This window comes from Plantactinospora sp. GCM10030261 (genome assembly GCF_042666615.1).
Taxonomy (GTDB): Bacteria; Actinomycetota; Actinomycetes; order Mycobacteriales; family Micromonosporaceae; genus KBS50.
Window position 1 is genome coordinate 57,170 of sequence record NZ_JBHTDD010000027.1, and the last position, 42,783, is coordinate 99,952.

A 42,783-nucleotide genomic window follows, 5' to 3' on the forward strand; every position below is an offset into this window, starting at 1 on the left:
CGGGGACCCGAGCCCATCCAGCGGATGTCATTGGCGATCTTGTACAGCCCCACCGCTACGGTCCGCACCTGGCCCGAGGTCTCCACAAGCGCGTCCCGGGCGCCCTGCGCCTCGAAGTGGTTCCGCGCCTCGGTCACCGGCAGGCCGGTCTGCTCGCGCAGCCGGTCGACGACCCGGGCGGCGAACCCGAGTGGGGTGTTGATCCCGGTGCCGACGGCGGTGCCACCCAGCGGCAACTCGGCCAGCCGGGGCAACGCCGAGGAGAGCCGGTCCACGCCGTACCGGACCTGCGCGGCGTACCCGGAGAACTCCTGCCCGAGGGTGACCGGCGTGGCGTCCATCAGGTGTGTTCGGCCCGCCTTGACCACGGTGGCGAACTCCTCCGCCTTCGCCTCCAGCGCACCGGCCAGGTGCTCCAGCGCCGGGACCAGGTCGTGCACGACGGCGTGCGTCGCGGCGAGGTGAATGGACGAGGGAAACACGTCGTTGCTGGACTGCGAGGCGTTGACGTCGTCGTTCGGATGCACCTCGCGGCCCAGTTCCCGGGCGGCCAGCGTGGCGATCACCTCATTGGCGTTCATGTTGGACGAGGTGCCGGAGCCGGTCTGGAAGACGTCGATCGGGAACTGGTCGTCGTAGCCGCCGTCGGCAACATGCGCCGCGGCCGTGGCGATCGCCGCGCCGACCTCCGCGTCGATCACCCTCAGATCGGCATTGACCTGGGCCGCCGCGCCCTTGATCTGGGCCAGCGCGCGGATGTGCGCCGGTTCCAACCCGCGTCCGGAAATCGGGAAGTTCTGCACCGCGCGCTGCGTCTGTGCCCGCCACAGCGCGTCGGCGGGAACCTCGACCTCGCCCATCGTGTCGCGTTCGATCCGGTATCCGGCAGCCTCTGGAGTCGTCACGCCCCCATCCTGCCGCGCCACCGGCCGGTTCGCAGATGATCGCCGCGCGCCGGGATGTCCGGGTGGACGGCGCTCGCCCGATCCCCGTACCGTGCCCCGAGGGCCCAGAACGGCTCCGCGGAAGGCCCGGATTTCGCACAACAGGACTTTCGCACAACACGTACGAAGGGGACCAGATGCGACGCGGCCTCGTGGCGCTCACGCTGTCCGGCGTCCTGGCCGGGCTCGCGGGCTGCGGCAGTGACGGCGGCTCGACCGACGCGGGGCCCTCCTCGGCCGCGCCCACCAGCGCCTCGCCGAGCCCGGCCGCGGCCGACTACACGGCCGACACCCAGAAGGTCTGCGCCGAGTTGGACACCTCGTTGAACGCCGGTGTGAAGGCGTTCGGCACGGGGCTCGGGGAAATGATCGCCCACCGGGAGGCGGGCAAGACCGCGGAGGCGAACAAGGCGAAGCAGGCCGCCCAGAAGCGCGCGAACGACCTGGCGACCCAGGTCCGGACCAGCACCGGAGCGGCGTTGGACCCCGACTTCCAGGCCGCGGGCGCCAAGGCGGCCGACGCCATCGCGGCGAGCGCCGAAGACGAGGCGTTCTTCGCCGGGTTGAAGACGGAGAAGGACATCACCGCGTTGGAGAGCGAGGTCTCGAACTGGGTGGTCCCGGTGGCGGCCTACTGCGGCTGACGGTCACGTCCACACCGGTCCCCGGCGTGTCCGCACCCTGACCCGCACTGGGTCAACCGGCGGGTTTTCCGGACCCGGGCGGATCGGTGGCCGCTCGGTCCAGCTCAGCCAACCGCCGTTCGACGTCGGCCCAGTCCGGCATCAGGAGCTGCCGGTACAGCCCCCGGGCGCGCAGCCAGTACGTCCGCGCGGCCGACGGATCGGTCCCCCGGAGGCAGTTGCCGAGCCCGTCCAGCGCGCGTGCCCGCTCAGCCTGCAACCCGATCCGGCTCGCCTGCCCGAGAGCCCGTTCGTGAGCCTCCCGCGCCGCCGTCACGTCGCCGATGGCCAGCAGCGCCCGCCCGAGGTCGTTGTGGGTCGCGCAGACCCCGGCCAGGTGCCCGCCGTTCACCATCGCCGACAGTGCCTCGCGGTGCCGGACAATCGCGTCGCGCGGCCGACCCAACGCGAGCTCGACGCTCCCGATCCCGTTCAGGATCTCGCCCACGGCGGCCTGGTCGCCCTGCGCCAGCCTGGCCCGCAGCGCCAGCCGGAACCGGCGTAGCGCCGGCTCGTACTCACCGAGCCGGGCCCGCACCAGACCGATGTCGTGCAACGCGCCCGCGACGATCCCCCGATCCCCCACCTGCTGGGCCAGCAGCATCTTGTTGCGGAACGCCACGAGCGCCTCGTCGTAACGACCCTGATGCATGACGATCGTCCCGTACGAGCTGAGCACGCTGGCGATCACCCCCGGATCACCCTGCCGGCGGGCCAGCTCCAGGGCCTGCCTGCCGTGCCGCTCGGCCAGCTCCGGCCAACCCAGATAGTCGTACGGTGCGGTCAGGTTGCCGTGCGCGCTGATCTGCCCGTTCACGTCACCGATCCGCTGCCGCAACCGGAGTACCGCCACCATCGCGTCGATCGCCCGCTGGAACTGGCCGAACCGGTAGTAGGCCGAGGCGAGGTAGTTCTGCATGGTGGCCGCCGCCACGTCGTCACCGAGTTCCTCCGCCGCGCGCAGTCCGGTCGTGTGGGTCATGACCAGGTCGTCCAGATGACCGGCGAGGAAATACCAACGCCAGCCGGCCCGGGCCAACCGCCAGGCGTGCTCCCGGTAGCCGGAGCGGGCCGCCCAGTCCACAAGCGCCACCAGGTTCGACCGCTCGGCCTCGAACCACGCCCGGCCCCGCGCCGTCCATGACTCGACGAGGTCCGGACGGCGGGCGGGCCACGGTATCTCGTACGCGCTCATCGGCAGTTCGAGGCTGCGCCCGATCTGGGCCGCCACCCGCAGGTAGAGGTCCAGCAGGCCGAGCCGGGCCCGTTCGACCTCGGTCGGGTCCGTCGAGGTGGTGAGCAGGCCACGAGCGTACTCGCGAAGCAGGTCGTGGAACCGGAACCGGTCGGCCGCCAGTTCCTCGATGAGATGGGCGTCCACCAGCTCGTCGAGCAGGTCGCGGGCCGCCGGCAGGGACAGGCCGGCCACCGCCGCCGCCGCGTACCCGCCGAAGTGCCCGCCGGGATGCAGCCCCAGCAGCCGGAACATCCGTTGCGCCGGGCCGCTCAACTGCTCGTACGACAGGGCGAAGGCGTCCGATACGGTGCGCTGCTCGGCGGTGAGCCCGGCCAACAGCGGCCCGTCCCCGCCCAGCCGCTCGGCCAGGTCGGCGAGCCGCCAGCGCGGCCGGTGCGCCAACCGGGCCCCCGCCATCCTGATGGCCAGCGGGAGGTACCCGCACCGACGGACCACCTCCGCGGCGATCTCCGGCTCCGCCGCCACCCGCTGCCGGCCACCCACCCGGGCCAGCAGCTCCGCCGCGTCCTCCGGCGTGAGCAGCGACAACGGATGCGGACGTACGCCGTCCAGCCCGACCAGCCGGCGGCGGCTGGTCACCAGGGTCAGGCAACCCGGCGCGTTGGGCAGCAACGGTTCCACCTGGGCGGCGCTCGCCGCGTTGTCCAGCACGATGACCGCCCGCCGGCCGGCCAGTTCGCTGCGCCACCGGGCGATCCGGTCGTCCAGCTCGGCCGGTATCCGCTCGCTCGGCACGCCGAGCTGCCGCAGCAGGATGTCCAGTGCCGTGACCGGGGTCAGCGGGCGACGCCGGCTGTGTCCATGCAGGTCGACGAAGAGCTGGCCGTCCGGATAGCGGTCGGCCAGCGTGGTGGCCAGATACACGGCGAGGGTCGTCTTGCCACTGCCCGGCATGCCGTCGATGACCTGAACGCACGGTGCCTCCGCACCGGCCTGGTCGATCTCCTTGAGCAGGGCCGTCACGGCTTCGTCCCGGCCGGTGAAGTCGGCGGTCACCGGGGGCAGCGAGCGTGGTGGGATGACCGGCCGGTCGCCTCCGTCCGGGCCGTCGAGGCCGCCGTCCAGGATCCGCCGGTGCAGGTCGCGCAGCGCCGGTCCGGGTTCGATGCCCAGCTCGTCGATGCTGATCCGGTAGCCGGTGCGATAGACGTCGAGCGCGTCGGCCTGCCGACCGACCGCACACAACGCCCGCATCAGTTGGCCCCGCAGCCGTTCCCGCAGCGGATGCTGCTCGACCAGGCCGGTCAGCTCGTCGACGAGGTTGCGGCCCCGACCGAGGGCGAGTTCGACCTCCACGCACTCCTCGATGACGACGGCCCGCTGTTCGTCCAGCGCCCGGGCACCGGCCCGGACGGCGGGACTCTCGATGCCGGTGAGGGCCGGGCCGCGCCACAGGGCCAGCGCGGCGTGGAAGTCACGCCGGGCGTCCGCTGGCCGGCCGGCGCCCACGGCCCGCCGGCCCGCGGTGACGAGGCCGCGGAAGACGTCGGCGTCCAGGTCGCCGGGGGCCACCCGGATCAGGTACCCGGCCGGATCGGTGACCAGCGCACCGACGGGAAGGCCGGCGACGGCGAACAGCCGGCGCAGCCGGGACACGCAGTTCTGCAGTTGTCCCCGCGCGGTGGCCGGCGGATCCACCGCCCAGACAGCGTCGATCAACTGATGCACCGGCACCACCTGGCCGGGGTGTAGCAGGAGCATGGCGAGCACCACACGGTCCCGGTTGGCGGTCACCTTCACTCCACCGTGGACGTACAACGCTCCCAGGATCCCGAACCGCATCGCGCTCCCCACCGAGCCTCCGCGAGCAGAGTAACGCCCCGCTCACCGCCCGAGACGGCCCGGGAGATCGATGCGGTGCGGACGATCGAGAGCGAAACGAGAGCGGTGCCCGCGATGATGGCTGGCGGGCCCACGGGGGCTTGGCAACGGGGGCGGTGCGCCCGCAACGGAGCGGGCGCACCGAGGGGTTACCGTCGGCCGATGGTGAGGACCGGCTTCGTCACCTCGGCGAAGAAGTCGTCACCCTTGTCGTCGACCACGATGAACGCGGGGAAGTCCTCGACCTGGATCCGCCACACGGCCTCCATCCCCAACTCCGGGTACTGCAACACCTCGACGTGCTTGATGCAGTCCTGGGCCAGCCGGGCCGCCGGCCCGCCGATCGAACCGAGATAGAACCCGCCGTGGGTGGCGCACGACCGGGTAACCTGGGCCGACCGGTTTCCCTTGGCGAGCATCACAAGCGACCCGCCGGCCGCCTGGAACTTCTCCACGTACGCGTCCATCCGGCCGGCGGTGGTCGGGCCGAAAGATCCGGACGCGTAGCCTTCCGGGGTCTTCGCCGGGCCCGCGTAGTAGACGGCGTGGTCCCGCAGATACCGCGGCATCTGCTCACCGGCGTCCAACCGCTCAGCGATCTTGGCGTGCGCGATGTCACGGGCGACCACCAGCGGGCCGGTGAGCGACAGCCGGGTCTTCACCGGATATTTCGACAGCTCCGCCCGGATCTCGTCCATCGGTCGGTTGAGGTCGACCCGGACGACCTGCTCGGCGTCCAGGTTCTCGTCGGTGACATCGGGCAGGAAGCGCGCCGGGTCGGTTTCCAGCCGTTCCAGCCAGACCCCCGATGGAGTGATCTTGGCTAGCGCCTGCCGGTCGGCCGAGCAGGACACCGCGATGGCCACCGGGCACGAGGCGCCGTGCCGGGGCAGCCGGACCACCCGAACGTCGTGGCAGAAGTACCGCCCGCCGAACTGGGCACCGATGCCGAACTGCCGGGTCAGCTCCAGCACCTCGGCCTCGAGTTCGAGGTCACGGAAGCCGTGCGCCGCCATCGAGCCGGCGGTGGGCAGCGCGTCCAGATACTTGGCGCTGGCGTACTTCGCGGTCTTCAGCGCGTACTCGGCCGAGGTGCCGCCGATGACGATGGCCAGGTGGTACGGCGGGCAGGCGGCGGTGCCGATCAGCCGCAGCTTCTCCTCCAGGAAGCGCATCATCCGGGTGGGGTTCAGTAGCGCCTTCGTCTCCTGGTAGAGGTACGACTTGTTGGCCGAGCCGCCGCCCTTGGCCATGAACAGGAACTTGTACGCGTCCGGATGCCCGTCCGGATCCTCGGCGTACAGGTCCACCTGGGCCGGCAGGTTGGTGCCGGTGTTCCGCTCCTCCCACATGGTGAGCGGGGCGAGCTGCGAGTACCGCAGGTTCAGTCGGGTGTACGCCTGGTAGACGCCGGAGGAGATCGCCTCGGCGTCGTTACCGTCGGTGAGCACATGCCGACCACGTTTGCCCATCACGATCGCGGTGCCGGTGTCCTGACACATCGGGAGCACACCGCCGGCCGCGATGTTGGCGTTGCGCAGCAGGTCGAGCGCCACGAACCGGTCGTTCGGCGAGGCCGCCGGGTCGTCCAGGATGGCCCGCAACTGGGCCAGGTGCGCCGGCCGCAGGAAGTGGGCGATGTCATGCATGGCCTCGGCGGTGAGCGCCGTCAGCGCGGCCGGCTCAACGGTCAGGAACCGCCGGCCGCCGGGACCGTGCACGACGTCCACGCCCTCGTCGGTAACCAGGCGGTAGTCGGTGTGATCCGGCCCCAGCGGCAGCAGGGGCGCATAGGAGAAGCCGGCACTGCTCATGAGGGGCAAGCCTAGGACAGGCCGCCCCGACGACGACAGCCGCCGGGCACCGGACGGCTACCGGCAGACCTCGTTCTTCGGACCGCCGCAGCTCGGACCGCTGGTGCCGGCCGGCGCGCCGCCGTCGGGGTCCGCGTCCGGCCCCGGACCGGGCGCGGTCGTCCCGACGCTCCCGAATCGCAGATAGCCGACGTCCCGCCCGTCGCCGATCACGATGCCGCCCGGGCCCACCGCCAGCACCTTGGCCGTCGACCTGACGTTGATCAACTCGCGGCCGTCGCGCGGGTCGACCGCGATGATCCGGTCCGGCTTCTCGTCGATCACGATCACGGCGTACGGCGTGAGTGCCACCCCGGCCGACTTGGTGACCTCCCGGCTCCACCGGGTCGTCTCGGCTGCCAGTTCCCGGGCGCGTACCGAGCCGCCGTCAGGGGTCCTGGCCACCGCGTACCGGTCGTCGACGGAAAGCAACTTCTCCCCGGCCGCACCGACCCAGAGGAAACGGCCGTCGTATCCGTCGAGCACCGCCTCCCGAGCGTCCGGGCCGACACCGACGAGCACGTTCCGCCCACCCTGGGGGTCTTCCCGCTGCACGCATCCGGCACCGTCCGCGGTGCGCAGGTTCACCCCGGTGTGCCGCCAGACCTGCTGCCCGGTCGCCGGGTCCGTGGCGGTCGCCGTGAAGTAGCAGGTGCCGTCCTGCGACCGGGCCTGCACCCGCAGCACCCGCCCACCGACCACCACCAGCCGGTCCTCCTGGCCGGGCTTGATGTCCTGGAGCAGTCGGCCGCTCGCGGAATCGACAACCAGCACCCGGTCGTCGACCGGAAGGCCGAGCAGCGGCGGGGCGAACTCCGGCCCGCCGGCGTCCCCGTTCACCTGCCGGGTGTCGATCCGCCGGGTCCCGTTGACCTTGGGGTTGTCCCCGGTGAGCCCGGAATTGATCCCCGGCACGAAGGTGCTCCACAACGGGGTGGTGCCGCGCGGATCCCAAGCGGTAAGGGTGCACTCGGTCGATTTGCCGCAGCGGGCGTCGAGCAACAGGTTCCGATAGGTCCAGACCGCCTCCGCGGCGGTGTCCTTACGGCGCACCGCACCACTGGCCGGGTCGATCAACTCGTACCCCTTGACCAGAAGCTTGCCCACGGCGATGACGGAATCCGACCCCTCGCCGGCCACCGCGGCCCAGTCGGCCTTGCGCTGCCACAGTTGCACCCCGGTGGACAGGCTGCGCGCCTCGATTGTGGTGCGCTGCTCGATCACGACGGCGTTGCCGGCGATCGTGGCGCTGGTCGGCGTGCCATCGACACGCTGCTGCCAGGTCGGGGCCGGGTCGGAGAGGGCCCGGCTCTGATTGGCCCAGTCCATTATCGCCGGGAAGGGGTTCCATACGCCCGTCGCGGCGAGGATGATCACCGCGACCAGCGCGAAGGCCAGCCAGCACTTCACGCAAGGGCCGCTTCCCTTCGCCACCGGCAAACCCTAGCGGGACCCGACCGACGCCGCAGGGAACGACACGGGTTCGCGTTGTGGTAGTGGATCAGGCGGGGGCCAGCCGGAGGACGACGCCCTCGTGTCCGACCAGGACGACATCGGGGGCGTCGGCCCGCCACACCCGGGGATGGGTTCCGGCCAGCAGTTCGGCTGGCCCGTACCGGGTAACGTCCAGGCGCGCCGACCGGTCGTCCAGGTTGAGCACGACCAGGCACCGCCCGCCGGCATGTTCCCGCAGGTACGCCAGGCAACCCGCCGGCATCCCACCGACCGGGCGGTACGTCCCGAGGGCGAGTTCCGGATGTGCCCGGCGGATCCGCAGCAGGTCCCTGGTGAACGCCAGCATCGACCGCGGCTCGGCCGACTGCGCGCTGACCGGCGGCACCGTCTCGTCGATCGGCAGCCAGGGTTCGACGTCAGGCAGGCAGAACCCGGCGTGCCGACCGGCGTCCCAGGGCATCGGGGAACGTTCGGGATCGCGGCCCAACCCGCGTCCCGGCATGCGCCGCTCCCAGGGATCACGCACCCGCTCCGGCGGCACCGGGACATCCGGTAGGCCCAGTTCGTCCCCGTAGTAGATGACCGGCGTACCGCGCAGGGTGAGCAGCAACATCATCGCCAATCGGGCCCGGGCCGGTCCGAGCCGGCTGGCGACCCGGGGTTCGTCGTGGTTGCCGAGGACCCAGTTCGGCCAGCCGCCGGGTGGGACGGTCGCCTCGACCGTGTCGATCACCGCTCGCAGCGCCTCGGCGGTCCACGGCACCCCGAGCAGCCGGAAGTTGAACGGCATGTGCAACTCGTCCAGGTCGGCGCCGTAGTAGCCGGCCCAGGTCCGCGGGTCCGTCACGGCCACCTCCCCGACGGACACCGCGCCGTACCCGTCGAGCAGGGACCGGAACTCCCGGTAGATCTCATGAACCCGGCCGGTGCCCCGGTCATAGACGTGCAGCTGGCTGTCCATGTCGCCGTGCGGCCGACCGAACTCCAGGACTCCGTCGATGTTTGGCGGGTTGTCGCGGAACAACGGATCTTTTCCGATGATGTGCGCACTGTCCACCCGGAAGCCGTCCACCCCGCGATCCAGCCAGAACCGGGCGACGTCGAACATCGCCTTGCGGACATCCGGGTTCTCCCAGTTGAGGTCCGGCATCCGGGACAGGTACGTGTGCAGGAAGTACTGCCCGGTCGCGGAGTGCCAGGTCCACGCCGACCCGCCCCAGTGCGCCAGCCAGTTGTTCGGCGGCCCGCCGTCCGGCCCCGGGTCACGCCAGATGTACCAGTCCCGGCGCTCGGCGTCCCGGGCGGCGCTCGCCTCCCGGAACCACGGATGCTCGTCGGAGGTGTGCGCCGGAATGAAGTCCACAAGCACCCGCAGTCCACGCCGGTGTGCCCGGTCGAGCAGCTCGTCGAAGTCGGCGAGGCTGCCGTACCGGGGATCGACCTCGCGGTGATCCGTCACGTCGTAGCCGTTGTCCACCATCGGTGAGCGGTAGAACGGGTTGATCCAGATCGCGTCCACGCCGAGCACGTCGACCAGGTAGTCCAGCCGGCGGACGATCCCCGCCAGGTCACCGTGGCCGTCCGCGTCGGTGTCCTGGAAGCTCTGCGGATAAACCTGGTAGACGACCCCGCCCTGCCACCAGGGAGTCATCGGACCAGCCGGAAGAAGGCGCGGACCTCGGCCACGAACAGCTCCGGTCGCTCGTACGCGGCGAAGTGCCCGCCCCTGTCCGGTTCACCCCAGTGCCGGATGTCCGGGTAGCGTTTCGCCGCCCAGCGTCGGGACGGCCGGGGCAGGTCCTTCGGGAAGATGGTGCACCCGGTCGGCACGTCGACGGTGTCCGAGGTGGAGTCGGTGAACCAGGACTGCACCTGTTTGAAGCTCTCCCAGTACAGCCGGGCGGACGAGGTGGCGGTGCCGGTGAGCCAGTAGAGCGTCACGTTGTCCAGCAGCTCGTCGCGGGTAAACACGTTCTCCGGATGGCCGGCGCAGTCGCTCCAGGCCCGGAACTTCTCCACGATCCAGGCACACAGGCCCGCCGGCGAGTCCATCAGGGAATAGCCCAGCGTCTGCGGCCGGGTGGACATCTGCGTCGAGTAGCCGTCCTCCTCCCGCTGGGCCCGTTCCAGGTCGGCGAGCACGGTCCGCTCGGCCGGGGTGAGGTCACCGAAGGTGCTCGGGTCGGGTGCGGCGATCGGCGGCATCAGGTGGATACCCGCCAGGTGGTCCGGATCCTGCTGGCCGAGGCTGGTGGTGACGCTGGTGCCCCAGTCGCTGCCCTGGGCGCCGTAACGGGAGTAGCCCAACCGAGCCATCAGCTCGGCCCAGGCTTGGGCGATCCGGTCCACGCCCCAGCCCGCACCCGTAGGTTTGTCGCTGAAGCCGTATCCCGGCAGGGACGGGCACACCACGTGGAACGCGTCCGCCGGGTCACCGCCGTACGCCACCGGATCGGTCAACGGGCCGATCACCTTGAGGAACTCCACCACCGATCCGGGCCAGCCATGGGTGAGGACCAGCGGCAACGCCTCGGGATGAGGTGAGCGGGCATGGAGGACGTGCAGGCCGAGCCCACCGATCTCGACGCGCAGTTGCGGCAGCTCGTTCAACCGCGCCTCGACCACGCGCCAGTCGTAGTCCTCCGCCCAGTACCCGCACAGCTCCCGCAGGTAGTCCGACGGCACCCCCTGTGACCAGTCGTCCACCGTCGCGGCCTCCGGCCAGCGGGTGCGCAGCAGCCGCTCGCGCAGATCACGCAGCTCCGCCTCGGGTACGTCGATACGGAACGGGGTCACGGTGCCTCCTCGGCTCGGAACGGCGCGGCGGGTCGGAACGGCGCGGTGGGTCGGAACGGCGCGGCGGTATGGCGGAACCTGGCCAGCAGATCGGCGGTGAACGGCACCCCGGCGATGGCGCTGAGCGCGCCAGCCCAGCCGGCGACGAAATAGTCCCAGCCGTCCACCGTCCGGGCGCCCCGGCGGGCGGCCTGGCGCAGGAACGTGAGATCGCCCCGGTAGTTGAGGTCCCAGGCGACGGTCTCGGCGGTGAACGGAGCCCGGTCGGTGACGGGACTTCCGGGGCTGTCCTTGCCGAGCCCGGTGGCGTTGACGACCAGCGCCGGCCCGGCGACGTCGGCCAGGATCGCGTCGCAGTCCGTCGCATCCGCGACCGGCACGAAGGACAGCCTGGTCTGGTCGATCCCGGCCCGGGTGGCGACCGTTCGCAGTGCCTCCAGCGCGCGCCGGTCGCGGTCCACGAAGATCATATGTTCGGTGCCGACCGGCCGCGGGCCACCCGGAAACAACGCTGTGCCCTGGTCGCGGCTCCCCTGGGCGAGCAGCAGGGCGGTGCCGGCGCCGCCGGCACCGAGAGAGATCACCCGCGGCGCGGCCGGCAGCACGTGGGTGAGCGAGACCGGATCGCGCGCGTATCCGCGTACCTCACCGGCGCTCGCCGCCAGGGTGTTGGTCTCCTGGCTCAGACCCACCAGCGGGTCGTCGGAGACCAGCTCGTCGGCGCAGGCCGCGTACAGCCTGAGTTTGTGCCCGGTCACCACGGCGCCGGCAATCGCCTGGTTGGCCCTCATCGCTCCGACGAGTCGCCGGTAGGTGCTGGCTGATGTGTCCAGCGGCAGGTCGATCCCGCGCAGGATCCACGAGCGGTCCAGGATCCGGGCCCATCCGTCGAAGATGGCGTGGCTGGCCGAGCCGAACGTGTCGACTCCGACGAAGGCCACAAGTGGTTCTCCCCGCCACTTCTCCAATTCGTCCACGTCGATCATGTTCATACCGCCCTGCCTTCGGTCGTCTCCCGGATCGGTCGTCCCACGCCCATCGCCCGCCATTCCCGCACCGTCACGTCGAGGTGGGGGTCGTCGGGGAAGGCGGAGGCCCCGAGGAACCCGACGTCGAGGTCACCCGCGAGGCTGACAAAGCTGGCCGGATCGTGGATCGGACCACCGTGCAGCAGCAGTCGGACGTCCGGCCGGATGGTTCGGGCCGCTGTGCCGACGGTGGCCCGTGTCCGCCTGGCTCGCCCCACCGGCTGCCCGACCCCGGTGATGCCGAGGTGGATGACGATCGCCTCCGCACCCGCGGCCACCAGTGACCGCGCCTGACCGGCGGTGAAGGCGTAGCCCCAGGCCCGCAGGCCGCTCGCCCGCGCCAACGACATCAACTCGACCTCCCGCCGGAACCCGAGTCCGGCCGACTCCACCGCCCGGCGTACCCGCCCCGAGAGCAGGCCCACTGTCGGGGCGTTGAGTACGCCCGCCGCCCCCCGCGCCGCGGCATCCGCCACCACATCCTCGGGCGGGCGCAGGGCGTCGTTGGCACAGACGGTGGCGAAGACCGGGACGTCGGTGACCCGGGCGGCGATGCGCGGCAGGACGCCCAGCGTCATGTCGTTGGCGTTGGCCCACGGCAGCAAACCGGCGACCGAGGGAAGCCCGCGACGACGGAGGACGCTCGAGTGGTAGGCGACCACGACGTCCACGCCGGCCGCCGCCAGTCGCGCGGCGTGCGCCGGGTCGCCGGCCGCCGCAGCGAGCGGTGCGCGGGGTAGCCGGTGTCCCGTGCCGCGAGCGGCGGATGTGCCGCTCACTGCAGGTTCGCGTGCCGACGGTCCAGGTCCCCGTCGGGGATGGCGTCGGTCACCTGAAGGGCGCCGCACAGGACGTCTCCGACCAGCAGGGAAGCCTGTTCGAACAGCGAGCCGGCGTGCTGCGCGGTACGTACCGCGGACCCGACCGGGATGGTCACCACCAGGTCGGCCGCCTCGCTCAGCTCACCGTGCGGGTTGGCGGTCAGCACGGCGACCCGGGCACCCGCCGCCCGCGCGGTCCGGGCGTGCCGCACCGTGGTCGCGGTGCGCCCGTTCGCCGACAGGCAGAGCAGCAGATCGCCCGCGCCGATCGCGGGCGTGACCGGGTCGCCGGCCACGTGGGCGGTCCGGCCGAGATGCATCCAGCGGACGGCGATCGCCCGTGCCATCAACCCGGACCGGCCCTGGCCGGTGAAGAAGGTCCGGGTGGACCGGTCGAGCGCCGCCCACAGGGCAGCCAGCGACGTCGGATCCACCGACTCGACCACCGCGCGGACCTCACGCAGCACCCGGTCGGAACGGGACCGGACCAGGTTGACGTCAGCCATCGGTCGGGTGCCCTTCGGGTCCACCGGTCGCGTGCCCGCCGATCTGGGCTCGGGCCGCCGCGAGCAGCCGGTTGGCCGGTTGATGGGCGTCGCGGCTCGCGAACCGGGCATGCAACGCGGCGCTCAACACCGGCGTCGGCACGGCCAATCGCACCGCCTCGGCCGCGGTCCACCTGCCCATTCCACTGTCCGCCACGGCGGCGCCGACACCGTCCAGGGTCGGGTTCTCCGCCAACGCCGCCACCATCTGCTCCAGCAGGAAGGACCGCGCCGAGCAGCCGGCCTGCCACACCCGCAGAGCGGTGCTCGCGTCGACGTCGCCGGCGGAGAGCAGCGCGAAACCCTCCGCGTACGCCTGCATCAGCCCGTACTCGACGCCGTTGTGTACGGCCTTGACGAAGTGACCAGCGCCGGTCGGGCCCACTCGGGCGACCGCCCCGGGGGCAGCCAGCGCGATCAGCCCCGGCCACACCAGCTCGACCTGCTCCGGCGGGCCGCCGACGGTGAGCCCGTAGCCGTGGCGCCAACCCCATTGGCCACCGCTTACCCCGACGTCGAGGAACCCGACGCCGACCGCCGCCAGCGCCGCGGCCCTCGGCTCGGCGTCCCGCCAGTCGCTGTTCCCCCCGTCGACCACCAGGTCACCGGTGGCGAGCAGCCCGGCCAGCCGGTCCAGGACGGCGCCGGTGGCCGCACCCGCCGGCAGCATGAGCCAGATGACCCGGGGCGGGAGCAGCGCCGCGACCAGGTCGTCGAGCTCGTCGAATGTCTCGACACCCGATCGGCCAGCCCGGCGCCGGGCGGCCTCGGCCTCGTCGTGGCCGACGATCCCGTGTCCAGCCTCGACCAGTCGCCGGGCCATCGGGCCGCCCATCCGACCCAGCCCCACCATCCCCAACCGCACGTTCGCACCCTTCCGCCGTTGACGGCAGCACCGCTGTCCGAGTCCAATATGAAGCCGGTTCCGACTGGGAAACAGATCCAATTACGGTCCGATTGGTTGGCGTCATATGCAGCTCCAGGACGCACTCGGTGACTGGTCCACGGGTTCGGGCCCGCTGTACGGGCGGTTGGCGGACGCCATCCGATCGGCGATCCACCGCGGTGACCTCCCACCGGGCGGTGCGTTGCCGGCGGAACGGGCGTTGGCCCGGCGCCTCGCCATCGGGCGGGGCACCGTCGTCGCCGCGTACGACGTCCTGCGCGCCGAGCATCTGTTGGACAGCAGGCAGGGCAGCGGCACATGGATACGCGGGGCACCCCGGCGGCCGGCCGCGGAGGAACCGCCGGGGGTACTCCGGATGGCGGCCCTTCGCGACGCGACACTCCTGATTGACCTGGCCACCGCGGCGCTGCCGGCTACCGACCGGCTCCGCGAGGTCCTGGCCGGACTGCCGGACGAGGAGACCGACGGCATCCTCGACACCCCGGGCTACCTGCCCGGCGGACTACCCGCTCTGCGACAGTCCCTGGCCGACCATCTGACCCGGCGTGACCTGCCGACAGCTCCGGACCAGATCCTCGTCACCACCGGAGAACAGCAGGCGCTGGCCCTGCTCTGCGAGGAGGTGCTGCACCGGGGCGACACGGCGGTGGTGGAGGACCCGACAAATCCCGGCGTCCTCGACATCCTGCGAGGGCTACCGGTGGAGATCGTCGGCGTCAGGGCGGTGACCGAGGACCCGATCGACCTGACGCGGGCCCTGGAGCGGCAGCCGGTGCGGCTGGTTCACCTCATGCCCGTCCTGGGACCGCTCGGCAGGGTGCTGGACGTTGCTACGGGAGCCCGCCTCGCCCGGAGGTTGGCCGGCGCCGGCGCGCTCGTCATCGAGGACACCGGCCAGGTCGGGCTGGCGTTCCGGCCCGCACCGCCGCCCCTGGCCGCCGTCGTCGACGCGCCGAACCTGGTGGTCATCGGTTCGCTGTCCAAGCTGCACTGGGGTGGTCTGCGGCTGGGCTGGATCCGCGGGTCCGCCCCGTTGATCGCCCGCCTCACCCGGGCGAAGGCGCGCGCCGACCTCGGCACACCAGTGCTCGACCAGATCGTCGCGACCCGGCTGCTCGCCGTCGAAGGTGACGTCCGGGCGGCGCGCCTCGTCGCCCTGCGGGAGAGCCTGGCCCACGCGACGGACATCCTCCCCCGCGTGCTCCCGGGCTTCTCCTGGCGACCGCCGGACGGCGGCCTGGGCCTGTGGCTGCGCCTACCGGCCGGCACGGCCACCGCTTTCGCCGAGGTGGCCACCCGGTTCGGCGTCGCGGTGGTGCCGGGCGCGGCGTTCTCCGCGCACGGCACCACCGATGACCATCTCCGGTTGGTCTACGCCCGGCCGCCCGAAGTCTTCGACGAGGGAGTCCGCCGGCTCGCCGAGGCGTGGTCGCACTACCGGCGCAGCGCCGAGGAGTGCCGGACGGGGCCCGCGGTGGCGATCTGAGTCCCGCCCGCGCGACCCCACCGCGCCGCGCAGGCCGCGACCTCATGGAACCGCGGTGGACGGTCCGGGCTTCGCCGGCACCGGCCGGGCCACCGCGCTGCGGATCAGCGGCAGCACCCGGTACGGGATCTGCTCGGCCAGTGCGATCACCGTCGAGGCCCGGCCGATCCCCTCGTACGAGACGATCTGGTCGATCACGCGTTGCAGGTCGGCGTTGGACCGGGCGACGATGCGGCAGAGCAGGTCGCTCCCGCCCGTGATGGTGTGCGCCTCGAGCACCTCGGGGATCTGGGCCAGGTGCCGGGTCACCTGTTCGTGCCCGTGCCGCTGGCTGATCTCCAGTGTCACGAAGGACATGACGGAGAAGCCGACGGCGGCCGGCGCGATCTCCGGCCCGAAGCCCCGGATCACTCCCCTGCCCACCAGCTTGTCGAGGCGGGCCTGGACGGTCCCGCGCGCCACGCCGAGCCGGCGGGAGCACTCCAGGACGCCGATCCGCGGTTCCGCCGCCAGCAGATCGATCAAGCGGACGTCCAACCCGTCGAGCTGGTCATTCTGCACAGCCGTCATACCTCATAACCATACGGAATGTGCAACCTGACCAGCGAGAGCACGGAGAGTTGCCCAAGCCGGGCATCCCCGGAATCCTCGCCACTAGGCCGCCCGGACGTGGGCGCCGCGATGGAGGGAGTCGAGCACGATGACCCAGGCGATCGACCGGCCGCAGCCCGGTGACGACGTCGATGTCGACGAACTGATCGGCGCCGTCGACCACGACCTCTCCCGTGACCCGTTCCCGGTCAAGGGGCTCGACTACGTCCATTTCATGGTGGGCAACGCCAAGCAGGCCGCGCACTACTACTCCACCGCGTTCGGCATGACCTGCGTGGCGTACCGGGGCCCAGAGCAGGGCTTTCGGGACTACGCCGAGTACGTGCTGACAAGCGGTTCGGCCCGGTTCGTGCTGACCGGCGCGGTCCGCCCGGACGCCGCCGGGGCCGCGCACGTGGTCAAGCACAGCGATGGCGTGATCGACATCGCGCTGGAGGTGCCGGACGTGGACGCCGCGTACGCGCACGCGCTGACGCAGGGCGCGACGGGCCTGGTGGAGCCGAACGATCTCAGCGACGAGCACGGCACCGTCCGGGTGGCCAGCATCGCCACGTACGGGGACACCCGGCACACCCTGGTCGACCGGTCCCGCTACTCCGGCCCGTTCCTGCCCGGTTTCGCGGCCCGTGGCCCGATCGTGGACCGGACGCCGATGATCGAGGCGGGCGTCCAGCCGAAGCGGTTCTTCCAGGCCGTCGACCACGTGGTGGGCAACGTCGAACTCGGCCGGATGGACGAGTGGGTGGAGTTCTACAAGCGGGTCATGGGATTCACGAACATGGCCGAGTTCGTCGGGGACGACATCGCCACCGACTACTCGGCGCTGATGTCGAAGGTCGTGGCCAACGGCACCCGCAAGGTCAAGTTTCCGTTGAACGAGCCCGCGGTGGCCCGCAAGAAGTCCCAGATCGACGAGTACCTGGAGTTCTACCAGGGCCCGGGCGCCCAGCACATCGCGGTCGCCACCAACGACATCATCGCCAGCGTCGACGCCATGCGGGCCGCCGGAGTGGAGTTCCTCGACACGCCCAACTCGTACTACGAGGACCCGGAACTGCGGGCCCGGATCGGTACCGTCCGGGTGCCGATCGAGGAGCTGAAGGCCCGCAAGATCCTGGTCGACCGGGACGAGGACGGCTACCTGCTGCAGATCTTCACGAAGCCGGTGCAGGACCGGCCCACCGTCTTCTTCGAGTTGATCGAACGGCACGGGTCGTTGGGCTTCGGCAAGGGCAACTTCAAGGCGCTGTTCGAGGCGATCGAGCGGGAGCAGGAGGCGCGCGGCAACCTGTGACACCGCCGCGGCTGGTGGGCTGGTCGATCGTGGATAAGGTTCCAGCGTGAGAATGTCGAGGCGCACGCCGTGACGGTGGAACCGGGCTGGTACCGCGATCCGGCCGAACCGACCACGCAACGGTACTGGGACGGGGAGGGCTGGATCGGCGAACCGCTGCCCGCGGATGCCAACCCGCCCCCCGGTCCACCCGCGGTCACCGAACCGCCCGCCGAGTCCCCGGCGTCCGCACCACCGGTCGCCGCGACCTCCGGCGGCGGCAACGCGGCGCCGGTGTCCGGACCCGGTGGCCGCCCCGGGCCGGGGGCACCGGGTGGCTGGGGTCCACCGGGGCCGGGCGGCCCGGCGGGACCGACCGGCTGGGGCTCGGCCGGCGGACCGATGTCGCCGCCGCCGGCCGGGACCGTGCCGCCCGGCGTGCCGGGCGGCGCCGCGCCACCCGGTTGGCCTCCCGGGTACGCCTACCCGATGCCGGAACCGCGCCCGCACGGACTACCGCTGGCCGGTCTCGGCCGCCGGCTCACCGCACGGCTCATCGACGTCGGCATCCTGGTGGTGCTCAACGCGCTGGTCAACGGCTGGTTCATCTACCGGTACGCGCAGGAGGTCGCCCCGGTGTACCGGGAGATGATGCGCCGGTCGCTGGCCGGCAACTCGTCCACCGAAGGACTGCCGCAGGCCGGCGAGCAGGCGGCCGGACTGCAACTGGTGATCCTGCTGATCGTCGTCGCGCTCGGCTTCGCGTACGAGGTCCCCGCGATCGCGGCGAATGGCCAGACACTCGGCAAGCGGCTGATGGGCATCAAGGTCGTTTCGCTCGGCCCGGACGAACCGCTCGGCTTCGGACGCGCGATCCGCCGGTGGAACACCCTCGGCGGCGTCCCGGTCTTTCTCTGGTTCTGCTGCATCGGCTTCGTGCTACAGCTCGTGGACTGCGTCTACCCGCTTTTCGACCGGCCGCTGCGGCAGGCCCTACACGACAAACTCGCGCAGACCGTCGTCGTCGGCGTGCCCCGGCATGCCACCCACCCCTCGGCCAGTGAGCCGGAGAACACCGACACCCCTGGAGGTCCCGCATGACCACGCCCGGCGACCACCCAGCCGGCGACCGCCCGGCCACACCCCGGCTCACCCGGGCTGACCTGGAGGCCCTGCCCAGCTATGTGCCCGGCCGCAGCCCGGCCGACCTGGCCCGGGAGCTCGGCCTTCCGGAGGCCGTCAAACTGGCCAGCAACGAGGTGCCGTACGGGCCGCTGCCCGGCGTGGTCGAGGCGATCGCCGAGGCGGCGGCCACCGCCCACCGGTACCCGGACATGGGCGTGGTCGCCCTGCGCGACACGCTGGCCGCGACGCTGGACGTGGACGCCGGCCGGATCGCCACCGGCTGCGGGTCGGTGGCGCTGGCCGAGCATCTGGTACGGGCTGCCTGCCTGCCCGGTGACGAGATCGTCTACTCGTGGCGTTCCTTCGAGGCGTACCCGATCATCGCGGCGACCACCGGCGCGACAAGCGTGCGGGTGCCCAACACGGCCGGGCACGGGCACGACCTCGCGGCGATGGCCGCTGCCGTGACCGACCGGACCCGGCTGGTCCTGGTCTGTAACCCGAACAACCCGACCGGCACCAGTGTGCGGCGGGCCGAGCTGGACGCGTTCCTGGCTGACCTGCCGCCGACCACGCTTGTGGTGCTCGACGAGGCGTACCGCGAATTCGTCACGGACGCGGAGGTGCCGGACGGGCTCGCCGAGTACGGTGACCGGCCCAACGTGGTGGTGCTGCGCACCCTGTCCAAGGCATGGGGCCTGGCCGGCCTGCGGATCGGTTACCTGGTGGCCCAGCCCGACATCGCCGCCGCCGTGCGGAAGGTCGTGACGCCGTTCTCCACCAGCGCCGTGGCGCAGGCCGCCGCGTTGGCCGCGCTGCGGCAGGCCGACGAGGTACGCCGGCGGTGCGACCTGGTGATCGCCGAGCGGGACCGGGTGACGGAGGCGATCCGCAAGGTGGTGCCGGATGTGCCGGGCAGCCAGGCGAACTTCGTCTGGTTGCCGCTGGGTGACCGGTCGGTGGAATTCGGCAAGGCGTGCGAGGCCCGAGGCGTGATCGTCCGGCCGTTCCCCGGCGAGGGGGTCCGGGTCACCATCGGCACCCCGGCCGAGAACGACCTTTTCCTCTCGGTAGCCGAACCCGCCCTCACCTAACTCCCCCCGCCCCCCGCCCCTCTCCCTCCTCCCCCCGCCCCTTCTCCCGCCGAGGGGCGGGCGGGGCGGGCGGGGGCGGGTCAGGTGACCGCGAGGATCACCGGCCGCGCGGCGGAGTAGTACCGGGTGTCCGGGGCAGCCGGGTCGACCGGTGGGGTCAGCCGCTCCACCATGACGAGCCCGGCCGCCGCGTACGCCTCGCCGGGCGTCCAGTCGATGCCGTCGTCGGCGTACCGGAGGTCGAACTTCGATCGTTCGTCGCCGCTTGTCGAGTCGAGGGTGAGCAGTTCGTTGCCGGGATCCACAAGGTGCACCCGACCGGGCTGGACGGCGAGAAGTCGGCTGTCGGCCGGGATCCGGTGCCGCCACCGTGGCTCCCCGCCGCGGACCGGTCGGGCCAGCACCTGACCGCCCGCCACCGAGACGACCAGTCCGTCGACGACGGTCGACTCCGGGGTGTCGAGGTCGGGTGCTCGCACCGGTTCCGGTCGATCTACCAACCAGCCGGTGATCGCATCGGGGTCGGCGGTGGTTTCGTCGCCGCCAACGGTCAGCCGGATCGCCGGGCAGTCCGAGCCCGCCCCGCAGCCGAGGCCGACGAGCCGGAACTGCTCCCCGGTGGCGGCTTGCGCGGGGGCCTCCGGGCGCCAGCGACGCTGAACGGCACCGGTGGCCGGGTCGCGGAACTCCAGCACGCGCGGCGTGGCACAGGCGTCCACCGCGATGAGCTGGCCGGCCGTGCTGGTCAGCTCGTCCACCCGGCAGGCGGCCGGCACCTCGGCCCGCCAGAGCTGCCGCCCGCTGGCCGGGTCGAGGCCCCGCAGCTCGGTCCGGCCGGCGACGGTGAGCACCGGGACGCCCTGTGCGGTCCGGGCCAGCCGTAAGCCGGGCGGGTGGTACACGGTTTCGGCACCGGTACGCCGGCCGGCATACCGGGAGTCGGTGGCCGGTCCGCTGGCACGCCAGGCCACCTGGCCGGTGCGCGCGTCCAGCGCGACCACTTCGCCGTCCGACCAGCGGGTCACCACGCGCGATTCGCCGGAATCGGCGTCGTCGGCCGGAGCGACGGCCAGGACGCCGGTGAGCTCTGCCGGCCACCGCCGGTACGACCAGTAGGGCGAGTTGCGGTACTTGGCGTCAATCGGACCGTCCGCGCTCACCTGGCGGTCGGCAGCGGTGACGCGGATCCGACCAGCCACGATCAGCGGGGCCGCGGGAAGCGTGCCGCGAACACCGACCGGGCTCGTGGGCGCCGACGGATAGGCAGCCACCCGGGCCGGAGCCAGCACCTCGGCCGGGGCGAAGACCCGGTACGCGACAGCGCCGGTGGCCGCCAGCGCCAGGACGGCCGTGGCCGCGGCGGCCAGGATCCGGAGTCCGCGGCTCCGCGACGTCGTTCCCATGACCGGACCCTACCCAGTGCTGCGCGAACGGGCCGGACAGAGGGTCGCGCGGATGATCCGACGCGCGCTCAGGCGGCGGTGGCCGGATCGCCGCGGCGCCCGCGTTCCACCGCCGTCGCGAGGTCGGCGAGGTCGCGGCGGAGCGCCCCTTCGACGGTGCGCGCGGCGAGGCCGCCGAACATGAGGGCCAGCAGGCGCCCGTACGTGGCGGTGGGGCCGCCCTCCTGGACCGCCGTAACCGACGTGCAGCCGGCGTGCCGTCCGACTTTGATCTCGCTGAACCGGAAGGTCAGCCGGTAGTTGGCGCCGACGCCCGGGGAGCTGACGGCGCACAGCCGTGGCGCCTCGACCTGGTCGACGACGTACTCCTCGCCCACCTGAAGGCCGCCCGATAAGGTGCGGATCTCCCGCCAACGGGTGCCGGGGCCGAACGGCTGCGCGGTCAGCACCTCGACGCTCTCCACGGTGGACAACAGGCTGGCCCGGCCGGACAGGTCGCTGAAGACCCGCCACACATCGTGGATCGGAGCCACGACCAGTCTCGTCACCGCCACCGTCGACATGGGCACCTCCCATGACCACGGTACGACGCTCCGGCAATCTGTCACAGTGAGATATCCGCAGAGTAACCAGATTGATCGAAACTCTCGGACGCGTCGCCCCGGTGCCGATCGGGGACACCGGATCACCGGCGCGTAAGCGTTGCGTCGCTCACCGCTGATCCGGCAGACTCCCAAGGGTCTCCATCGATGTCACGGGCACCGGGGTTACGGGGGTGATCGCTGCTATGGCTTCGATGCGACAACAGGAAGGCGACGGAGGGACCGGTCCACCCGACGACGGCCAGGAGGCCGGCGCGGAGCCGGACGACACACCGCGGATCGGCGCGGTAGCCGAACTCGCCACCGACTCGTGGTGGGACAACCCGGGCCGGCCGACCCCCTATCTGCTCTGGGGACTCATCTGGTGCCGGTGTGGCACGTTCATGGTGCCGCTGGACCGGACCCTCCGATGCGGTCGCACCGAGCGGTTCTACCGTTGCGACGCCGGCTGCGGCCGGTCCCCCGTACCGGCGAACGGCCTGGAGGGTGAGGTGTTCGGCGCGGTGGTGGCCGCGGCGCTGGCCCGATTTCCCCGCTACAGCCTTCAGGGCATGCGGGCACGTCGGACGGCCCGTCGCCGGGCGGACCCGGACCGGCGACGGGATCTGATCCGCCGCTGGGTGCGTCGGGTGGTGGCCGGCGACGATCAGCCGCCGCAGCTGCACTGGGCCGACTACGCCACCGCGGCGTCCTGACCCTCCGCGTCGGGCGTTGCCGCCGGTCCGCGGCGGTGGGCTCCCTCGGCGTCCGCGACCGGTCGGGCGGGGTGGATCGTCCCGGTCACCTCACCGAGTGCCACCGTGGTGCCGTCCGGCCCCGGAGCCGTGGCCGAGATCGTCACGGTGTCCCCGTCCTCCAGGAACGTCCGGGTCGAACCGTCCGCGAGCGTCACCGGCTCGGCACCGCCCCAACTCAGCTCCAGGAAGGAGCCCACCTGGTCCCGTTCGGTCCCGGAGACCGTCCCCGAGGCGTACAGGTCACCCGTACGCAGCGCCGCACCGTTCACCGTGAGATGGGCGAGCTGCTGGGCGGGCGTCCAGTACATCGACGCGAACGGCGGCGAGCTGACCCGGTGGCCGTTCCAGTCCACCGCCATCCGCAGGTCCAGCCCCAACCGCGGCACGTCACGCAGGTAGTCCAGCACCGGCGGATCCTGCTCGGGCGCCGCCACCCAGGCGTCGGCGAGCGCCTCCAGCGGCACCAGCCACGGCGAGATGGAGGTGGCGAACGACTTGGCGAGGAACGGGCCGAGGGGCTGGTACTCCCACGCCTGGATGTCCCGGGCCGACCAGTCGTTCACCAGTACCACGCCGAATACGTACTGTGCGAAGTCGTCCACCGACACCCGCTCACCGAGCGCCGACGGTGTCCCGACCACGAAGCCGACCTCGGCTTCGATGTCCAGCCGAACGGACGGACCGAACACCGGCCCGTCCGGCGTCGACCGCTGCCCGCTCGGTCGCACCACAGGCGTACCGGAGACGACGACCGTGCCGCCCCGTCCGTGGTACCCGATCGGCAGATGCCGCCAGTTGGGCAGGAGCGGCGGTTGTCCGGGCCGGAAGATCTGACCCACGTTGGCCGCGTGGTGTTCCGAGGAGTAGAAGTCGACGTAGTCGCCGACCTCGATCGGCAGCACCAACTCCACCTCGGCGAGCGGCACCAGCAGCGGCTCGACGACCGCGCGATGCACGTCCTCGGTGAGCAGCTCCACGATCCGTTCCCGCACCGCCGTCCACTGCGGCCGGCCCAGGGCGAGGAACGCGTTGAGCGTCGGCTCCCGCAGCGCCCCACCGGCCAGCACCAGCCCGGCCGCCTCCGCCGCCGCCAGGTCCAGCACCAGATCCGCCACGCGGACGCCGATCCGCGGTGCCGCCCCGGCCCGCCGGAAGACCCCGTACGGCAGGTTGTGCAGCCCGTACGGCGATCCCACCGCGTCCCGTACCCAGGTCATCCGCGCCCTCGCTCCCGCTCGTCGATGCTGCTGGCAGTACCCTCGTGCATCAGGCCCAACCGGACCAGGTCTTCCACCGGTTCCGCGACGCTGCACGAGCCGAAGCCGATCCACAGCGGGCGGTTCCGGTCGCGGCGGACCCGGGTCGGGTCGACCACCCGCAACGGATCGGTGGCGGCCAGCAGTTCGGCCACCGCCGCCACCTCCGCGCCGTCGTCGGCGGCGGCCGTCGCGGCCAGTACGTTGACGAAGCCGTGATGAGTGAAGCCAGTCTCCGGGTCGGTGTGCCGCAACGCGTGGTGCAGGCCGGCGGTGAGTTTGAACGGCAGTTGCCGGTCCCGGCAGGCGCAGATCACGGCGGCCAGTTCGACCGGGGTGGGGAACAGTTCGGCGGCCAGGCCGCCGGTGCGGAACTTCGCCGCGAGCCGGACGCCGGCGGCCCGCTCCCGGGCGATCTCGTCGAGCGCGGTGAGCAGTCCCCAGGTGAGCGGGACCTCGGCGTAGACGTCCAGATCGGGCCAGCGTCGGGCCAGCCCGACAAGCTCGGCCAGGCCGGGTCCGGGGTCCTCGCCCCGTTTGGCCACCGCCGCCTCCACCTGCCGGATCTCGAGCCGCGGGTCCGTCTGGTCGCGGACCGACGCCAGCTTTTCCAGTGGCACGTCGCCGATCATGCCGACGGCCAGCCGTTCCCCGGTCGCCAGCAGCGCCGGAATGTGGCCGAGCGCTGAGGCCGGTAGCAGCAGCGGGCCGACCAGGTCGGCGTACGCGGCGGCGCGGTGCCGGCGGTGACCGGCGACCGCCTCGGTCAGCGGGGCGTTGCCCGGTGGGAAGACGGCGGCGTCGTCGATCAACCGGTCGAAGAGCCGGGGCACCTGCGTTGACACGAACAGAGAACTTACGGGACGCTACGACTAACGGACAACCGCGTCCGATTATCGGACGCGGTTGGCCGGTCACCGGGACAAATCGGGAGGCTGACATGCCGTACTACCGCAGCGTCGGCGAGGTGCCCCGCAAGCGGCACACCCAGTTCCGTCAGCCCGACGGCAGCCTGTACGCCGAGGAGCTGATGGGGCAGGAGGGCTTCTCCTCCGACTCGTCGCTGCTCTACCACCGCCACCTGCCGACCGCGATCGTGGCGGCCGAGGAGTTCACCCCGCCCACTGTCACCAGGGTCCCGAATCTGCCGCTCAAGCCGCGGCACCTGCGCACCCACAAGCTCGACAGCCCCGGCGCCGACCCGCTCCTCGGACGGCAGTACCTGCTCGCGAACGACGACGTGAAGATCGCGTACGTGGTGGCCGACCGGCCGTCGCCGCTGTACCGCAGCGCGGTCGGCGACGAATGCCTGTACGTGGAGGCTGGACGGCTCCGGGTCGAATCCCCCTTCGGGGTGCTGGAGGTCACCGCCGGGGACTACGTCATCGTGCCCACCTCGGTCACCCACCGCCTGGTGCCCGACGGACCGGCCCGGCTGTTGACCATCGAGGCGACCGGGCACATCGGTCCACCGAAGCGCTACCTCTCGGTCCGCGGCCAGTTCCTGGAACACGCGCCGTACTGCGAACGGGACATCCGCGGCCCTGGGGAACCGCTGCTGGTCGACGAGACCGACGTCGAGGTGCTGGTCCGGCACCGGCGCGGCTGGACGCGGTACACGTACGCCAACCACCCGTTCGACGTGGTGGGCTGGGACGGGCACCTCTACCCGTGGGCCTTCTCGATCCACGACTTCGAGCCGATCACCGGCCGGATCCACCAGCCACCGCCGGTGCACCAGACATTCCAGGGCCCGAACTTCGTCATCTGCTCGTTCGTGCCCCGCAAGGTGGACTACCACCCACAGGCGATCCCGGTGCCGTACAACCACCACAACGTCGACTCCGACGAGATGCTCTTCTACACCGGCGGCAACTACGAGGCGCGGCGCGGTTCCGGCATCGAACAGGGATCCATCTCGCTGCATCCGGCCGGGTTCACCCACGGCCCGCAGCCGGGAGCCGCGGAGCGGGCGATCGGCGCCGACTTCTTCGACGAACTGGCCGTCATGGTGGACACCTTTCGGCCGCTGGACCTGTGCGAACCCGGGCTGGCCTGTGAGGATCCGGGGTACGCGTGGACCTGGGCCGGTCGGGCCGGCTGAGCCGCTCCCGAAGATCCACCGACATGCGGGAGGTCCCTCAGACCGGGACGATGGTCGGGGTGGGGGGCGGATAGAGCAGCGCAACGGCCACAGCGGCCAGCCCTTCGGCCCGACCGGTGAGACCGAGCCCGTCCGTGGTGGTGCCGGACACCGTGACGGGTGCCTCGATGGCCGCCGAGAGCACCCGCTGCGCCTCGTCCCGCCTTCGGCCGATCTTGGGGCGTACCCCGATGACCTGGATCGAGACGTTACCGATCGCCAACCCGGCGGCGCGCACCCGACGGGCCGTCTCGCCCAGCAACGCGACGCCAGCGGCGCCCGCCCACTCCGGCTCGGCCACCCCGTAGTTCGAGCCGAGATCACCGAGGCCGGCGGCGGAGAGCAACGCGTCGCAGGCCGCGTGCGCCGCCACGTCGCCATCCGAGTGACCGGCGAGGCCGTTGACGTCCGGCCACAGCAGGCCGGCCACCCAGCACGGCCGGCCGGCCTCGAACGCGTGTACGTCGGTGCCCACGCCAACCCTCGGGACGATCACGAGCCGAGGGTACGCCGGCACGCACACCGGACCGGCACCGACGCCGGACCCGAGGTACGGCCGATTCGAACGGGTTACCAAGCCCGTGTCAGGCGTCAGCCGATGCGAGCAGGTGTTCGGCGAGGGAGAGGTCGAACGGTCGGGTGATCTTGAGGGCGTACTCCGAGCCGGGCACACATGCCACGGGAACACCCAGCTTCTCAACGAGTCCGGCGTCGTCGGTGAGCGGATCGACGGCTGCCGCGTGCGCGGCGACAAGCACCCGCCTGCGGAATCCCTGCGGCGTCTGCACGGCCCGCAGGGTCGCCCGGTCCACGGTGCCGAGCACGAGATCGTCGCCGGACACCTCCTTGACCGTGTCGACCACGGGCAGCACCGGGATCACCGCGTCCCGACCGGACCGGACCGCGGCGGCCACCGACTCCACAAGCGCGGCGGGCGCGAGAGCCCGAGCCGCGTCGTGCACCAGGACGATCTCGGGACCCGCCGGTACGGCAGCCAGCGCGGCCGCCACCGACTCCTGCCGGGTGGCACCACCCGGCACCACGGTCACCGGCGCCACCGAAGCCAGCAACGCCCGAACGGCGAGCAGCTCGGCGGCCGGTGCGGCCACCACGATCGAGCGTACCGACGGCGCCGCCGCCATCCGGCGGACCGCGTGCACCAGCAGCGGCTCGCCACCGAGCGGCCGCAGGGCCTTCGGCGCGCCGGGGCCGAGACGCACCCCGGAACCCCCGGCAGGAACAAGGACCGCGACGTCACCACGCGGATTGAGCTGCGCAGTCACGTCGCGGTCCTTGATCGATGAAACTGATCGACGAGGACTCAGGCCTCGGTCAGCACCTTGTCGAGGAGGGTCTCCGCCTCGTCCTTGGTGCTCTTCTCGGCGAGCGCCACCTCGCCGACCAGAATGTCCCGGGCCTTGGCGAGCATCCGCTTCTCGCCCGCCGACAGTCCCCGCTCACGCTCCCGGCGCCAGAGGTCACGAACGACCTCAGCCACCTTAAGCGGGTTGCCGGAGGCCAACTTCTCCAGATTCGCCTTGTAACGCCGCGACCAGTTGGTCGGCTCCTCGGTGTGCGGAGCGCGGAGGACGTCGAAGACCTTGCCGAGGCCCTCTTCGCCTACCACCTCGCGCACGCCGACGATCTCGGCGTTCTCGGCGGGAACCCGGACCGTGAGGTCACCCTGAGCGACCCTGAGGACGAGGTACTGCTTAGGCTCGCCCTTGATGACCCGAGTCTCGATTGCCTCGATGAGTGCGGCCCCGTGGTGGGGGTAAACAACGGTCTCGCCGACACTGAAAACCATAGGTTCGAAACCCCTTTCGCTGTGTCTAGGGTAACACGCTCAGGCACCCATGTCTCACCGCAGTCCTGACCGTTAACGCAGCTCAGAGGCCCTGTGAGAGGTCTTTCTTGAGCTTGACAGCGAGCCATATGGCTGGTTTAGCCACGTTGAGTCACGTATATATCACCCGTGGCACATGGTCACGGGTGACAGCTGCCGCTCCCCAATTCTAGCTCGTCCGGCAGCCGGACAACCCGTACTGGCCGGGACGCGCGCAGCTCCGCGTCGCCCGACCCGGACCTGGCGTCGGAGACGCCCCGAGATCGATGGCCGCACCCCTGGCCATCAGCGGCCGGGTACGGGACGCTGGAGGCGAACGGCACACGTCTTCGGCGAACGGGTCAGGGGGCGCGAATGAGTCGATCGGGCAACGGCGACGGCGGGCCCGACGGCGGCCTGCCCGACCTGCCGCCCGGCTGGGGCCCGATCGTCATCCCGGACGATCCTTCCGAACTCGCCGAGGAGGCCGCGGCGGTCCGGCGCGAACTGCGTCATCGTGTTCAGGCGGAACGCGGCCCCTGGTGGCGCCGACGCGATCTACTGGCCTTCCTTCTGCTGATCGTCGCGTTGCTCGGCACCATGGCGAGCCTCGCCGCGGTGATCCGGACCAGCGCCACCAGGCAGGCCGGCAGCGCGGCCACCACCCCGTCCCCAGGGAACGACGGGGCGGGTGACGCCCCGAGCCGCAGCCTGCCTGCCCTCGATCTGGCCGGTGAGCGCGGTGAGCTGGTCCCCGTACGCGGCCTGCTGCCCGCCTTGATCATATTGGTGGACGGTTGCGACTGCGCCGGCCGGATCGACGCCGCGCTACTGGCGGCCCCACCAGAGGTGACTGTGGTGGCGGTCGCCACCGGGACGGTGCCGCCAGCGCCCCCGACCGTCCCGCCCGGCGGGCACCTGCGCCGGTTGGCCGATCCCGCCAGCGAGTTACGAACCGTCCTCGGACTGGAGCCGCCGGCCGGCCGGCCCACCGCGGTGCTGGTCGGCCGCTCGGCCACCATCGTGCGGACCGTTCCCGAATACGAGGCGCCCGAACAGTTCCTCACCGACCTGCCGGACCTGGTCGACCGTTGACCGGGCGGGTCGATGTTGATCAGTCCGGCGACTGGTGCTCCAGCGACGCCGCGTACAGCGTCAGGCCCGGACCGAAGGCGAGCAGCACCACGCGCTCTGGTGGATCGACGGCCCGCCACATCCGGTCCAGGATCAGCAGCGTGGTCGGTGACGAGCAGTTGCCGTTCTCGGCAAGCGTGGCCCGGGACGCCGCCAACGCCGTCGGAGGCAGCTTGAGCTGTCGTTCCACCACCGTGAGGATCCGCGGCCCGCCCGGGTGCACCGCCCAGCCCTCCACGTCGGCCCGGCGCCAACCTTGCCGATCCAACAGTTCGTCGACGAGTGCCTCGACATGCGCCGCCAGCACCTGCGGAACCTTCGGCGACAGACCCATCCGGAAACCGGTGTCGGTCACCTCCCAGGTCATGTGATCGGCGGTCGACGTGTCGGTCCGTGCCGCGACCTCGCGGACCGCGTACCCGGGCCGGTCCCCGGGCACCAGCACCGCCGCCGCCGCCGCGTCCGAGAACAACGCGTGCGAGACGATCTGCTGGGTGTCCATCCGCGCCGAGGCGGGCTGGATGTGCAGGCTTGTCAGCTCCGCGCAGAGCAGCAGCGCCGGCCGGCCCCGAGCCGCGACGAAGTCGCTGGCCGCGCCCAGGCCGGGCAGGGCGGCATAGCAGCCCATGTGCCCGACGAACAATCGCTGGACATCGGAGGCCATCCCCATGTCCCGGGCCAGCAGGATGTCGGGACCCGGGGTCGCGTACCCGGTGCACGAGCAGACGGCGAACAAGCCGATGTCCGTGGCCGACACCCCGGCGTCGGTCAATGCCCGGTCCACCGCCTCCTTGCCCAGCGGCAGGACCTCGGTCAGGTAGCGACGCATCCGGCGCTCGGTCGGCCAGTCCGAGACGTCCTCGAGCAGAGGGTTGACCGCCGCCTGCCGGGTGTCCACGCCCGAGTTGGCGAAGATTCGCTCGGCCAGCGCCCGGGTAGCGCCCGCGAAATGACCGGCGAAGAACCCGTCCCACAGGTCCCGCTGATTGGCCCGCGGCGGCAGTGCCACCCCCATGCCGGCGATCACCGGGCTCACCATCGAGGCGCCGATCCGTCGCGGTCCGGGTCTCCGCCCAGCGCGGCGATGCCGAGCCAGTCGGCGCAGACGTCCGAAGTGGCCGGATGCAGCGATCCGCACCGGGCGTCGCGGTAGAGCCGCTCCAGCGGATGGCCCCGCCTGGTGGCCGACGTCCCGGCCGCCTCCAGCATCGACGCCGCCACCTCGGCCGCCGTGGTGCCGGCCAGGAGCTTGGCCCGCCACACCCAGCGATTGGTTTCCGCGTCCCCAGGTGCCTCGTCCACCCGCCGGGCCGCCTCGGCGACGACCAGGTGAGCAGCGGCGACCGCCGCGTCCGCCCGACCGATCCGGGCCCGCACCGCAGGCAGCTTGTCCAGTCCGCGCCCGGTCAGGTGGTCCACCGCGGCGTCGATGGCCGCCCGGGCCACCCCCACATACACCGCCGCGTAGCTGGCTACCAGCCAGTGCGGCATCAACTGGGCCACCACCAGGGCCAGCCCCTCGACCCCTCCGAGCAACCGGTCCGCCGGCACCACCGTGTCCAGATGCAGGTCGTGCGAGGCGGTGGCGCGCATCCCGAGGGCGTCCCAGGTGGGTTCCACGCGCACCCCGGCCGACGCGGGGACCAGGAACTGGGACACCACCGACTGGTCGACGGCGCTGCGGGCGGCGACCAGGTATGCGTCGGCGTGCCCGGCCCCCGAACAGAACGTCTTCGCGCCCTTGATGCGATAGCCGCCGTCCACCGGTTCGTAGACCGTGGACAGTTGCGACAGCCGGGCACCGGCGCCACGTTCGCTCATCGCCACGCCGTACCACCGTCCGGTGGCGGCGTCGGCGAGCAGCCGGTCCCGGGCGGCCAGCGCCTCGTCGGGGATGCCGAGCGACTCGGCCAGTTCCTCCGTCACCGCGCTCAACGCCCCGGTCACCGACGCGTGCATGTTGAACACCAGGGCGGTGGCCCCGTTTCCCCGGGCCAGCTCGGTGGCGACGGCCGCGTAGCCGGCGAAGCTGGCGCCCCGGCCACCCAGCCCGGCCGGCACCATCAGACCCAGCAGGCCGGCCTCGCCGAGGTCCACGAAGTCCTGGGCCGGGAACGACCCGTCCCGGTCGTGCGCCGCGGCCCGGGCCGCGAACCGTGGCGCCAATCTGCGCGCGGCGTCCACCGCTTCCAACGACATGTAGCCCCCTTCGCCGATCACCCACTACCCCCGTCCGACGGCGCTACCCCTCCTTGAGCCCCCGGCCCTGATAGAGCACGGCCGCCGACCAGGTGGGCACGATCCGTGGCGCGACGCGGCCCACGCCCCGCTGCCGCGCCGCCGGCACCGCCCGCCCGATGAGCCAGCGCAGCATCGCCCCGGTCTGCGGGCGGACACCACGAACCGCCAGTCGTACGCCATGCCGCGCGCACTCCGCGACCAGCGCCCGCGCGTCGACGAACAACCGCGGATCGTGGATCCCCCGGGGCACCCCCGGGAAGAGCTCGGCGATCCGGATGCTGACCACCCGGCTCATCGCGGTGTCGTTGAGGGTGTCCAGCACCAGCGTGCCGCCCGGTCGCAACACCCGACACGCCTCGACGACCGCCCGTCGCCAGTCCGGGACGTGTTCGAGCAGCTCACCGACGGCGACCACGTCGGCACAGCCGGTCCGCAGCGGGACCGCTGCGGCGTCGGCGTTGACCGGCAGCAGACCGTGGTCACCGGCCTGACGAAGCGCCGACCTGGTCAGGTCGACACCGACGTGCCGGTAACCCTTGCCGGCCACGTGCGGCCCGAGCAGGCCCGCTCCGCAGCCGATGTCGACAAGCAACGCGTCCGGTCGCGACGCGACCGGCACCAGGGCCGCGCGCGCCTCGGCCAGCCAGTGGAGCATCGCGAACGCGCCGTCCGGACGCCACCACTCGTCGACCAGGTCGTCGTACTGCGCGGGGTCGTTGCGTGGCCGGACCGGTGCCGGCCGCCGCCCGGTCGCGCCGGCTCCCTGGTCTCGCATGACGTCGAGCCTGGCACGACTTGCTGACAACGGCCAGACTTCCCGTGTGTCACGTCAGTTGTGGAACCGGCGCACCCTCGGTGGGTTGATCCGGGCCAGCCATCCGGAACCGGCGGCCGCGGTGACCGCGGTCGCGGTACTGCTGGCCGCCGGGGCCGGCCACCGGCCCGGCGGCCTGCTCGGGGTCGGAACCACCGTGCTGGCCAGCCAGCTCGCGGTGGGCTGGAGCAACGACTGGCTGGATGCCGACCGTGACGCGCTGGTGGGTCGGCGGGACAAGCCGGTGCCGGCCGGGCTGGTCGACCGGCGCCGGCTGGGCGGGGCCACGCTGGTGGCCATCGCCGCCACACCGATCCTGGCGCTGTCGCTCACCCCGCTCGCCGCGCTCTGCTCGGTGGTCGCCCTCGGCTCGGCGCTGCTCTACAACTGGCCGCTCAAGTCGACCCCGTTCTCCGTGCTGCCGTACGCCGTCTCATTCGGGGCGCTGCCGGCCTGCGTGGTCCTGGCGCTGCCCGGCTCGCCGACGCCGCCGGCCTGGTTGCCGGCCGCCGGGGCGCTGCTGGGGGCGGGCGCGCATTTCGCAAACGCCCTGCCGGACCTGGCTGACGACGCCCGCACCGGGATCCACGGACTGCCGCACCGGCTCGGCCCCACCCGATCCCGCTTGGCGGCCGGCGCCCTGCTGCTGGCCGCCACCGCGGTCCTGGTCTTCGGCCCGCCCGGACCACCGTCGTGGGCGGGCTGGGCGGCGACCGCCATCGCCGTGGTGGTCCTGCCCGCCGGCTGGTACGTCGGGGCCGACGCGCGACGACCGGTCGCCACGTTCCGGGCGGTCATGCTGGTCGCGGTGCTGGACGTCGTCCTGCTGGTCCTTGCCGGGCGGCTGACCTGACAACGGCGACACAAGGTCAGCGATGTCGGTGGGTCGCCCACCCGGGACACCCGCGCCAGGGCGGCGGGGTCCGGTCAACGCCGACACCACACCTGTGTGTGAGCGCGCTCACCAGGGGGAATCCGCTCCGTACCGTGATCTCCGGGTCGGCGTCCTGGGGCGGATCACGGGCAACTACCCTGGAGCGCGGTCAGCGCGGGTATGGCCACCGCGCGCGGCGGAACGCCGGGCGCGAACGTGACGAGGAGGACCGACGTGAGGCGCTCGATCAGGGGAGCCGGCCGGGCGGGGCTGTGGACGACCGGTGGCGTCGCCGCGGCGACGCTGCTGCTGTCCGGGTGCGGGAGCGGCCAGGTCGCCGAGACCGCCGCCCAGGCGCCGGCCATCGCCGGCGTCAACGTGCAGACCGACGACGACTCCTTCAAGGTCCGCAACCTCGCGATCGGCTACCCCGGCGTGGAGGGCTACCCATCCGGCGGCAACGCGCCGCTGACCGGGGCCCTCTACAACGACTCGACCGACCCGATCACCGTCACCGTCCGCGCGACCGGCGTCCAGTCGGTGGCCCTGCGCAGCGGCACCTCGGCGAGCAACCCGCCGGGCGCCGGGCAGATCACCCCAGGCCCCGCCGGCAGTGCCTCGGTGAGCCCCGGTCCGGCCCAGTCCACCGGCGCCCCCTCCAGCCCGGACAGCGGCGGCATCGCCTCGGGTTCGCCGGTGGCCCCGGGGAACTCCCCGGCCGGTGAGCGCCCCGCCAGCCCGAGCGCGAGCGCCACGCCCGACGCTGCGACGCCCAGCGCCGCTCCCGCGGGCCCGGCCCGGGTGGAGATTCCCGCCGGCGGGTTCGTGCTGCTGAGTCAGGCGGCCGGCAGCTATCTCGAACTGGTCGGCCTGAACGAGGACCTGAAGCCCGGCCAGTCGATCGAGGTGACCTTCGAGGTCGACGGCGCGGAACTCACCACGCCGGTCCCGGTGGCCATCCCGCTGACCCCGGCGCCCACCGTGAAGATCACCACCGACGCCGAAGAGGGCGGCCACGGCTGACCCGAGGCTCCCGCGACTCGCCACCCCCGTCGATCTAGGGCGGATGGTCGCGAGTTGATCTCCATTCACGACCATCTGCCCTAGATCGACGGAATCGGGCGGTGCGCCGGGTCACCCGTCGCAGGGGTTGACTAACGTCCTCGGGGTGACTTCCCGAGCTGCCTCCCGGGGCACCCCGTCGGCCCGGTCCCGGGCCGCCCGCGAGCCCCGACCTGCCTACGAGTGCGACGCCTGCGGGCACCAACCGCCCAAATGGGTGGGCCGCTGTCCGGAGTGCGGCGAGTGGGGCTCGGTCGTCGAGTCGACGCTGACCGGCCCCACCGTCTCCGGCAAGGTGGTGAGTTCCCGCGCCCCGGCCGAGCCGGCCCGGCCGATCGCCACGATCAGTGCAGCACCGGCCCGAGCGCGTGCCACCGGCGTACCCGAGCTGGACCGGGTGCTGGGCGGCGGGCTGGTTCCGGGCGCCGTGGTGCTGCTCGCCGGCGAGCCGGGGGTGGGCAAGTCGACCCTGCTGCTCGACGTGGCCCAGCAGTGGGCCGCCTCGGGCGGCAGCCCGTCGCTGGTGGTCAGCGGGGAAGAGTCGGTGAGCCAGGTCCGGCTGCGGGCGGAGCGGATGGGCACCCTGCACGAGCAGCTCTACCTCGCGGCGGAGAGTGATCTGGCAGCGGTGCTGGGACACCTGGACGCCGTCAAGCCGGGCCTGCTCATCCTCGACTCCGTGCAGACCATCTCCACCACCGGCACGGACGGAGTGCCGGGCGGGGTGACCCAGGTCCGCGCGGTGACCGCGGCGCTGGTCGCGGTCGCCAAGGAACGCGGCATCGCGACCGTGCTTGTCGGTCACGTCACCAAGGACGGCCAGGTGGCCGGCCCCCGGGTGCTGGAGCACCTGGTCGACGTGGTGCTGCACTTCGAGGGGGACAAGCACTCCTCGCTGCGTATGGTGCGAGGGGTGAAGAACCGGTTCGGCGCCGCGGACGAGGTCGGCTGCTTCGAGATGCACGAGGGGGGCATCACCAGCCTCGCCGACCCGTCCGGCCTGTTCCTGACCCGGTACTCGGAGCCGGTGCCGGGCACCTGCGTGACGGTCGCCATGGAAGGGCGGCGGGCACTGGTCACCGAGGTACAGGCGCTGATCGGGGCCGCCGTGGCCGGTTCGCCGAGGCGTACCGTCTCGGGCCTGGACTCGGCTCGGCTGGCGATGGTGCTCGCGGTGCTGCAACGCCGAACGGAGCGACTCCAGCTCCACGACCGGGAGGTCTTCGCCGCCACGGTTGGTGGCATCCGGGTCGTCGAGCCGGCGGCCGATCTGGCGGTCGCGCTCGCCGTCGCCTCCGGCGGCCTCAACCTCTCCATGTCGCCGCGCCTGGTCGCGATCGGCGAGGTGGGACTCACCGGAGAGGTCCGCCGGGTCGGTGCGGCGCCGCGGCGGCTCGCCGAGGCGGCACGGCTGGGTTTCACGCACGCACTGGTGCCACCCGGTTGCGGCCCCGATTCGTCGGGAATCCAGCCGAACGGGATGCGGGTGACCGAGGTCACCGACGTCCGGGGGGCGCTGCAGCAGGCAGCGCGACTGTCGGCGGAATGAGAACCGGCGCCCGGCACCGCGGCACGGTGGCACATCACAGTAAGCGCGACACCACCCACCGCAGGGCAGTCCGTAGACTGTCTGGGTGCCGACCGACCGCGACGCCAACCGAATCACCGGTGCCATCCCGCAGGTGCGGGCCGGCTCCCCGGCGCGCCCGGTGAACGCCGGCATGACGATCACGGGTCCGGGTGCCAGCGGCGACCCGCTGCGCGCCAACCTAGCCCTGATGGCCCCGGGCACCGCCCTGCGGGACGGGCTGGAGCGGATCCTGCGTGGTCGCACCGGCGCCCTGATCGTGCTGGGCTACGACAAGACCGTGGAGTCACTCTGCACCGGCGGCTTCCCGTTGGACGTCGAGTTCTCAGCTACCCGCGTACGCGAGCTGTGCAAGATGGACGGCGCCGTGGTGCTCTCCAGCGACGGCACCAGGATCGTCCGCGCCGCGGTGCACCTGATGCCGGATCCGTCGATCCCGACCGAGGAGTCCGGCACCCGGCACCGCACCGCCGAGCGCGTGGCCCGGCAGGCTGGCTACCCGGTGATCTCGGTCAGCCAGTCCATGCGAATCATCAGCCTCTACGTCAACGGCCAGCGGCACGTGCTTGACGACTCGGCCGCCATCCTGTCCCGGGCCAACCAGGCACTGGCCACCCTCGAGCGATACAAGCTGCGGTTGGACGAGGTGTCCGGCACGCTCTCCGCCCTGGAGATCGAGGACCTGGTCACCGTGCGAGATGCCGTGGCGGTGGTGCAGCGGCTGGAGATGGTCCGCCGGATCGCCGACGAGATCGCCGGTTACGTGGTGGAGTTGGGCACCGATGGACGGCTACTGGCGCTGCAGCTCGACGAACTGATGGCCGGCGTGGACGCCGACCGGACCCTGGTGATTCGTGACTACCTGCCCACCGGTCGCCGGGCCAGGACGCTTGACGAGGCGCTTGTTGAGTTGGATCTGCTGAGCGCGACCGAGCTGATCGACCTGGTGTCGGTGGCGCGCGCGATCGGGTACGGCGGCGCGTCCGACGCGCTCGAGGCCGCCGTCAGCCCGCGGGGTTTCCGGCTGTTGGCCAAGGTGCCGAGGCTGCCCGTGTCGGTTGTGGACCGCCTGGTCAATCACTTCGGTACGTTGCAACGCCTGCTCGGCGCTACCGTCGAGGACCTGCAGGCGGTCGACGGGGTGGGCGATGCCCGGGCCCGTGGGGTCCGCGAAGGGCTGTCCCGGCTCGCCGAGTCGTCCATCCTCGAACGCTACGTCTGACCGCTCGGCCGGTGCCCGGCGTGGTTGGGACAGCCGTCAGTTCACGATGCTGAGCTTGACGGGCTCGCTGAGCTTGCTGCCCAGCCGGCCGATCACCTGGTAGTCGCCGGCGTTCGGGAACGGGCCGGTGGCGACGCCGTCGGCGCATCGGGAGTCGTCCCGTCCGTTCCACTCGACCTGGTAGGTCTGTTCGTGGCTCGGCGGGAACTGCACCACGTTCGACTGCCGCGCGGTGCTGCATGTGTCGGAGGACCACACCTTCTGCGCCCCCAGCTTGATGTAGATCTCCTGGAGATCGGAGCCGACGTCGCGGGGACAGGTCCGGCCGGAGATGTTCTTGATCTTGAGCTGGAGAGCCACCCCTGTGCCCCGGCGGGCCGTGTCGGGGTTCGGCACCGGAATCACCGACATCTCGGCATCGGTGCACCCGCCCGGCGGCGGAGCCGCCACACCGGTCGGGTTGGCCGGCCCGGTGGCCGGCGGCACCTCGTCCACCGACCCGGGGCCCGGAGCGGACCCGCCGGAATCGCCCGGGCTGGCCGAGGAACCGGCCGCCGTCCCCGGCGAGGCAGCCGAGGTGGGTGTCGCGCCGGTCGAGGCGGACGGTGCCGACGAGGAGCCCCCTGTCCCCGGCTGCTGGGCACCCGGTTGCTTCGGATCGTCCTGACCCGTGCAGGAGTAGAGCACCACGATGAGGAAGAGGAGAACCGCACCGAGTACGACGGCGCGGCGCCGCCAATAAACGGCGGGTGGCAGGGGACCGACCGTCAGACGCATGATGTCCCCACGGTAGTCGCAGTGCTCCCGATGATCGTGCCGACGCGCCGGGCGTAGGCGACCCGCGCACGCCGCACCGCGACCGCTCCCGGTCGGTGGCGGCGCGACCGGGTCACCGTTCGCGGGCCGCGCACCGGGTCACCGGTAGACCCGACGGGGAAAGACCGCGTGCGCGCCGGCCACCCGGTCAAGGAACAACAGGCCCGCACAGTGGTCGATCTCGTGCTGCAGCGCACGGGCCTCGAACCCGTCGGTGTGCAGCCGGATGGCGGCGCCGGTGCCGGGCAGCACCGCCTCGACCACGAGCCGACCGGCCCGGCGTACGTCTCCCGTCAGGTCAGGCACCGACATGCATCCCTCCCGTCCCACACGCCACCGGCTCGCCTCCATGACCCGGGCGTTGCAGAGCACGAAGGTCCCGTGCGTGGTGGTCGTCTTGGGGTGGCCCGTGACATCGACGGCGAAGACGTCGGCGGCCACCCCGATCTGCGGCGCGGCGAGGCCAACGCAGCCGGGCGACACCCGCATGGTGGCGACCAGATCGGCGGCGAGCTGGCGGATCTCGGTACTTGTCGCTTCCACCGGTCGAGCGGTCCCGGCCAGCACGGCGGCGGGGGCCACGACGACGGACCGCACCTGGCCCGGCACGCCGAGCACATCGCTGCTCCAGCCGCCGAGGGCGGTCGCTGCCTCGTCGGTCACAGCACGTCCGACTCGACGGGCCGCAAAGTCACCTCGATGTCCAGGGCCTCGCCCACCTCCGCGAGTTCCCGCCGCACGGCGTCGGCGGCGACCGGCGGCAGGTCGACCTCGGCGACCAGGACGTAGAGCCGGTCGGTCAGGCGGGTGGTCAGATCGGTGACGTTCGCTCCGGCCCGCGCCAGCACCCTGGTCACCGCCGCCACGATGCCGAGCCGGTCGGCGCCGTAAACGGAGACCAGATACGGCTCGCCGGTCCGCTGGGCCACCTCGTCCGCGGCGACCGACAGCACGGTGGCGAGCAACCGGCCGTCCGCGGCGAGCGGGGCCAGCGCCCGCTCCACCTCGGCCGCGGCGGGACCGGTGCAAACCAGGGTCATCGCGAAGTGTCCGCGCAACCGGGTCATCGTGGAGTCGGTGAGGTTGGCGCCGAGTCCGGCGAGCGCGTCGGCCACGTCGGCCACGATTCCCGGACGGTCCTGGCCGATCACGGTGATGGCGAGCTCATCCACCCGGGCAGTGTGCCCGATCCGGGCATCACCGGGGACGGTATCCGCCTCGCCTTCCACGGGCCGGGACGCGATCCGACGCGTCGGCGCATCCCGGGTGGCCGGGACGTGCCGACCACGTTGGTCGCCTCGGCGCGAACGGGGACCACCGGCGGGCGGCGGACCGCCCGGGCCTCAGCAGCAGTCCATCAGGTATTCCCGCAGGTCGGTGAGCGCTCGGACGGAGCCGTCCCGGTCGGCCCGGTACAGCACGGTCTTGCCATCCCGTCGGGAGACCACGACCTTCCCCCGGCGCAGCAGCATGAGCTGCTGGGAGGCGGTCGCGTGGCTGATTCCGACCCGGGTGGCGATCTCGCCTACCGACAGTTCCGCGCCCCGCGCGAAGAGCATCATGATCCGTTGGCGAGTGGGGCTGGCCAATGCCTTGAGGAAGTCATGGGTCGACTCGGCGAGCTGAGGCAGGTCAGCGCAGCTTGCTTGCGGTGCTGCCACCGGTTGCGGCGCGTCGGCATCGGTTCTCTGCTGCTCCACCTGCTCACCCTCTCCCATCATAGTCATTTTGTCATACGTCTAAATGACGTTATGATTTCGCAATGCCGAACTCACAAACATCCGTGGTTGTCATCGGAGGTGGCCAGTCCGGGCTCGCCGCCGCCCGAGCCGTACGCGACGCGGGCCTCCATCCGCTCGTACTCGAAGCCGGCGACCGGCCGGTTGGTTCCTGGCCCCACTACTACGACAGCCTCACCCTGTTCTCGCCAGCTCGATACAGCGCGATGCCCGGTCTGCCGTTCCCCGGCGACCCGGACAGGTACCCCACCCGGGACGAGGTGGCCGACTATCTCCGGTCCTACGCCGACAGCCTCGGCGTGGAGATCCGCACCGGTCATCGGGTACGCACCGTCAGCACCACCCCGACGGGCTTCCTCGTGCACACCGCCGCGGGTGAGGAGATCCCGGCGTCCGGCATCGTCGCCGCCAGCGGGACGTTCGGGCGGCCCCACCTTCCGGTCCTGCCGGGCCAGCAGGAGTTCTCGGGGGAGGTGCGGCATGTTGCCCAGTACCGAGAGCCCGCCCCGTACGCCGGGAGGCGCGTCATCGTGGTGGGTGCCGGCAACTCCGCGGTCCAGGTCGGCTACGAACTGGCAGACGTCGCCACCGTGACACTGGCATCCGTCAGCCCCGTCCACTTCCTCGACCAGCGGCCGAACGGCCGGGATCTCCACCACTGGTTGGACACCAGCGGCTTCGACGACCTGCCACCAGCCTGGCTCGCCAAGGTCATCCACCACATCCCGGTACTGGACACGGGTGGATATCGCAAGGCGTTCGAGTCAGGGGTCATCGATCGACGCCCCATGTTCACCACCTTCGAGGAGGACCGTGTGGTGTGGGCCGACGGCACGTCGGAACACGTCGACGCGGTCATCTTCGCGACCGGATACCGCCCCCACCTCGACTACCTGGAGCCGATCGGCGCCCTCGACGCCGGCCTCCCCCAGCACGTCGCTGGCATCTCCACCACCCACCCCGGCCTGGTCTATGTCGGACTGGAGTTCCAACGCTCCTTCTCGTCGAACACCCTGCGCGGGGTCAGCCGGGACGCCGACTACGTGGTATCCGCCCTGGCTGCCCACGTCAGAGACGCCGTCACCATCGTCGGTCTGTGACCCCTGCCTGATGACCTCGAGGCTTGCCACGGTGCCCACCGGGTCCGACGCGACCGGTGGGCACCGCCCCGAGGCCGACGGCCGGCGAGTGGTCACCGCGTTGGCGATCACCCAGACAGTCGGGTACGGCACCCTCTACTACTCATTCGCGGTGCTGCTCGAACCCATGGCGACCAGCCTCTCCGCGTCCGCCGTACAGGTCACCGGAGCGCTCACGGCATCGGTTCTCACCGGCGGAGCCATGGCCGTCCCGGTCGGCCGGTGGCTGGACCGTCACGGCGGCCACCTCCTCATGACCGTCGGCTCGCTCGTGGGGACGCTGCTGGTTGCCGCGTGGTCACGGGTGGGGAGCCTCGCGGAGCTTTACGCCGTGCTGGTCGGCGTCGGTCTGGTCAGTGGGATGGTGCTCTACGAATCCGCGTTCGCGGTAATCGTCTCCTGGTTCGACCCGGAGCGGCGGGCCAGGGCACTACTCGCCGTCACCGCCGTCGCCGGCCTCGCCAGCTCGATCTACCTGCCTCTCACCGGGTTACTTGTCGATCGACTCGGATGGCGCACGGCCCTGCTCGTGCTCGCCGCTGTGCACGGGGTTGTCACCATTCCGCTGCACGCGACCGCCATCCGCCGGCCGCCATCCACCCGGCGGGCGGCCGGGGCGACGGATCCGATCGGAAAGGTGGTGGAGCGGCGCCGAACTGTCGTACGAGCTGCTGTCCGAGATGTCTCCTTCTGGACACTCACCGCGGCGTTCGTCTTCCACAGCGCGGCGATGGCGACCATGGCGGTGCATCTGGTTTCGTACCTGACCAGCCGCGGCCACCCACCGACCTTCGGCGCCACCGTCGCTGGACTGCTCGGCATCCTGGCCGTCACCGGACGCTTCGTGCTTTCCGGCACCCGCAACCGCCTCCGGACGACCAGGGTCGTCGCGTTGATGTTCGCCTTCCAGGCGCTGGCTGTGATCGGTCTCGGCGTGTTCGGTGACAGTCGCGGCGGGGCCGTCGCGGCGGTCGTCTGCTTCGGCCTCGGTTTCGGACTTGCCCACCTGGCCACACCGACCCTGCTCGCCAGCCGGTACGGCACCGCCGCCTACGCCACCATCGCCGGGATCGTCGCTACGCCGGTGACCCTTGCTCGGGCGGCTGCCCCGATGCTCGGCGCGTCGATGATCCCTGCCGGCGGTTATTCGGGTGTCCTGGCGACGGTCGCGGCCTGCTGTGCCGTGGCAGGACTCTGCCTGTTCTGCTCCGCTGATCATGCGCCGCCTCGGCGGGACCGGGTGGGATTTCGACCGGGTCGACCGGCGCACGAGTTCCGCCCGCCGGCATGACAGGATCTGTGGCGCGATGTCCGAGAAGAAGCTCGCCGCCATGGCCATTTCCTGGTACGACCAGAATGCCCGGGACCTGCCGTGGCGGGTCCCCGACGTGGGTGCCTGGCCGATCCTGATCAGCGAGATCATGCTCCAGCAGACTCCGGTGGTCCGGGTGCTCCCCGTGTGGCGGGAATGGGTGGCCCGCTGGCCCGAGCCCGCGGCGCTGGCGGCTGAGCCGCCCGCCGAGGCGATCCGCATGTGGGGTCGGCTGGGCTATCCGCGTCGCGCGTTGCGGCTGCGGGAATGCGCGGTGGCGCTGGTGGAGCGGCACGCCGGTCGGGTGCCCACCGACCTGGACGAGCTGCTGGCGTTGCCAGGGGTGGGCAGCTACACCGCCCGGGCGGTGGCCGCGTTCGCGTACGGGCAACGGCATCCCGTGGTGGACACGAATGTGCGCCGGTTGGTGGCCCGGGTCGTCGCCGGCGAGCCGGACGCCGGCCCGGCCACCCGACCGGCCGACCTGGTGGCCACCGCCGAACTGCTGCCGGACCAGCCGACCACCGCGGCCCGGGCCAGCGCCGCCTTCATGGAGCTGGGTGCCCTGGTGTGCACGGCCCGCGCACCGCGCTGCGCCGACTGCCCGCTCGCCGAGGTCTGCGGCTGGTACGGCGCCGGCCGGCCGGCGGTGCCGACCGGCCCGACCCGGCGACCGCAGCGGTACGCCGGCACCGATCGGCAGGTACGCGGACTGTTGCTGGCGGTGCTCCGGGACAGTGTCGGACCGGTCCCGGTCCAGCGGTTGGATCTGGTCTGGAAGGACGACGTGCAGCGCTCCCGGGCGCTGGCCGGTCTGGTGACGGACGGCCTGGTCGAGCTGGTCGGTGATGACGCCTGCCGGCTGGCCGGCGATGTCGCGACGCCACAGCGGTCGACCGTCGACTGATCGGCGTGCCGGATGAACGGGTTCGGCCCGGCGGCTCCGCCGCCGGGCCGAACCCGTTCACGTGCTGACTGCTTGTTTACTCGGTGCCGCCCGCGGCGGCTGCGCCGCCGAGGTCGGCCGGCACCGCGTCGGGGACGTCCACCGGCTTCTCCGCGCCACGGAACACCAGCTTGGACTTGTCCACATCCTCCGGGTCGCCCTCGCAGTCGACGACCACGATCTGCCCCGGCGTCAACTCGTTGAACAGGATCCGCTCCGACAGGTTGTC

At 72.0% G+C, this 42,783-nt stretch carries 39 protein-coding genes and 2 pseudogenes (1 of these 41 running past the window's edge); 15 read left to right on the forward strand and 26 right to left on the reverse strand.

What is annotated here, in order from left to right; all coding sequences use genetic code 11:
- Positions 1-905, reverse strand: partial view of a class II fumarate hydratase gene (locus ACFQUZ_RS25850; RefSeq protein ID WP_377446625.1) — the 5' portion only. Its footprint begins 496 nt before the window's first position; the window shows 905 of its 1,401 coding nt (coding positions 1-905); its start codon is at positions 903-905; its stop codon lies beyond the left edge, outside the window.
- A 176-nt stretch (positions 906-1,081) separates the two neighbouring features.
- On the opposite strand from ACFQUZ_RS25850, the gene ACFQUZ_RS25855 reads away from it, so the two are divergent.
- Positions 1,082-1,588 (forward strand): hypothetical protein, encoded by a 507-nt coding sequence (locus tag ACFQUZ_RS25855; RefSeq protein WP_377446627.1) that lies wholly within the window; start codon positions 1,082-1,084, stop codon positions 1,586-1,588.
- Between the two features lie 52 nt (positions 1,589-1,640).
- Here ACFQUZ_RS25855 and ACFQUZ_RS25860 read toward each other — a convergent pair whose 3' ends face one another.
- The 9 genes from ACFQUZ_RS25860 to ACFQUZ_RS25900 form a co-directional block, all read right to left on the reverse strand.
- Positions 1,641-4,667 (reverse strand): BTAD domain-containing putative transcriptional regulator, encoded by a 3,027-nt coding sequence (locus ACFQUZ_RS25860; RefSeq protein WP_377446629.1) that lies wholly within the window; start codon positions 4,665-4,667, stop codon positions 1,641-1,643.
- 188 nt (positions 4,668-4,855) lie between these two features.
- Positions 4,856-6,520 carry a fumarate hydratase gene (locus ACFQUZ_RS25865; RefSeq protein WP_377446631.1) on the reverse strand — a complete coding sequence of 555 codons (1,665 nt, stop codon included), beginning with the start codon at positions 6,518-6,520 and terminating at the stop codon, positions 4,856-4,858.
- A 57-nt stretch (positions 6,521-6,577) separates the two neighbouring features.
- A complete protein-coding gene (locus ACFQUZ_RS25870) occupies positions 6,578-7,993 on the reverse strand; it encodes a PQQ-binding-like beta-propeller repeat protein (protein WP_377446633.1) in 1,416 nt (471 codons plus the stop codon).
- A 67-nt stretch (positions 7,994-8,060) separates the two neighbouring features.
- Positions 8,061-9,665, reverse strand: a complete 1,605-nt coding sequence (locus ACFQUZ_RS25875) for an alpha-amylase family glycosyl hydrolase (protein ID WP_377446635.1) — start codon at positions 9,663-9,665, stop codon at positions 8,061-8,063.
- Entirely contained in the window at positions 9,662-10,810 is a 1,149-nt protein-coding gene (locus tag ACFQUZ_RS25880) for an epoxide hydrolase family protein (protein ID WP_377446637.1), read from the reverse strand. Before ACFQUZ_RS25880 ends, ACFQUZ_RS25875 begins: the two co-directional genes overlap by 4 nt.
- Positions 10,807-11,802 (reverse strand): hypothetical protein, encoded by a 996-nt coding sequence (locus tag ACFQUZ_RS25885; protein WP_377446639.1) that lies wholly within the window; start codon positions 11,800-11,802, stop codon positions 10,807-10,809. The genes ACFQUZ_RS25880 and ACFQUZ_RS25885 overlap by 4 nt, the downstream gene beginning before the upstream one ends.
- Positions 11,799-12,617 carry a phosphoenolpyruvate hydrolase family protein gene (locus ACFQUZ_RS25890; RefSeq protein WP_377446640.1) on the reverse strand — a complete coding sequence of 273 codons (819 nt, stop codon included), beginning with the start codon at positions 12,615-12,617 and terminating at the stop codon, positions 11,799-11,801. The genes ACFQUZ_RS25885 and ACFQUZ_RS25890 overlap by 4 nt, the downstream gene beginning before the upstream one ends.
- Positions 12,614-13,165 (reverse strand): 6-phospho-3-hexuloisomerase, encoded by a 552-nt coding sequence (gene hxlB / locus ACFQUZ_RS25895; RefSeq protein ID WP_377446642.1) that lies wholly within the window; start codon positions 13,163-13,165, stop codon positions 12,614-12,616. The genes ACFQUZ_RS25890 and hxlB overlap by 4 nt, the downstream gene beginning before the upstream one ends.
- The gene (locus ACFQUZ_RS25900; protein WP_377446644.1) at positions 13,158-14,069 is read right to left on the reverse strand and encodes an NADP-dependent phosphogluconate dehydrogenase; all 912 of its coding nucleotides are present in this window, start codon (positions 14,067-14,069) and stop codon (positions 13,158-13,160) included. The genes hxlB and ACFQUZ_RS25900 overlap by 8 nt, the downstream gene beginning before the upstream one ends.
- A 106-nt stretch (positions 14,070-14,175) precedes the next feature.
- Between ACFQUZ_RS25900 and ACFQUZ_RS25905 the strand changes: the two genes are divergently transcribed.
- The gene (locus ACFQUZ_RS25905; protein WP_377446645.1) at positions 14,176-15,597 is read left to right on the forward strand and encodes a PLP-dependent aminotransferase family protein; all 1,422 of its coding nucleotides are present in this window, start codon (positions 14,176-14,178) and stop codon (positions 15,595-15,597) included.
- A gap of 42 nt (positions 15,598-15,639) precedes the next feature.
- Here ACFQUZ_RS25905 and ACFQUZ_RS25910 read toward each other — a convergent pair whose 3' ends face one another.
- On the reverse strand, positions 15,640-16,167 hold the full coding sequence (locus ACFQUZ_RS25910) for an Lrp/AsnC family transcriptional regulator (RefSeq protein WP_377446647.1): 528 nt from the start codon (positions 16,165-16,167) through the stop codon (positions 15,640-15,642).
- A 130-nt stretch (positions 16,168-16,297) separates the two neighbouring features.
- On the opposite strand from ACFQUZ_RS25910, the gene hppD reads away from it, so the two are divergent.
- From hppD to hisC, 3 genes are all read left to right on the forward strand, one after another.
- Positions 16,298-17,503, forward strand: a complete 1,206-nt coding sequence (gene hppD, locus ACFQUZ_RS25915; protein WP_377446648.1) for a 4-hydroxyphenylpyruvate dioxygenase — start codon at positions 16,298-16,300, stop codon at positions 17,501-17,503.
- A 69-nt stretch (positions 17,504-17,572) separates the two neighbouring features.
- Complete coding sequence (locus tag ACFQUZ_RS25920; protein WP_377446649.1) at positions 17,573-18,583, forward strand: RDD family protein; 1,011 nt, start codon at positions 17,573-17,575, stop codon at positions 18,581-18,583.
- On the forward strand, positions 18,580-19,701 hold the full coding sequence (gene hisC / locus ACFQUZ_RS25925; protein ID WP_377446650.1) for a histidinol-phosphate transaminase: 1,122 nt from the start codon (positions 18,580-18,582) through the stop codon (positions 19,699-19,701). Before ACFQUZ_RS25920 ends, hisC begins: the two co-directional genes overlap by 4 nt.
- Before the next feature lie 80 nt (positions 19,702-19,781).
- On the opposite strand, the gene ACFQUZ_RS25930 is transcribed toward hisC, so the two are convergent.
- Together ACFQUZ_RS25930 and ACFQUZ_RS25935 are read right to left on the reverse strand one after the other, a co-directional pair.
- Positions 19,782-21,104, reverse strand: coding sequence for a PQQ-binding-like beta-propeller repeat protein (locus tag ACFQUZ_RS25930; RefSeq protein ID WP_377446651.1), 1,323 nt, complete (start codon positions 21,102-21,104; stop codon positions 19,782-19,784).
- A gap of 68 nt (positions 21,105-21,172) precedes the next feature.
- Complete coding sequence (locus tag ACFQUZ_RS25935; protein WP_377446653.1) at positions 21,173-21,667, reverse strand: SRPBCC family protein; 495 nt, start codon at positions 21,665-21,667, stop codon at positions 21,173-21,175.
- 233 nt (positions 21,668-21,900) lie between these two features.
- Between ACFQUZ_RS25935 and ACFQUZ_RS25940 the strand changes: the two genes are divergently transcribed.
- Positions 21,901-22,401, forward strand: coding sequence for a hypothetical protein (locus tag ACFQUZ_RS25940; protein ID WP_377446655.1), 501 nt, complete (start codon positions 21,901-21,903; stop codon positions 22,399-22,401).
- 74 nt (positions 22,402-22,475) lie between these two features.
- Here the strand turns inward: ACFQUZ_RS25940 and fahA are convergent.
- Both fahA and ACFQUZ_RS25950 read right to left on the reverse strand, forming a co-directional pair.
- A pseudogene (gene fahA / locus ACFQUZ_RS25945) lies at positions 22,476-23,660 on the reverse strand (fumarylacetoacetase); the annotation flags it as partial.
- A complete protein-coding gene (locus ACFQUZ_RS25950; protein WP_377446657.1) occupies positions 23,657-24,544 on the reverse strand; it encodes a hypothetical protein in 888 nt (295 codons plus the stop codon). The pseudogene fahA and the gene ACFQUZ_RS25950, both read right to left, overlap by 4 nt.
- Before the next feature lie 95 nt (positions 24,545-24,639).
- On the opposite strand from ACFQUZ_RS25950, the gene ACFQUZ_RS25955 reads away from it, so the two are divergent.
- A complete protein-coding gene (locus ACFQUZ_RS25955; RefSeq protein ID WP_377446658.1) occupies positions 24,640-25,803 on the forward strand; it encodes a homogentisate 1,2-dioxygenase in 1,164 nt (387 codons plus the stop codon).
- A 37-nt stretch (positions 25,804-25,840) separates the two neighbouring features.
- Here ACFQUZ_RS25955 and ispF read toward each other — a convergent pair whose 3' ends face one another.
- The 3 genes from ispF to ACFQUZ_RS25970 form a co-directional block, all read right to left on the reverse strand.
- Positions 25,841-26,338, reverse strand: coding sequence for a 2-C-methyl-D-erythritol 2,4-cyclodiphosphate synthase (ispF, locus tag ACFQUZ_RS25960; protein WP_377446660.1), 498 nt, complete (start codon positions 26,336-26,338; stop codon positions 25,841-25,843).
- An 88-nt stretch (positions 26,339-26,426) separates the two neighbouring features.
- Positions 26,427-27,125, reverse strand: a complete 699-nt coding sequence (gene ispD, locus ACFQUZ_RS25965; protein ID WP_377446661.1) for a 2-C-methyl-D-erythritol 4-phosphate cytidylyltransferase — start codon at positions 27,123-27,125, stop codon at positions 26,427-26,429.
- A gap of 38 nt (positions 27,126-27,163) precedes the next feature.
- Positions 27,164-27,649 carry a CarD family transcriptional regulator gene (locus ACFQUZ_RS25970; RefSeq protein WP_007073334.1) on the reverse strand — a complete coding sequence of 162 codons (486 nt, stop codon included), beginning with the start codon at positions 27,647-27,649 and terminating at the stop codon, positions 27,164-27,166.
- Positions 27,650-28,042: 393 nt separating this feature from the next.
- Here ACFQUZ_RS25970 and ACFQUZ_RS25975 point away from each other — a divergent pair, with 393 nt between their 5' ends.
- The gene (locus ACFQUZ_RS25975; protein ID WP_377446662.1) at positions 28,043-28,762 is read left to right on the forward strand and encodes a hypothetical protein; all 720 of its coding nucleotides are present in this window, start codon (positions 28,043-28,045) and stop codon (positions 28,760-28,762) included.
- A gap of 19 nt (positions 28,763-28,781) precedes the next feature.
- Here the strand turns inward: ACFQUZ_RS25975 and ACFQUZ_RS25980 are convergent, their stop codons facing one another.
- From ACFQUZ_RS25980 to ACFQUZ_RS25990, 3 genes are read right to left on the reverse strand one after another with little or no spacing between them, the layout of a single operon-like run.
- Entirely contained in the window at positions 28,782-29,840 is a 1,059-nt protein-coding gene (locus tag ACFQUZ_RS25980; RefSeq protein ID WP_377446663.1) for a type III polyketide synthase, read from the reverse strand.
- Positions 29,834-31,000 (reverse strand): acyl-CoA dehydrogenase family protein, encoded by a 1,167-nt coding sequence (locus ACFQUZ_RS25985; RefSeq protein WP_377446665.1) that lies wholly within the window; start codon positions 30,998-31,000, stop codon positions 29,834-29,836. Before ACFQUZ_RS25985 ends, ACFQUZ_RS25980 begins: the two co-directional genes overlap by 7 nt.
- Positions 31,001-31,043: 43 nt before the next feature.
- Positions 31,044-31,817: a methyltransferase domain-containing protein gene (locus tag ACFQUZ_RS25990; RefSeq protein WP_377446667.1), complete on the reverse strand. Its 774-nt coding sequence runs from the start codon at positions 31,815-31,817 to the stop codon at positions 31,044-31,046.
- A 10-nt stretch (positions 31,818-31,827) separates the two neighbouring features.
- Between ACFQUZ_RS25990 and ACFQUZ_RS25995 the strand changes: the two genes are divergently transcribed.
- The 4 genes from ACFQUZ_RS25995 to disA all read left to right on the forward strand — a co-directional run bounded on the left by ACFQUZ_RS25995 (position 31,828) and on the right by disA (position 36,602).
- Entirely contained in the window at positions 31,828-32,709 is an 882-nt protein-coding gene (locus ACFQUZ_RS25995; protein WP_377446684.1) for a UbiA family prenyltransferase, read from the forward strand.
- Positions 32,710-32,964: 255 nt separating this feature from the next.
- On the forward strand, positions 32,965-33,753 hold the full coding sequence (locus tag ACFQUZ_RS26000; protein WP_377446669.1) for a hypothetical protein: 789 nt from the start codon (positions 32,965-32,967) through the stop codon (positions 33,751-33,753).
- A gap of 145 nt (positions 33,754-33,898) precedes the next feature.
- Positions 33,899-35,341 (forward strand): DNA repair protein RadA, encoded by a 1,443-nt coding sequence (radA, locus tag ACFQUZ_RS26005; RefSeq protein ID WP_377446670.1) that lies wholly within the window; start codon positions 33,899-33,901, stop codon positions 35,339-35,341.
- A gap of 85 nt (positions 35,342-35,426) precedes the next feature.
- Positions 35,427-36,602 (forward strand): DNA integrity scanning diadenylate cyclase DisA, encoded by a 1,176-nt coding sequence (gene disA / locus ACFQUZ_RS26010; protein ID WP_377446671.1) that lies wholly within the window; start codon positions 35,427-35,429, stop codon positions 36,600-36,602.
- 36 nt (positions 36,603-36,638) lie between these two features.
- Here the strand turns inward: disA and ACFQUZ_RS26015 are convergent, their stop codons facing one another.
- The 4 genes from ACFQUZ_RS26015 to ACFQUZ_RS26030 all read right to left on the reverse strand — a co-directional run bounded on the left by ACFQUZ_RS26015 (position 36,639) and on the right by ACFQUZ_RS26030 (position 39,118).
- A complete protein-coding gene (locus ACFQUZ_RS26015) occupies positions 36,639-37,379 on the reverse strand; it encodes a hypothetical protein (protein WP_377446672.1) in 741 nt (246 codons plus the stop codon).
- Positions 37,380-37,517: 138 nt separating this feature from the next.
- Positions 37,518-38,081 (reverse strand): peptide deformylase, encoded by a 564-nt coding sequence (locus ACFQUZ_RS26020; protein WP_377446673.1) that lies wholly within the window; start codon positions 38,079-38,081, stop codon positions 37,518-37,520.
- On the reverse strand, positions 38,078-38,590 hold the full coding sequence (locus tag ACFQUZ_RS26025) for a glycine cleavage system protein R (protein WP_377446675.1): 513 nt from the start codon (positions 38,588-38,590) through the stop codon (positions 38,078-38,080). Before ACFQUZ_RS26025 ends, ACFQUZ_RS26020 begins: the two co-directional genes overlap by 4 nt.
- A 171-nt stretch (positions 38,591-38,761) precedes the next feature.
- Positions 38,762-39,118 (reverse strand): ArsR/SmtB family transcription factor, encoded by a 357-nt coding sequence (locus tag ACFQUZ_RS26030; RefSeq protein ID WP_377446677.1) that lies wholly within the window; start codon positions 39,116-39,118, stop codon positions 38,762-38,764.
- A 62-nt stretch (positions 39,119-39,180) separates the two neighbouring features.
- Between ACFQUZ_RS26030 and ACFQUZ_RS26035 the strand changes: the two genes are divergently transcribed.
- The 3 genes from ACFQUZ_RS26035 to ACFQUZ_RS26045 are packed head-to-tail and all read left to right on the forward strand — an operon-like array spanning position 39,181 to position 42,515.
- The gene (locus ACFQUZ_RS26035; RefSeq protein ID WP_377446679.1) at positions 39,181-40,257 is read left to right on the forward strand and encodes a flavin-containing monooxygenase; all 1,077 of its coding nucleotides are present in this window, start codon (positions 39,181-39,183) and stop codon (positions 40,255-40,257) included.
- A 10-nt stretch (positions 40,258-40,267) separates the two neighbouring features.
- Positions 40,268-41,587, forward strand: a complete 1,320-nt coding sequence (locus ACFQUZ_RS26040; RefSeq protein ID WP_377446680.1) for an MFS transporter — start codon at positions 40,268-40,270, stop codon at positions 41,585-41,587.
- 16 nt (positions 41,588-41,603) lie between these two features.
- A complete protein-coding gene (locus ACFQUZ_RS26045; RefSeq protein WP_377446682.1) occupies positions 41,604-42,515 on the forward strand; it encodes an A/G-specific adenine glycosylase in 912 nt (303 codons plus the stop codon).
- A gap of 76 nt (positions 42,516-42,591) precedes the next feature.
- On the opposite strand, the pseudogene ACFQUZ_RS26050 reads toward ACFQUZ_RS26045, so the two are convergent.
- Positions 42,592-42,783, reverse strand: a pseudogene (locus tag ACFQUZ_RS26050) (AAA family ATPase); the annotation flags it as partial.

Coding starts and splice junctions, on each gene's coding strand:
- hisC (WP_377446650.1), top strand. CDS start 18,580: ATGACCACGCCCGGCGACCACCCAGCCGGCGACCGCCCGGCCACACCC.
- ACFQUZ_RS25985 (WP_377446665.1), bottom strand. CDS start 31,000: ATGTCGTTGGAAGCGGTGGACGCCGCGCGCAGATTGGCGCCACGGTTC.
- ACFQUZ_RS25855 (WP_377446627.1), top strand. CDS start 1,082: ATGCGACGCGGCCTCGTGGCGCTCACGCTGTCCGGCGTCCTGGCCGGG.
- ACFQUZ_RS25865 (WP_377446631.1), bottom strand. CDS start 6,520: ATGAGCAGTGCCGGCTTCTCCTATGCGCCCCTGCTGCCGCTGGGGCCG.
- ACFQUZ_RS25885 (WP_377446639.1), bottom strand. CDS start 11,802: ATGAACATGATCGACGTGGACGAATTGGAGAAGTGGCGGGGAGAACCA.
- ACFQUZ_RS25930 (WP_377446651.1), bottom strand. CDS start 21,104: ATGGGAACGACGTCGCGGAGCCGCGGACTCCGGATCCTGGCCGCCGCG.
- hxlB (WP_377446642.1), bottom strand. CDS start 13,165: ATGGCTGACGTCAACCTGGTCCGGTCCCGTTCCGACCGGGTGCTGCGT.
- ACFQUZ_RS25980 (WP_377446663.1), bottom strand. CDS start 29,840: ATGGTGAGCCCGGTGATCGCCGGCATGGGGGTGGCACTGCCGCCGCGG.
- ACFQUZ_RS25970 (WP_007073334.1), bottom strand. CDS start 27,649: ATGGTTTTCAGTGTCGGCGAGACCGTTGTTTACCCCCACCACGGGGCC.
- ACFQUZ_RS26045 (WP_377446682.1), top strand. CDS start 41,604: ATGTCCGAGAAGAAGCTCGCCGCCATGGCCATTTCCTGGTACGACCAG.
- ACFQUZ_RS26035 (WP_377446679.1), top strand. CDS start 39,181: ATGCCGAACTCACAAACATCCGTGGTTGTCATCGGAGGTGGCCAGTCC.
- ACFQUZ_RS26040 (WP_377446680.1), top strand. CDS start 40,268: ATGACCTCGAGGCTTGCCACGGTGCCCACCGGGTCCGACGCGACCGGT.
- ACFQUZ_RS25910 (WP_377446647.1), bottom strand. CDS start 16,167: ATGACGGCTGTGCAGAATGACCAGCTCGACGGGTTGGACGTCCGCTTG.
- ACFQUZ_RS25990 (WP_377446667.1), bottom strand. CDS start 31,817: ATGCGAGACCAGGGAGCCGGCGCGACCGGGCGGCGGCCGGCACCGGTC.
- ACFQUZ_RS25935 (WP_377446653.1), bottom strand. CDS start 21,667: ATGTCGACGGTGGCGGTGACGAGACTGGTCGTGGCTCCGATCCACGAT.
- hppD (WP_377446648.1), top strand. CDS start 16,298: ATGACCCAGGCGATCGACCGGCCGCAGCCCGGTGACGACGTCGATGTC.
- ACFQUZ_RS25875 (WP_377446635.1), bottom strand. CDS start 9,665: ATGACTCCCTGGTGGCAGGGCGGGGTCGTCTACCAGGTTTATCCGCAG.
- ACFQUZ_RS26015 (WP_377446672.1), bottom strand. CDS start 37,379: ATGCGTCTGACGGTCGGTCCCCTGCCACCCGCCGTTTATTGGCGGCGC.
- ACFQUZ_RS25905 (WP_377446645.1), top strand. CDS start 14,176: ATGCAGCTCCAGGACGCACTCGGTGACTGGTCCACGGGTTCGGGCCCG.
- ACFQUZ_RS25955 (WP_377446658.1), top strand. CDS start 24,640: ATGCCGTACTACCGCAGCGTCGGCGAGGTGCCCCGCAAGCGGCACACC.
- ACFQUZ_RS25860 (WP_377446629.1), bottom strand. CDS start 4,667: ATGCGGTTCGGGATCCTGGGAGCGTTGTACGTCCACGGTGGAGTGAAG.
- ACFQUZ_RS25940 (WP_377446655.1), top strand. CDS start 21,901: ATGCGACAACAGGAAGGCGACGGAGGGACCGGTCCACCCGACGACGGC.
- ACFQUZ_RS25975 (WP_377446662.1), top strand. CDS start 28,043: ATGAGTCGATCGGGCAACGGCGACGGCGGGCCCGACGGCGGCCTGCCC.